The organism is Legionella santicrucis, assembly GCF_001468135.1.
Taxonomy (GTDB): Bacteria; Pseudomonadota; Gammaproteobacteria; order Legionellales; family Legionellaceae; genus Legionella; species Legionella santicrucis.
Genome location: NZ_LNYU01000002.1, coordinates 1 through 41145, shown reverse-complemented (window position 1 = coordinate 41145; position 41145 = coordinate 1). Strand labels below are relative to the sequence as shown.

Below are 41145 nucleotides of genomic sequence, written 5' to 3'. Positions count from 1 at the left end.
AGGCGGGTCGTGAGTTTGGTAAAACTCAAGCCACTCTTTTTTCAGGGCATCAAGTCACGTGCAAAATTTGGATATTTGATTTGGTTGATTGCTGCTCCAAAGATGGATGGCTTGATAAGCTACACATTGATTTGTGCCGCGAAGAAGACAAAAAATTGGGGAGGGCGAAGAAGGATTACTTAGCCCATTATGTGGGTGAATATTGTTCTGAAAAAATATTAGGCGTGTGTACGGAATATAAGAATACCTACTGTGTTTTTGATAGCAAAATGGCGCGTATTGTGCAAGAAGAAGGGCGCTTAAAACAGCTTAATCCCAATGCGTTAGGCGATGCGGAACACACCACCTGTCCTGGATTAAGTGTGGGTGAGTTACAGCGCTTAGATATGGGGCGTATCAATTTTTTGGCTCCGGTATATCCCTATCCTCATGGAAGCTCAATGAAAGAGGCCGGCATTGTGGGGGACGTTAGTTTAAATAGTCCTAATCCTGACAAAACCATGGAAGAGATAAAGCGGCGTGTACAACAAAGGGCTGCATCATGATGAAACGACTTGTCTTCTTTTTAATGCTCCTTGCAACCCAAGTCCAGGCCGATTTTGTAAAAGTTCCTGCACATGGATTTCATTGGTATAGCCTAGATGCCAAAGAGCCTAAGATTAAGCCTCAAGAGTTGCCAAAAAAATCGGCGCCTCACCCTACCCCTTATGAACAACTCATGGAGGTTCGACGTGCCACCTTGAATAAGTTGGCTCAAGCGTTAATGAATCCTTCATTTGAGGGAACTTTGGACTACATGAAAGCACAACAAGCGTACGCCAAAAACAATCAGAAATTTGTGCAATATTGGCAAGAAGTCTTAATGACGCATCCTGAATTGGATCATACCTTGAATTTTCCTACGGATAATTCAGCAATTGCTATTCGCAATGACTCCATGAACCTCTTGATGGAACGAGTGATTAAAGAAGGGGCGAAGCGCTATGGTTTGATTCTTTTTTATAGGGGGAATAGTTCTATTTCCCAAAAAATGATTAGCCATCTCGTACCTTTTGTGATGCATACTCATTTTGCCATGATTTCTGTGACTACAGATGGACAGCCCATTGATGGGTTACCTAATCCGAAAAACATTCCTTTGGAAGTGGTGCAACAGACGATGAATTTTCAATCACGTTATATGCCAGCACTGTTTCTTGTCGATTTAAAAACGCAAAAAATGTCGCCTTTGTCTTACGGTTATGTCTCTGTGGCTGAGTTAAAAGAGCGATTATTGGATGTGGCGACCCATTACAAACGATTCAGTTATGAGGGAGTTGGCGCATGATCTCTCGAATACTTTTGATTTTATTGTGGTGCATCGCCCAGATTTCATATGCTAATAAGGCGGTTGACGAACTCAATGCATTGCTCGTTAAAAAACAAGTCCCCAAAACGAGTAGTGTGCCACCAAGCCCTGAAATTCAAGATTTGTCCGAACATTATTATTTTGTGTTTATTTATCGCAGTACATGCCCTCATTGCCATAAATTTGCACCTATTTTAAAGGATTTTTCCAGTACGTTTCATATCAAAGTTCAAGGATACAGTCTAGATAGTGAGTCGTTGGATGGGTTTGATGCCAAACCATTAACCCCAGAATTATTTCAAACTTTTTATGTGGACGGTGGGTTTAAAGCCACAGTGCCCGCCCTGTTTTTAGTCAATCGCCATACGCTCCAAGCCTATGCTGTATTGTTTGGGCAAGCATCTCCTTATCAATTGGCACGCCGTGTCCACGAATTAAAGCAACACATTGAGGAGCGATTTCATGAATAAAGTTTTTGGGTTCATTATCGGATTGGTTTTTTGCACGAGCGCATGCGCAGGTCACAATATATTTGACGAGCTCCCGCAACTAAATAGGTTCGATTTAGTGTCTGAGGGTGATTGCCCAGCATTTAACACTCAAAAAAGATGCAGTGATCTGGATAGCGTTTTTTATGGCTGTAAAGAAATACCAGACAGTCTAGAGGAAGCGCATCAAAGGATGGCTTTGGATGATGCACAAAATGCAGGAGGGCAATGATGATGCAATTCATAGTCGTTATATCCATGTTTTTTTTGAGTTGCCTAACCTATGCCAGTGCAAGTGATGATCTGAATCATTTTTTTAACCATTTAGGTTATGGAGCGAACGTAACGGGCATGCATTCTTATGAGTCGCAAGCAGCAGGTTTTGCTTCATTAGGTTCTGTCTATGCAAGAAATCAGGTGCGAACAATTCAGATTGCCCATGTGGATGTTCCTGGGTTTCGTTCGGGTTGTGGCGGGATTGATGTATTTGCTGGAGGGTTTTCTTACATTAAGGCATCTCAAATTGTTGATTTCATGCAATCCATTTTAAGCAGTGGTGCGGGTTATGCCTTAAACCTTGCCCTTGAAACAGAGTTGCCCGAAATTGCGCATTCCATGCAGTACATGCAAAAACTGGCTAACGACATTAATGGCACTAATTTTAATTCGTGTGAAATGGGTGAAAATTTAGCTGCCGCAGCCTGGCCAAGAAATCGGGCAGCCCATCAAAAATTATGTGAAGACATAGGAAGCCACACCGGTAAATTTAGTGATTGGGCACAAGCGCGACAAAAATGTTCTACAGGTGGCGAGATGGAACACCACCTAGAGGCTGCGAAAAACAACCCCGAGTACAAAGACCGGGTTTTAGTCAATACCAATGTGGTTTGGGATGCATTACAACTGAATGAATTTATCAAGAAGGATTCAAAAATCGCTGAAGCTTATATGTCGATTTCAGGAACTTTAGTATTTGATGCGAAAGGTGGTATCCAGACTTATCCTTCTTTGGCAACGAATCAAGACTTTATTAAAGCACTACTTTATGGTGGAAAACTTCCCAGTTATCAATGCACCGATACGGGTACTCCAATTAAATGTGTGTCGATTAATGCCCAAGGGAATCAAACCATTCAAAGTAAAGATTCATTGGTTTTTCAGGTACAAACACTGCTTCAAGGAATATACGAGCATATTAAATCAGGAACAGCGTTAACTGAGGAGCAAAAGGGTTTAATTGAGATGACCCAACCTTCAGTGTTTCAGATGATTTCAGCGAGCGCCCAACAAAATATAGGCATTCAAAGTAGTTATGAGTTAGCGCAGAGTGTGGCTACCGATTTGCTTGCCCAATATCTGGCTAATTCGCTTGAGGTGATTCGTGCATCACTTGCAGGCAAAGATTTAGGAAACATCAATGAAGAAAAGCTATTTAAAAGCATCCAAGTGGCACAGGAATTTGTGGCACGCTTCAATAGCGACACTCGCGAACGATTTAATGCGGCACTCACCACGAATCAATTAGTGCAGAACAACGTAAAACAAGCGCTCCATACATTAACGCCGATGTTACGGAAAACTTATATAGGAGGGGCAGCATGAGTCCATTATTAATTTATACCCCGCAAAATGGAGAGTATTTAAAAACGGTACTTGATGCAGTGGTGACTTTATTGGGTGAAGAAACTTTTAAGACAGGTATCGACATCATCATGATTTTGGCAGTATCCGTGGTGGGTTATCAGTATGTGATGGGTAAAAAACTGGGATCCTTAGTCCAATTTGTTGTGCTTTCATTTTTTGTGTCTTATTGCTTGTTGGGTATTCGCGTTCCTGCGGCCATTATTGACATGCAATATGAAGCAAATGGTGCGGGTCCTGCATTAACTGTGGATCATGTTCCTTTAGGAATTGCTTTACCTGCTGCATTAATTAGTGGGATGGGGTATGGAGTAACACGTGCGTTTAGTGATGTATTTCATATGACTAATGATTTAGACTACATCAAGTCGGGGATGATTTTTGGATCAAGAACCTGGCTTGCCGCAACCAATACGCGTCTGTCAATGTCGCCCGATTTGGCCTCTGACATGTCGGCCTACATCAGGCAATGCATCTTTTCAGCAAAACTCTTAGCCAGTCATCAAATCACACCACAAGAATTAATCAACAGTGATAATTTAAGTAAAACCTATTTTGAAAATCCTTCGCCGGTTTATCGTGTGGTTTTACAGGATGGTAGAAATTTAAGTTGTGGGGAGGCAGCAAAAGATCTCAAAGAACGTCTACCCAACGCTGCAAAACTTGAATTAGAGCGTTTGGCACATTTACTGACTCTAGATAATACACAGAAAGATAACCCAGACACATCAAGCCAGACTGCATCAGATAAATTCACTCGCATCTATGAAGCTGCACATCAATATTATATGAATATTTCTACCAATGCAGCCTCCGTGCTCACCCAAAACATCTTAATCAATGCAACACGCGATGCAGCAGCTGATGCCTTTGCCTTTTCGGGAGCGGATGCAGAGCTCATGAATTACACCAATACAGACAGCATGCAAAAAATGCATGTCGCGGAAGCCAACAGTTTTTGGCTTGCCAGTTATCGTCTTCCCTATTATATGACGGTGATGTGGATAGTGACTTTATGTATTTTTCCATTAGTGGTTCTCATTGCGTTAATTCCAAGCATGCAGAATGTCTACAGTATTTATTTAAAATCACAAATCTATCTTTGGTCGTGGCCACCGATGTTTATCATCATTCATTTTCTGGTATCGCTTGCCTCCAGCAGCATCATTACCGTGTTTGGTCAAAAAACCGGAGGAGTTACTTTTTCCAACATTGATTCTTTAGCAAGCTTCCACAGTAACTTTGCTTATACTGCTGGAGCATTGGCAGCCAGTGTGCCTTTTATTGCCCTTTACATCACAAAGGGATTAGGTCAGATTTTAAGTACCTCATCACAGCATTTTGGCGGAATGATGCAAAGCCTGTCCTCCAGCGAAGCACAATCTGCGGCAACAGGGAATGTATCGATGGCAAATTATAGTGGCTGGAATATGAATTATGAAAACACAAGCCACCATAATTTATCGGCGAATAAGCATGATTCCAATTGGACTCACCTCCATGGCATGCATACCATGCAAATGGAAAGTGGTGTGTTAAAAACCATGACAGGCAGTGGTGATGCGGTATTTGATGTCAGTCCCGCCATGACGCGAAGCCCTGTACATATTTCTGATACCAAAGCGTTAAGTGGTTCATTGAATCAGGCATTTGAAGAATCAAGACAGGCAGCAGCCAATGAAAGTCAGCATTATCAGACAGCACTCTCGAACTTTTCTCATCGAGCAGTGCAATTATCGAAGTTACAAGGTCATGACATGCGACTTGGTGATAGTGTATCTGAAAATGAATCAGGTCAATACAGCCAAGCGCTCTCGACAATGGCTCATATTGCCGCAGATGTTGCCAAACGAGAAGGGATCTCACAAGAGGATGCTCTGGCACGGATGACTTCTGCGGGGTTAAATGCGCATGCAGGAGTATCAAGTGAAAAGAGCATGTTGGGAAGTATTGGCAGGTTTGCATTTGGAGTAACTGGTGGTGTAGATGGCCATGCCAAATTGGAGCGCTCTTCAACCAGCACAGATAGGTATCATGAAGGGACTGACTCTGTTGTTTCTGCCAAAGAAGCAAATGATTTTAATCAGGCACTCAATTACGTAAATCATTTTGCGCAATCGCATCATTTGGACAACAGCTATTCACAAGGCGCAAGTCTGTCCAATCAAATAGGGGCTGATTTGCGCGATGCACAGACCGCAAGTCATAACTTTGATGCATCAATGTCACATGCAGCACGAATAAGCACGGCTCGAAGTTATGTGGAATCCAATTCTAAGCAGATTACAGCGGATCTAAATCAAGCATTTGTAGGCTTTGTTGCGAGCCGAACTACGCAAGATGAGCGAGATGAGCTGTATTCCCGCCCAGGAGATATGGCCTCGTTACAAAAACTACAGGCTCTTGGCAATGAATTTTTGAGCAAACAACGTGATGGTTTAATTGCTCGCTTTGGTAATGCGGACAAAACAGCACACCTTGACTCCTTATATCAGCATGGATCTGCCCCGTTAAAAGCCAAAGAAGGGGAACTGGGAGTACACTATAAACATAATGACAGCGCCTTGCAAAACGCTGCCAAAACTAAAGAGCTGGGTGTTGATTTAGCAAGCGCTGAAGGGTTTAAAAACAGGATTGACAAACAAATCGATGCAAGTGTTAAGACGACCAATCAAGGAGGAGGACAACTTCAGGCTCAATATCAACAAGCGGTGCATACGACCAATAAAGACATGACAGAGGGAAAAAAACTAGGCCAGGCCAATTTGAATCCGATTGTGCCTGAGGCACTAACCAAGTGGGCTGATCATCACGACAAATCAGCCCCTAAAAAGGAGCTTATCCATGAATAATAAGGACAGGAGTACTCAAGAATTAAAAGAGGCAATAGCTCAGGATATCGAAACACTAAAAACATTGGAAGTCGACATCATGCCCGCTCATGAGTATTACCAGGCAAGCCTTCATCTGTTTCGGCAGGTTTTTTTAAAACTCTATGGAACGATTCTGTTAGGGTTTATTCTCCCTATTCCCTTTCAATGGTTGTTTCAGACTCGTTTTTGGCAAGACATTAAAAATGAGTCTATTTGGGCTTTGGTTAAAGGATATTCGTGCATGGCGCTTCTTGCTTTGGGTTTGTGTGCTTTTGCATTTTTATTTTTGTACAGTTCGCTAACTCACTACGTTTTAATTGACCATCAATTAAAAGACAAGCTTAGAACAGGGCAGTTTCTGGTTGAAAAAATAAGGATGGCAGGAACGCTTGCCTACCGTATTTTTGCCTTGATTGTGCTTGCCCCCGCACTCTTTTTGCCACCGGGTTTTTCTTTGTTTCTTGCCATCGGCGCATTGTTTGCCAGTGGCTTAATTACGGGGATTGTTGTTGAAATGGAGCTCAATCGGATTGGCATTAGCACACTCTTTACGCTTGTAAAATCCTATTTTGACCCGAATAAGAAGCCTAATCATGATTTGATTAAAAACAATTAAAACAAACCAATAAGATTATTTATTAACCACAAAATCAAGCAGTGGAAGCCGCTGCTTTGCCTAAAAAGAACAGGAGGCAACAAATGAGCAATGAATCCAATTACAAACATTATACCCGTGGTGGCCAAATATCGTTTCATAATCTGCGCATGTGGTTCCAAGTCAATAGAGCGCTTTTTAATGTATACCTGGTTATTTGGATAGGGATGACAGGGTTAGTTACATGGGTGAGAGCACCTCATGGAATGCTGACTCAGACTTTGTATTATCACTGTGCCAAATTTTATCATCTTGTTGGAAAGAGCCATGTATTTTCGGTTCCTGTTCAAGGAGGACATGCCGCTCAATCGGTGGAGCAACTTCTTCATAATGCTTATTTTTCAAGAACTTCTGCTCGCTGTATGGATCTTTTTGTTGGATCCATTGGATGGGGATTTTTGTTGTCCCTAACCCTTGCTTTCGTGGTAACGCGTTATTTTATTTATCGGGGAAAATCTCAAACTCAAAATCAATTTATCCGTGGTACAAGCCTTTCATCACCCAAAGAACTCAAAAAACAAATGATTCAACATAATAAAGCCTCAGATTTAAATCTTGATGGGTTTCCTTTAGTGCTGAATTCTGAAGTGCAGCATTTCCTGGTACATGGGACAGTGGGTATGGGAAAAAGCCAGTTTATTATGAAATTGATGGATTGCTTACGCGCTCGGGGTGATAGGGTCATTGTTTATGACAAAGGATGTACGTTCATAGAGGCTTACTTTCAAGAAGGGCATGATGCGCTACTCAATCCGTTTGATGAACGTTGTGCCAATTGGGATTTATGGAAAGAGGCACCCAAAGAGGAACTATTGGAAAATATGGCGGAAAGTTTAATCCCCATGCACGGAGAAAACGATCCCTTTTGGGTGAATGCCGCACGTACCGTATTTGCTTGTGTTGCAAGTCGAATGCGAGATGATAAAGAGCGCTCTTTATCTAAATTGCTGCAACTCTTAGTCACTGGTGAGTTTAGTGAGTTGGAACCTTATCTTACTGGAACTGCTGCGGCAACCCTTGTGAGTAATAAAATAGAAAAAACAGCCATTTCTATTCGCTCTGTAATCACTACTTATCTTAAATCATTGCAATCCTTAAATGGGCTGGAACAATCTGGGAAGCCAACATTTTCCATTCGAGATTATTTACTCAATCAAGAAGAGTCAGGGTGGCTTTTTATCTCATCTAATGGGGAGCAACATGAGTCGTTAAAACCATTAATCTCCATGTGGATCGCTATGGCTTCATTGACTCTTTTAAGCCTCACCGAAGATCCAAATCGACGTATTTGGTTTATTTGTGATGAACTACCAAGCCTCCATAAATTGCCTTTATTGGGAGAAACCATTGCAGAGGTTAGAAAATTTGGTGGATGCTTCTTGTTGGGAATGCAAAGTTTTAGCCAATTGGAAAAAGTATATGGTCGTAGTGGCGCTTCTGAGATTTTTGATTTATTAAACACGCGTGCCTTTTTTGCAAGCCCAAGCTATCAGATGGCGCAACTTGTCAGTAAAGAGTTAGGCGATGAAGAAATCGATGATACACGTGAAAATTATTCTTATGGTGCGAATTCAATTCGAGATGGTATTTCTTTGGGCAAAAACAGAACTACTCGTCCTGTAGTAGCTTACCCTGAAATCATGGATCTTGCTCCTCTTACCTGTTATTTGCGTCTTCCAGGTCAATTTCCCATGACCAAACTGGAACTTATTTATCAAAAAAGAACAGCCAAGGCAAAAGGATTTATTTCGCGAGCTATGCCTGTTTCTGCACCAATGACAACCCACAAGAGTAGTCACAGCTCAGAAGACGTCAATGAAGAACAAGACATACGTAAGTCTTCTTCACGACCCAAAAAGAAAGCGCGTGAAATGGGTATGGAATCTATTTTTTAAGCCTTGAGGATGCATGATGCTAAGTTTACAAATAAAACCTATTAGAAACCCAAGTTATTATTTTGATAAAGAAAACTATTATTTTAGAAGCCAATTAACTACAGAATGGGTTGGGAAAAGTGCTGCAAAACAAAACCTATTGGGTGAGGTGGATGAACATACACTAAAAGCCGTTGTTGGCGGAATTTTACCCAGTGGTGATGTCATTGGACTTAAATCCAAAAGCGGTGAAATCAACCATCGTGGAGGATATGACTTAACTTTTTCAGCGCCAAAGTCAGTCTCTTATCTTGCATTGGTTTCAGGACATAATGAGTTTATCGAGTTACATTTAAATGCAGTAAAAACAGTATTAAAGTTTATTGAAAAGGAAGCAGCCTCTGCCCGAAAGTCAGGAAAAGAGGGTGTGGCATATGAAAAAACAGGGAATTTGTGCTTTGCAACAATTCTTCATGATACCTCACGAGAATGCGATCCCCAGCTTCATGTGCATGCCTTGTTAATGAATGTCACCGAGCGTCTTGATGGTAATTGGCGCGCTTTGGCTTCTGATATCAGCCGTAATCACGGTACTATGGAATGGATTATGGACAACCAGATTTTATTAGGCCTGGTCTATCGTTCAGAACTTGCATTAGGTCTAAACCAAATGGGATTGGAAATTGAGCACACAGGTGATGCCCATGGTTTATTTGAAATAAAACATTTTGATCAACAATTATTGCAAAGAATGTCGAAACGCCGCTCACAAATTGAAGAGCATGTTCAGGAAATGCATTCTGACTCGTTAAAAGCCTATGACAGAGCAACACTTCACTCTCGAAAAGCAAAAGAGCATGTAGATCCTGAGATTTTACGGCAGCGTTGGACAGAAGAAAGCAAGACATTAGGCATTAACCCGTCCACTTATCTTGAACGTTTAAAAGGACAAACTAAGGAGTTTAACGCAAGCGAAGAGAACCAGACGAATAACCAAGAAATGAGTAGGGCAGTCAAAGAAGCCATAGCTCATCTTGAAGATAAAAAACTAAAGTTTACTTATCAAGATTTATTACAAAGCAGTCTTTATTTTTCATTAGGAGAACAGCGTCTTGAAACATTGATGGCACAAATTGATCATGAGATTAAAACAAAAAACCTTATTGCTCTTGATGCAGAAGACAGAAGTTTTACTACGCAAACGCTCATCAATAAGGAGCGTGAACTTGTTAATAAAATATCAAGCTTTAAACCACAAACAAAATCGATACCGCGAAATCAGGATAAAATCAATGAATTAACGGGAAATCAATCAATTCAAACTGTTGTGACTCAAGCCTTATCCTCTAAAGAGGGCATTATTCGGATTAAACAACAAAGTGCTGTATCTCGTGAGTTTTTAAGCACTCTGATTGATTATGCAGAAGATTCGAAAAAAATTCGTATATTGAGTCCAATCCAATTAAGTACATTGCGTACGAATCAAGAAATGACTAAATCTCCATCAACTTTGTGGCAGTGGGTTTTATCTATTGGGAAAGAGGATTTATGTGAAACTGTTTCAGGATTTAATTATCGCCATGAATCAGAACATAAACTTCCATTTTTCAAGAGTAAAAAAGGGCGGGAATTATTTATAGTCGATGATGTCCAACGCCTGTCTGCTGATGAGATGAACACGTTACTAACCATTGCTGACAGGCGTCAGGCTAAAGTGGTGCTTCTGGAGAAATCACACGCTTTATTGGGTTTTAAATCGGATATTCCCGATCTGCTCAATAAGGCTCGGGTAACAACATTGGAGGTTGAGGATAAACCGTCTTTAAACGCTCATATTAATCTCATTGAAGCAAAAACCAATGAGGCACGGCTTTTAAAAACAGCGCAAATGGTTTGCGATTTACCTTTGAATCAAAGACGCAGTACACGTGTGCTAACGGTTTCAAAGCTCGAATCTAAAGAGATCAATGAGATGATTCGCGCCCAACTTAAAGAGAGGGGCGAACTTTCATCTCATGAAAAAGTGATTCATACCTTAACTCGTCTAACACTCACGGATAGTGAAAAGAAATTGGCCAAAAGCTATGAACAAGGATGGGTGTTAATTCAAAATTCGCGTGCAGGTTTTAAAAAATGGACGGTGCTTGGCATTCATGAACAAGAAAATCAATTAGTTGTTCGTGATCATCACGGCATTAAGTCGACCTTGTCTCCTCAATCGATTTCAAAATCGGCACACGTCTATGAGCAAACCCCACTATCTGTTGGGATAGGGGATAAGTTAATTGCGACAGGAACTCTTAGTTTTGAAGGAATAAAACTCGGTACTCAGTATGAAGTATCCGCGTTTACTCGGCATGGGATAAAAATAAAAAATGGAAAAAATACGATTCATTTAATAACGGATTCTGAGAAGAATTTTCCTTTGAGTTACGACTATGCCAAAACAATCTATGCCGAGGATTTTAAACCTGTAGAGCAAACAATCATTACGCTTCCGGCTTATGCGTTTAAGAAAAACACCATGTCCTTGTTATCGGAGTCAAGCAAAAAAGAATTAAATATTATTACTGATGATGTTGATAAAGCCAATCGCTATGCCTTAAAAACAACCTCCAAAACTTCAGCACTCTCCCTAACGTTAGATGCTGCAAAAACCAATCATGGGATATCTCTTATTAATCATGCAACCACTTCAGAATTATTAAAAACGCTAGAAGAAGCGTTAATGCATTTGTCTTTTGATAAACCCATAAAAACTGAAAGCGAAAAAGCATTAAGCTTTGCTATTGCACATCTTTCTGAGCGGGAAGCAGCATTTTCACGCGCTGATTTGCTTAAAGTAGCGATTAATAAAGCTCTTGGTAAATCTGGGTTTGGTGAATTGAACGATACGGTAGATAGCCTAATCGCAAGCGGTTCTTTAATTTCAGGGAAAAAGAGTTTGTTAACAACAAAGGAAGCAGTTTTATTCGAAGAATCAATTATTAACACAGTGAAATCAGGAATTAATGCGGTTAAGCCTTTGATGAGCCGTGAAGAGGTTCAAAAGCAATTAATGACCACTCCACTTACTAAAGAACAAAAGGAGGCTTGCGAATTAATTACAACCACACCCGATCAATTTATTATCATTCAAGGTTATGCTGGAACTGGAAAAACAACCATGACTCGCACAGCCATTGATTGCATGAATCAAGCACAATCTATGGCCTCTGAAGGCATTGAGCTCATCGCAGTAGCTCCTACCCATCAAGCTGTGAAGGAAATGAGGGCATTAGGAATCCAAGGGCAAACCTTAAAAAGCTTTCTGATGGAACAAGAGCAAGAAGCAACCTTAACACATAAGTCTTTAGTATTGCTTGATGAGTCCTCCATGGTATCCAATCGTGATTTTGCGAGTCTCGTGCAAAAAGTTAAAGATTCAGGGGCGCGTTGTGTGCTCATGGGGGATATAAGCCAACATCAAAGTATTGAAAGTGGAAAACCAAGCAAAATATTAATGCAGGAGGGAAGTATTCAAGTTGCGTGGATGGACGCTTTGGTGAGACAGCAAGTCGAAGAATATAAAAGTGCAATTGAAACGTTGATTGGTGGGGAAGAAGATAAGGCATTGGTTCAATTGAGCTCATTGTCTTTGAATCTGATTGAGAGGAACCATGCCGATAGTCCTTATCATGAACTAAAATCTTCGGTTATTGAATCAGGGAATAAAGAGCCATTCCAATCGCTGCAGAAAGAGTCCTTAAAAGCCAGTTTTAGTGAACAATTAAGCCAAAAAAGCCCAATTGCTCTGGCTGTAGGTGATTATTTATCACGCACACCCGAATGTCGCGATAAGACCATTGTCATTATTCATGAGAATAAAAATCGAGAAATTGCCAATAACCTCATTCGAGATGCTTTAATTGAAGAATCTACTCTAGGATCTGAAAATAGGGTAGTTCCTCGCTTATTAAGTACCAACTACACCACTGCAGAACTTTATCACTGTGAAACCTATCGTGATTGCCTAGGAAAAGGGGAGCATTTTTTGAAAAAGGCAGAGCAGTATTTCAAGGTGGTTTCAATCGATGAACAAGCCAAAGTCGTGATTTTGAATGATCAAAAAGGAAATAAAGTGCTCTTTATTCCTGAAAAGGAAAATAAAGACTGGAACATTGAGTTGTTTCAATCCTTGCCAGGCAAAATTTCTGTTGGAGAGAAAATTCATTTTAAGAAATCTGATAAAGCGTTAGGCCGTTTTGCCAATGAACGGGTACAAGTAACGAGCGTACGGCAAGAATCATTTACGGTGAAAGATAACCAGGGTATTGAACATGTATTGCAAAAAAATGAGATGAAAGATACTCATTGGGATTATAGTTATACTGCTACAAGTTATTCCATCCAAGGTGCATCATCCCCTTTTGTTATTGGTGTAGCAGAAACAGGCAATGCCAAGGTCAATCATCTGCGTTCATTTTACATTATGGTTACGCGTGGTTCATTACATGCCATGATTTATACCGATGACATTCAAAAATTAAAAAAACAATTGCGCATTAATCCTGAAAAAAGCTCAAGCCTGGAAGCATTAAATCGATTGGGTTCTAAAATCAAAAGAAGCCAAAATACCACGTTGTCCGAATCCCAAAAACGCGTACGTAATCAATCCCCCATAAAGGAGCCAATCATTCAATATGATACCCATACCCTATCACAAAATTTATCCCATCATGCAGAGCTTGTTATTGAATCGCTTCTTGGCCAGCCTAATCGTACTTTATCTTCAAATAAGGAGTATCGATACGGTACTAACGGCAGTTTAACCTTTTGTTTGAGCGGTGAAAAAAGAGGGACGTGGTTTAATTTTGAAACCTTGGAAAAAGGAAATTTGCTGCATTTAATTCAAAAAACATTAAATCTAAATTTTAAAGAAAGCCTCGCTTACGCGGCAAAATTAACTGGTGATGATTTAAGGAAAACAATTACATCCATACCACAAAATTCTAAGCCAAATAAAGAAAAGCAACCAGAAGGTTTAAGTAAAACCCAAAACTATGGAAAGCAATTAGCGCAAGAATCAAAACCTGTATCAGGAACAATCGCAGAAATTTATCTAAAAGAAATTAGGAAAATTCATAATATTTCAGGTGAAAATATTCGTTATCATCCGAAAGTCTATACCAAGAGCACCGAGGCAGTAAAATACAGACCAGCATTATTAAATATTGCACGAGATAAAGACAACAATGTAGTTGCAGTTGAAGCTGTCTACCTGGATCCAAAAACGGGAAATAAAGCGGCTATTAACATAAAATCCAAGAAAACCTATGGGGCAAAAATAGGTGCTGGAGTCATTTTAAATGAAGGAAAAGAGAAAGAGTGTGTTACTTATCTTGCAGAAGGGGTTGAAACAGGTTTGAGTATTCGTGATGCAGCCCAAACGGAACGTGTTATCGCCACTCTTGGAAAGAGCAATTTTCTAAATATTGATATGGCTCTTCTTACAAATAGAGTCGTTCTTTGTCTTGATAATGATCTCAAACCCATTAAAGAAGATAAAGTAATTATTCAAGCTATTGAACGATTAAAACAGCATGGAAAAGTGGTTGAAATTGCCATGCCTATTCGTGGCAAAGACTTCAATGATGTGAATAAAAAAAGTGGCGTACAAGGTGTTGTTGAATCATTAAATAAAGCGATGAACATCGATAAAATTATGGGAACCACTAACAAAATTGATGTGAATAAAGAGCAAATTAAAAAATGTCTTGAATCAATTTCACAACAAATGAGGGTAGATATTTCTGAGAATAAAAATAAATCTATTGAAAAAATTAAAGCACTTCAGCGAGAAGAAATGGAGATATATTAATTTTCCGTGAATTACGTAAAAAATATATACTCTCCTCTCCAGCCTAATTAATTATTGATATATCCCTCAATGAAATTATCTACTTTCTTTTTAATTGTTGCTATATGCTCCTCTGCATTTTCCGATCCTTCAGGAAGTTTATTTTTATCACAGACACAACGAAATATATCAGCGCTTATTGCCAGTAATCTTAAAAGATGAGTAGTGTGTTGACGATTTAATTCCTCTTCTTTTTCTAAACGTCTTTTTTCTTCCTCATTAAGCCCTGGATTTTCTTTATTATGGAGATAAACTTTAATACCTAATTCAATCATTTCCTTCATGGTTTGAGACGCTGAATCGTGCTCTTCATCCCTTTTAATTATTTCAAGCTGGTCAATTGTTTTTTGATTCAGGTAGCAATAAGCCTTAGGCATAAAATCCTCTTTGTAAATTTTTTATGTGCACTTTAGTACGTGGGTTTAGATTATTTTAGAAGCTATTATACCATCGCTTTTTAGGTGTTTAATAGGTGTGTTTTGTTAATTTTACAGTGTTATTAGAGAAATATATAGGTGTGCATTGGGTGTTGATTTATTATAACTTATTGATTAATATTAAAGAGTGGATGCACACCTATAGAAAATTGAGACTAATGTAAAATTTAAAAACCAAGATTGCATCTAAGCCATTGAATATTATGTAAAATTATTTATGCCATGCTAATGGCGAGGGGTGTGTTTGTTTCGTGTTATTCTAGATTCTTGTGATGTGTATTCAATGGGTGTTTTTATATTTTTAGATTTAAATTATTTGGTAATAAGAGCGCACAATAAATTGCGAGTATGTGATTTTATTTTTTATAATTAAATTACGCGGGATATAATCCAAAATAAGGATATTTTTAACATGAACTTGATTAAACTGATTTTAAAAACAATTGCCAAGATCATTCATTTTCGCCCATATTCTGAGTGGACTGAAGAAGAAAAAATAGAATATGCTAAAAGGCAACGTACTTTTAATTCTTCTAATCAATTAAATGAAACAAGAATAAATCCGGCTACTGGGCTTCCAATGATTGGTTGTCTTGACGTTAACGGAAATTCTTTTGGAACTAATCACAGCAATGACCATTTCAGAAGAAACAATGACGACTATTATCGTTTCTTTTCTTCTACAAGTTACAGCAGTAGTTACGATCCATTTACTAATCGCTATTAATAGCGCATCAATAATGCGAATCAAAAATAAATTGATGGGAAATTATGGCTTTAAATTAGCGCAAAAAAGTTAATGAAAAAGAAAGAATTAAATTAGATATAGAGCGTTCGCCTTATAGTTTATTTATTATATAGATTTGCCAAATTCCAGGCGCGTAGCCATGCTCTCAATATAGCCGTTGTGCAGGTCTCACCGTTTGGAGTTTCAGCACAAAAACGGCCTTTAATTATGGCCATCAATTTGGCATCGCGACATGGTGTAGGAGGAATTCCTTTTTTAAAAGCATGTGCACCCAATACAGAAGCTGTAACGATTTGTTGTTCGAGTTTGTTCATTTTAAACATCCTGTTAACTTGTCAGTAGAGCAACTTTTGAATAATCACTAAATTGCACCACCTCATGCAGGTGGCGCAATACCATGCCTATTTAATCGTTACTGCCCACCTTTTAATTCCATCATTTTTTCAGCAAGTGTCCATAGAGCTTTATTTAATTTGATGCTCTGATCAATTCCTGTTACCTGACGAGTACGAAAGCGCTTGGGATAACCATGCGAATCCTTTGAGTACCCACTTACTCCACCTTTGATAACATTTTCTTGAACAATATTAAACACTGTAAATAAATCATTTGCGTTTGCTTCTTCTCTTCTACGTGGAGCAAGCAATTTTGATGACGCAATATCACCTCCTATCTCACTGTCCTCAAATCGCAATGTATGTGCAGCGTTTGCAAATAATTGCTTTTCTTGTTGATCCAGCGTTACTGAAGCCATTTTATGTGATGATTCAATCATTAACTGTGAGTCTTCGATAATTTTATAAGTACCCTCAATAATATTTCCAACAATATCACCCTGGTGGCGCACTCTCAGTTCATCATAAGAATGGCCAGCTACGAGACCATTGCTGCAAACAAGACGAAATACACCTGCATTTAAACGATAGGAAGACAGGCCATTGTGAGAATTAACAAGAACAAGCTCAGGAAATAATTGAGTAAAAGATGGCTTTGTATCACGGTGACGAAAACGGATCATGTGCTTCGTAAATGCTTTTTTAGTTTCCATTCGACAATTACTTTGATGAGCCCATGTTGGATAAAATCCTTCTTGCATTAACCCTTCAATGACATTGATGGTTGAAATATGTTGATATTTATCGCTGGTGTGCTCTGCACTTTCTTGAGTAAAGATTGATGGTGCTTTACGTCTTAACATATCAATAGTTAAGTAATTGGTATGTAACATTTTTGTTATCCTTATTTGTGGTTTAACCATGTGTCCCGATTGGACATTTTTATAATAGCAAAATCAGAAGCCGATGTCAACAAATAAACGCGACAAAAAATTGTTGATTTCTTATGGAATCCTACATTATAATAAAATGTCCACTTGATTTGGGACTCAAGGTTAAACCACAAATAAGGATAAAAATAAAACAATGACTATTAAGCTCAGTATTAGCCACTATGACAATCAGAACCGTTGGCTATACGGTGAAACGGATAATGGCAACAAGTATGTGTTTATTGATGAATGGCATGAAGAGAAAAGGACTTATTATCCAGTTCTTTATACTTGCACTCGTAACGGCTTACCCTATATACCGCTTTATGATGAGAACTATGAAATTAAGTGTGGATTTAACCATACATGGGATAAATCTATTGTCGAACGTTTTTCAAGTGCATATGCAGTATATACTGCAATTCTTGAATAGTTACAAAATAAGTCTGGCAAATAACTGGATATATAAATAAATCAGAATGAGCTAATAAATCCTGTTAAGTATTTTATCTACCGTTTTAATGAATGAGGCATTCATGAAAGAACAATTGCAAATTGTCTTAAGAAAAAATCGCCGATCTGGTGATTTGATCCAGATTGCACGAAAGGCAGACAAGAAAAAAATCATCCATAGCTATCAAGAAGGAGTCGACCCTTTATCCGATACCCCGTTTTTAAATAAAGCTGAGCTATTTGAATTGAAGTGGTTTGATCAAATGCTTAAATTTTTCCTTGAACAGACAGAGAGTCACGCCACTGATCTAGAGCGTTATCGTTTATTTATGCCTGAATCACTCTATCAAGCGATGTATCATCTTTGGGTAAGATGTGAGGAAAATAATATTGATTATCGCCCCATGGATTCCATAATTAAATCCATTATTAACAAAATTAAAGCAACTGAAACTAAGCTTTACGAGAAAACAGGGGAACGAGTTAATGTATTAAAAGATATTAATTTTCGTGAACTCGTCACGGATACTGATAAAGACGCACAAGATGCAAAAACTATATTTAGCACATTAATTGAAACCCCGAAGTTTTTTGAGTTTTTTAATCAGATGGCACAATCAAAATATCGGAAATTATCAAACATTAAAGAAAATCACTTTAAAGGGTACGCGAAAGCACATCATTTGCCGCCAAAATGGGTTTATGCTTGCGCTATTGATGTAATTGCCAAACGCATCAACCCACTATCTATTATTACAGAAGATTGTTTATTCGTGCTTTGGGTTAAGCCAAGTCTTCGTATCGGGATAAGTAAAGACACACTGCTTGGTCAGTTAAATGAATGGGGTGTTAGTCACCATATTATTGAGAAAACCAGGCAATTAGAGCTTTTTTAGTGTTTAGTTAAGCATGTATTGCAAAAGATCGTGGAGTATTTGTCATTAAATCCTGGAAACCATTTCAGTACAAAGGTACATCCTACCAATTAAATCATCTTGATGAATTTAATTGGGAATTTATTCAACCCGCAATTAAAGATAAGCCGGAAAAGCGCTATGATTTTGTTATTGCGTTTGGCCTGCATTGTTTTACTCGTGGATTAAATAGCCACACCCAGGAGACTTGGCAAGACATTGAAATGGATCTTATTTATTCAGACTCCAGAGAAAAGCGTATTTTTTGCTTTTCTCGCTATGAATTATCATATCTCTTGCCTGAAATTGCTAAACAGGTTGATCACCGTTCCTGCTTCCATACCGGAAAAGGGAATTTTTTTACCATCGAACTATCAAATCAACAGGAGTATGAGGTATATTTTAAGGTCTCGAAATCAGGTAAGGGATTGCTTCGTTTGTTTATAGAAAGCGCTTATGTGCGCGACAAACAGCATGCCTCTTCACGCCCACAAAAGAAAAAAATATCTTTTTTTGTTATAGCCCATCACATACAGTCAAATAAGCCAATAAAAATACCACCCAAATAAAAAACCCTGTAAAACAGGGCTCTTTATAAAATAAACTAGGCTCGCTTTATAATCGCTCTTGGGCAGATACCGACCTTAGATCGGCGGAGGAGTGCATGGCTTTCACCATCCTGTTCATACACTCTGTAGCATAATTATGGCAGGTTATTGCTCAAGTATCAAATTGTTTTTGGATTTCACACTCTATTTTTTACTGATTTTAGGATATTTAGGATGTTCCCCTCATTTGCAGGTCGCAGATATTATCCCCAAGAAACTCATGCTTTGTCATTAAACTCTCGCAACAATCTGGCTAATCTTCATAATGATTCGTCCATGCATCAATACAACGCTGGATTATTCAAAGTCAGATTCATCATGACGATTCACAGCACTAAAAAATCCTTCCTCAGCTAACTGCTTGCACACTTCTTTGATGGTTTCATGAGCAAACCCACGACCACTTAAAAATCGATAAATCCGTGTTTTTGATTTCTCAGGATGTTCGTCCTTTAATCCCCTGCTCTTGCGGCGCGCTTCATCCAAAGCCCGTGGGTATTCATCACCTAGATTAGCCAGCACCTCATCAATTACTTCATCACTGACGCCTCTTTGGCGCAAAGACTGAATCGTAAACCGATTGCCTTTGTGCGCGTAATGCTGGGCAGTGCTCTCGGCAAGACGGTGGTCACTAATTAAATGCAGTTCATTCAGGCGCGTGATGGTCGACTGAATTAAGGCATCAATATCTGGCTTATCAGCAAAGGATTTTTCCAATTGTTTGCTAAGCTCGCGCTCTGTATAGGGTCGTTCTGATAAAAGCTTCATCGCTGCATCAAGTAAGGCACTCATACTTACTCCTTTTTGTATCGTTTACTGCAGTACTTTTCTTCAAAATATTTTTTTAAAAGTCCACGCAATGTTCCGCGACTTAACCCTAAAAGCTGGGCAGCTCTGCTTTGATTGTACTGGCAACGCACCATCACAGTTTCAATGAGCGCAGGCTCAATTTGCTCCAAAACCATACGATGTAAATCAATAACCCCATTGCCGTAATCCCTAAGATAACGCTGAATCAACTCGCTTGTTGCTTCAGACAAAGGCGGACATTCAACCTGCTTCTCATTCATGCTGTCATTGTTCCTTCTACAAAATAACCTATAAAATCCAATCAGTACTAAGAGTACTTAATTGGTGCGCAAGAATAATTTTTTTTGTATGAAGTCACAAGAAAAACTTAACTTCATTCCCTTGAATTTTTACCGAAGCAACCCTATTTTTAGATTATCCAAAAACAATAATCAAGGAGAAGTCATGAACGATTTGAGAAAAACATTGCCAATTTATCGCGAGATGGGTAGTTTGCTGGATAATTTTTTTAATCTACAACAACGTGATGATGCCTCATTTATTGAAACAAGCACCTGGTCACCCCTGGTCGATATTAAAGAAGAAAAGGATTGCTTTCTAGTACTGGCAGATATCCCTGGAGTAAAAAAGGAAGATGTCTCTATTTCTTTAGAGCAGCACATACTGACGCTAAAAGGCGAGCGCCATTTTGAAAAAACAGAACATCAAAATGGTTATACCCGAAGAGAACGTGCTCAAGGACAGTTTTACCGCCGTTTCAGCCTGCCTCAAACCGCAGATGATGCAAAAATTACGGCACATTATGCCCATGGAGTTCTTGAAATCAGAATTCCAAAACGAGAGGCGGCTACTGAGAAAAAAATAGAAATCACTGTGGAAAACTGATGCTTTATAAGGTCTCTTCGGAGACCTTTCACCAAAACAGCACCACACCTAAATTATTTAAGGATAAACCACTTGATAGAAATCGATTCCTCCTTATTAAGCAAGGCTCATCTGGACAGTCTTATAAGTCAAATAATTGCTCAAAAAGCAGCCTATGATGGGGCAGATAAGCGAGGTATTGATGAAAAAAAACAGCAGCTACTGCAACAAATTCAACAGGGACTCTCCGTAATTGTGTATGATGCTAAAGACCATTTTTATGATGTGATTTCTGCCGAAGAGTTTCAAAAAAGCTGCCCTTGAAACAAACGATACGCATTTCCTGCTTCCCTATAAAAGCAAAAAATAAAATTAAGTCACAAAAACTAATGAGCTACTGGCATGTTGCAGCAATGATATGGCTAGATTGTATCAAAATTGTTATCATATCGCTTTCAACTTAATTCAAACAAAAGGCTGTTAGTGACTTCGAATATAAAAAAAGAAGCCATTTGGGCTGAAGTTAAAAAACGTTACCGCTTATCGAATGAAATCATCCAGATGGCGAAAAAGCTTGGGCTAAACCCTAAAAAATTGGGTAGCATGGCCAATCACCATCAACAACCTTGGAAACAACCTCTACCTGAGTTTATTAAGTCCCTTTACCAACAGCGCTTTGGCGAACACGCTGAAATTGACCAATGAAACCTACTTTTTTGTAAATTAAAGGACATTCAACTGTGCATTACCAAGCCCCCATGTTACCTGATGTAGATTATATGAAGATTCTGGACGATGGAGAGTTTGATCCCTTCTTTTCACTCGTCGACATTGAATACGATACATTCAAAAGCTGTTGTAATTTTTTAGAAGAAGTTAAATCTGTTCTGTTGGAAGAACAATTAATCCAAGTTCCTGAATTGCTTGTTGCACATCTTTGTGCTTATCTTGGCACTGTAATTACATTACATACAGTCCATGATGCCGAAGAGGTAGAACCATTAGTCATTAATCTAATCACTCATCAAGCCCATGCGTCCTACCAGCATTTTAATGTGTACCCCATTAACAGTTCTGCCAAAAGTCATGAGCAAAAAATACAAAATCTTGGACATCTGCGCCAAAGCACCCCAGGAAGTATTCTCAATCAAACCATGCGCCTTGGACGGTTTATGATGGATGTCTTAGAGGAACTAAAAAACAACCAACCCATAGACCGCTTTCTTAAACCAAAACAAACTGAATTGTTCTGTAATCAAGAATCACTCATTAAAATCGCCCTGTATCTGGGAAGCAAGCAATGTGCTGCATGGAGAGAAACACTAGATGGATTATCCGATAACTACGTCATGAACCAGCTTGCTATTCAAATAGGCTGGTTAATTGGTTATTTTTCTCATCTTGATAATAAAGAACCTGATAAAACCCAGTACCTTGATTATGGCCTCCCCTTGATTCGCTTATATCGAGAGCATGTCTATAAAATGATGCATGCTTATGTCGATGCACAAAACAGAGAAAGCCAAAGAAAGCACGAGGAAGCAGAAGCGCTTCTTTCTGAAATACGCGATACCTCAGAAAAAGTACGTACCCAAGCATTCCCTGCAATCACCGAGTTCCAAAAACAAATGGCTATTGCAAAGGCAGGAATTGAAAAAGCGTTAATCGAACTGATGAATCAGGGCTGTGCGATTAAAATCCTACTGATGAGTCTCTTTTATTTCTGGTTTACACTGGAAGCACCCCTTCATGCTCAAAATCTAGAGGATATCAATGAAGAGGATCCCTTTTTACACATGGGAAATATCATTGATCTGGTGAAAAAAATAGTGAGCACATTACCTGAGCCCGAATTAAATCCTGAAATTCGAATTTTAAATCAAAAAATGCAACAGTTAAAAAAATATATGCCCAATCCAGAATCACTGGACAGAGTTCCCCAAGAGAAGGTTGAAAACGAAGCGGCGAATGTCAATACAACCATCCATACCGTCACTAGCGAATACCTCAAACAAGATTTCCATCCTGAAGCAGTTGCTAATGCTTTATTTAGCCATTGGCTTCGCTTGTCCGTTTTCTTTGGTGTACCTGAAAGTCATTGGCAAAAAATGGATTATTATTTTAAAGAAATCATGGGAGAAACAAGACGCTACTTGTCCAGAACATTTTCAGAGCATTGAGAACAGTATGACTTATAGATATTGGAGTAAAACGATATGAATTTTGATGAAATAAGTCCTCAACAACAAGAAAAAAGCAGCCAATGGGATCATCCAAGACCTCTTTTACCTGCCTTGGAACTAGAAACGCCATACCCAACTGATGCGCTACCGCCTATGTTGAGAAATGCAGTAACCTCCTATCAACACTATGGCCAACAACCTATGGCTCTGGTTGCTTGCAGCGCTTTAGCCAACCTGTCATTAGCCTGCCAAGCGCTTGCAAATGTTGCCAGAGATCGTTACCTGGTAAGCCCTGTTTCACTCTATTTTTTAGTTGTTGCTCAATCGGGTGAGCGAAAAAGCGCTGCCGATAGCGTTTTTTCAAAGCCAACACGGTCTTGGGAGGCAAAGATCAGGAAAATCCGTGAACCTGATGTACAAGCAGCTTTAACACTCCATCAAACATGGCAAATGGAACGCGATGGGCTTTTGAATCAAATCAAACGCGGCATGATGTCCGGTGAAGACACCACTTTTTATAAAGATCTCTTAGCTCGGTTAATTCGTGCCGAACCGGATATCCCTTTATTACCTACATTATATTTTGAAGATGCTACCCAAGAAGCACTGGCCATCCATCTAGCACGTGGCTGGCCAAGTGGGTCTTTATGGTCTGATGAAGCAGGAATTGTATTGGGCAGTCATAGCATGCAATCAAATCCAGCTCGTTTTGTTGCTTTACTTAATCGCCTGTGGGATGGAAAGAGTTTCTCAGCGCATCGAAAAACCACGGACAGCTTTATCCTGAAAAACAGACGACTCACCTTAAACCTGATGATGCAGCCACTATTGCTACAGACCATGACGAATCAGTATCAGAATATTGCTCGCCAAAGCGGTTTTTTACCACGCTGCCTTCTTGCTTACCCAAAAAGTGCCATGGGTATCCGATTTTATCAGGAACCTCCTGAGTCAAAGGCGTACCTGAATGAGTATGAAGCACGGATTGTTGATTGCCTGAATCAATCACAACACTTAAGCAGAAAAGGATGTCACAAGCTCCCTACCCTTTTTATGAACAGTGAAGCAAAGCGCGCTTGGGTACAGTTTTTTAATGCAGTTGAATCAGGATTAAACTACCAGGGGCAGTGGGCAGGACTTCAGGATTTTGCCAGCAAAGCTGCTGAGAACGCAGCGCGTCTTGCTGCCCTTTTTCATTTGTTCGAAGGGAAAATGGGCGACATTGGTTTAGAATCAATGGAGCAAGCAATCGCTGTGATTCATTGGCACATGAAAGAAACGAGACGCCTGTTTGATGCAGGCAATGAAACCAATGAGCTTTCAGATGCGCAAACACTCTTTGAATGGCTTAAGGATAAAGGGGTTCGTAAAACAACAGCCCGCGACATTCAGCGCCTAAGTCCATTACGAGATATAGAGCGGCGTGATAATGCCATCGCCATCTTAATTGAGCATCAAATCGCACAATTAACTAGAGAAGGAAATAAAATGACCTTGGAATTAAATCCCCTTTGCTTTCATGATTGAAATCCGATTACAATTAAATTTGCGACACCGCGACACTTGCGACACATGTATTAGGGTTGATTAAATTTTAATTGGAGTTACTTAGATATGACAGAGGATTTATTTGTTGCTGCATGGAAAAAAGGCATTCAAAAAGTAGGTGCTGAATTTTTTAATATAAAGGCATCCTCCCTTGATGCAGCACAGAAAAAATGGCAACTAGAACCTAACTATGCCTTTATTCAAAGCGCTATGGGCGGATATAGCCACGGCAAACAAGTGTTATTGGCCATGATGTACTCTTTTTTTAATCCAGAAGCGGGTCAAAAACTACTTGAGAAAACCCAGACTCCCAATTTTGTACAAGCCCTGTCTATCCTTAATAAAGAAGGACGAAATATTATTGCCCAACTATGGCTGCATCATGCAGGATGGTAAAAATCCATCTGAAATTTGGCCTGACATAACTTATCTTAATAAATTGCGACACATGCGACAGATTGGGGAAGAAAAATCAAATTACGCATATTTTTTGTACTATTCCTCTCAAATTAAAAAGCGCTACCCATTGACAAGGACTTCTGGCACCAGAAGCCCTTGTCAATGGAATATATTTTCCTTCATTTCAAATGCTAAACAACGATTTCATAGTACACTATTTAAACAATTCGGAATGTGATCCAGTTCTCATCAATCGTAGCAAATTAATCTCCTCCTCTACTTTATAAATGAGTAACCAATCTGGGTTGATATGACACTCCTTGTAACCTTTCCAATCTCCAACCAAAGAATGATCGTTGTTTTTTTCAGGTAATGATTTGCCAGCACACAATAAATTAACTATTTCCTCCAATAAACTTAAATTTTTTCCCTGTTTAATAATTTTTTTAAGATCTTTCTTAAACTGTGTAGAACGACGTATATCAAGCATCCTCATTATCCAAATCATCAATCATTGCCTGAAAGGATGAAAATCTTTTCCCTCCACCACTTTCTAATTCATCCATCGCCATTTGTGTTTCACGATTTGGAATTTTTAATTCAAAAGGCATCCCTTTGCACATCACTATTTGAGCATACAGTGCATTTATTGCTTGCGAAGCGGTAATCCCTATTTTTTTAAGAATTATATCTCCTTGTGCTTTAAGATCGGGTTCAATTCTCGCCTGAACCGTTGTTGCTTTAGTCATAATACACCTCATAATAAACTCATATATTATATTGTAGTTGTATTGTAATACAAAAGCAAAGCCATTAAGATATCATTAGAGCTTATCGGTGTAATAATTTCCAACGGCCATTTTCATAAGCCATATTCACTATTAGTTTATTATCAGAAGTCAACTTCACCAATATCAAGAAATAAAAATTCATTGAATTGATACAGCTCCATAATTCATTTGCACATCGGTTTAAAAGACGTTAATTTAGTAGTCAGTTCAGCGTCTTTTTTTGTTTATGCAGACAAGTAGTACGAGTTAATGATTGTGAGCCGCTACAGTTATTTGTCAAAAGGTATTGAAGGTTCCCATTATGTATCGTACGATACACTCCCATGAACATACATCCAACTACACCAACAGAAGAGCTGTATTCTGCATTACAAGTCGCTTACAATCATTTTAATAACAGCTTATTTGATGCAAAACTGCCACCCATATTGTTTACCTTTCAAAGGCAACAGGGCATGATGGGTTATTTTGCGCCAAACCGATGGGCATCTTCCCAAGGAAAAAATTGTCATGAGATTGCGATTAATCCTTTGTATGTCGGCAGAGCAAAGCTGATTGAACTCATGCAAACACTCGTTCATGAAATGACACATTGCTGGCAACACTGTTATGGGACACCAGGAAGAATGTCGTACCATAACAAAGAATGGTCAGAAAAAATGATTTCTGTAGGCTTAATGCCAACATCAACCGGAAAGCCTGGTGGAAAAATAGTCGGGCAGCGTATGGGGGATTACCCTATCTCGAATGGATCGTTTGTTTTAGAATGTGTGACTTTGCTCAATACGAAAAATTTTAATTTGCCTTGGGTTGACCGGTTTTCAATACGCGATTGGAACACTGGAAACGAAGGCATAAGCGAATCCTGTGAAAACACAGTTCTTACTGATGCATTAACCGGCATAGACAGCAACATCGCCGATCAGTTAATCAGCAATTTAAGCCATCTGTTTGACAATGACTTGTTTGAATCCCCTTCTCATCAAAGCAGCAAGAAGACAAAATTAAAATATACCTGTTTTGAGTGCGGCATCAATGTATGGGGTAAAGCAGGTTTGTCTCTGCGATGCGACGATTGCAATAACCCCATGCAAGGAGGTTAAAATGTATCGTACGATACAGTAAACTAAGGTATATTCCGTGATGATTTTAGCACTAAACTTGAATCTAAATTGTCTCAAAACGAAGCAGTTCAGGACAATCAATTAATTTCTCTTTCATTGTTCTTGGTAATTTTTTTATATAACGCTCCACCTTCATTGCTCTACCCTTCCCCTCTTTTATTTCCCATGATTGAGCGATTTTTATTGGCTTAAAACTTCGTGTGTATTTACAACCACTGGTACCCTCTACATGAGATGCATAACGTTTTTCAAGATTATTGGTATAACCGGTATAATAAGTATTGTTCTCACAAAGTAACATATAAACCCAATAAGTTTTGCTACTTGCCATTAAACCCCCTTATGCAAAGAGCTCTTCTATAGTTTCTTGCATCTCTTCTTGACTGGGTTTGGCATAACGAAATATTTCTTTAATCGAAACGTTACCACTTAACTCTTGAGCAAAATGCACGCCATGTTTGTCCGTCACTTTCTTCAAGAAAGTATGCCTGAGCTTATGCGGAGTAAATTCAAATCGTTCATTCGGAGGTAACAGCGCTGACACTTGCTTTAAAACACGCTGACAAATGCGAAAGATGTTTCGGGTATTGATACGATTCCCTACCTTATTGATAAACAAAGGCTCATCCGGCTCTGGAGTGCGACTGCTCAAGTAGTTATCCAAATGCTCTCTGGCCTCAAGAGGCAAAGGAATTTTATTCGTCACTCGCTTGCTTTTATGGCGAACAACTGAATGCAAACCCTTTGAATGATACTGATGTACATTTAAAGAAACCAATTCCGATTCACGTAACCCAGTTCCTAGAAGTACATAGAATACCGCCGTTTCCAAGAGCGCATTTTGATTTTTACGAGTACATATTTTAGTACGCTGCTCGCATGCGGCTTTTAAGCGCATGAGTTGTTTCGAATTTAAGCCATTCCATTCCGGTGCATCGGTTTGTAAATCTTTAACTCCAGATAAAGGATCTCCAGCCATCAGTGGCCTTTGTTGGTTAAGCCATCGGCCAGCATGTCGAACAGTGGCCATGGTTCTGTTAATAGTAGTTGCTTTGTATACTTTGCCTGTTTTTTCGGAAATAGTATTACCTAAGGATCGTTGAAAATGCTTGCTGACTGCAGGAGTCCAATTGTCTACCAAATCGTGCCCCACCTCCCTTTGAAAGAAATTTAAAAACTTCGTTAAATCTTTTTGTTTCGCAGATTCCGTTTTTTCAGGCGCTCCCTTGACATGAACCTGAAAATAAAAGGACAACCAAGCGGATAAAGAATTGGTGTCAAAATGAACATCCAAGGGATGAAAAATCTTATCTACCCCAAACTTTCGATTTTTATCATTTTGCGCATCCAATAAATTCAAGGCATTCTCCATGAGTGTTTTTCTCATTTTACTCTATTTAGGGTAGATAAGGTACGTTATCTATCTCAAACCATATCAAATTATTTTCTTCATTAAATTCTTATAACGTGGCCTTTTTGTGCTACAATTAAACCATCATGATTTTTCGAGATAAAAATGAAAACAGCAACTGTAAGAGCGCGAGTAGAGCCAGAATTAAAGCTGGAAGTAGAATCCGTATTAAATGAATTGGGTTTATCAGTATCAGAAGCTATTGAAATTTACTTACGTCAAATTAAATTAGTACATGGGATCCCTTTTGATATCCGCATCCCAAATAAAACAACCCAAGAAACATTTGAGCATACTGATCGCGGTGAGAATCTTAATTATTATAAGAATGCCAAAGATATGTTTGATAAGTTGGAAGGCTAATGCTTAAACCCATAACTACAAATCAGTTTGAACGGGATATTAAACTTATAAAAAAACGCGGCAAAGAACTTAATAAGGTTTTTAAGATCATGCAATTACTTTTAAACCAAGAAAAATTACCACCAAAAAATCGAGATCATGCATTAACAGGTAATTATGCTAATCGCCGTGAATGCCATGTAGAACCTGATTGGCTTTTAATTTACAAACTAGAATCTGATGCGATTATTTTTGAAAGGACAGGAACGCACTCTGATCTGTTTAAATAAAATTAATTGTCCTTTCTGATGAGCCCCTAAAACTTACTCGGTTTTAAAAAACCACTCCAACAACCAACTTAAGGTGATCTAGCCATTCTACTCAACCATGCCCCATATACCCAAAACATCAGGAATTAGGTCTTATCAAAAGCAAATTTTAATGAATGCTGTAAAAATACTGATTTATTCTGAATTGCTTCAGAAAATCTTATTGATAGCAGCATACAGTAGAGACCTGAACGAAATTTACCATCTTTATTAAGTATTCTTTTTTCACGTTCAGTCAAAAAATTAACAGGCGCATCTTTTTTTATATAGCCGTCATTTTTCTTGAAATAATTAACTGCTTGAATTAAATCACTGTCCGAATGTTCTTCATCTAGCTCTAATATTTTTAATACTTCAAACAAAGAATCCTCTTTTGCCTGCTTATATTGTTTTTCAAGTCCCTCACAATAAATAGCATATTCAATATCATCATACTGTTGATTATTACCGCTATGTAAATTATTTTGTTCAGTTGTCATGGAACCTCTTTCGAATAAAAATAGGCTGCTAATTGTAGCAGCCTATGCCTTCCCCTACCGGGCGAACTTCAAAACGAGGATAGTAGCATAAAAGCCCGAGACAGAGAGATATAAAAAGATGGGTTCCGTCGAAAATAGAAAATCCAGGTTATACTATAGTCCAATAAATTAACCTAAAATGAACTTTAAACAGCCCAATTCATCACTTGAATTCAATCATAGCCTCTACAACCCCCATAGCCATATAAAAAATAGACTATTATTTTAATAAATATACAAATATAAGATTTTAAAATGGCAACTAATAATATAAGAAATCAATTAACGGATCTGATTGTAGATAGATTAAATGAAACTAAGGAGCATTTGAAACAACAGTTTTTTCTTGATCATCCTATAAAAGTTGCCCGTTACTTTACCCTAGACGACCTTCTTCCAACTGAAATTGCTGAAAAAATATATACCGATTTTCCTAACCCAAGCCAAATGCATCTATTAAGTATTCCTGGAAAATTAAAGTTAAAATACAGCCACTTAAAAGATGTATCCAGTTTATTGCAAGATATTAATTTTGCAATTCAAGATCCCCGAGTTGTCGCTTTGATTGAAGAAATAACCGAGATTAAAAATCAAATTCCTGATCCATCAGAATATGCTGGTGGCATTAGTACATTACTCAAGGGATATCGCCTTAATCCTCATTTGGATAACTCGCATGATGTAGATAGAAAACATTATCGAACGGTAAATGTACTTTATTATGTGTCCCCCAATTGGCAGCTCGAAAATGGTGGAAATTATGAACTATGGGATAAAGAAATTAAAAATCGCATTATTGTCCCCAGTCTTTTTAACCGATTGCTCGTGATGGAAACAAATCGAACCTCTTGGCATGCTGTGAATCCAGTTTTATGTAACGCACCTCGATGTTGTGTGTTTAATTACTTTTTTTCTAAGCAATCTCCTGAAGGTGAAGAATATTTTTTCAATGGGAATTCATTTAGCGCTCGACCTGAACAAAAAATTCGTCGTGCAATTGAACGTGTTAAAAAAACACTCATAAGAAGATGATGATTTATCAATGCAACTGGGTACGCATTAGGAATGCATTGAACGAAGTTGAGAAAAGGATCAGATAAATGTTATTTGCTTTAGTTGTTCTCTTCGGTGTTGTTATGGTTCTTTTTTCAGAGGAGTTTAGCAAATCCTTCAAAAATCTATGGGCAATAAAAGGAGCTAGATTACTTCTACCACTGTTTGCTGCTTCTTGGTTTATCTATACTTTTGATTTTTTGTTTGTGGGGGTACTTTTTTATTCGCATCAATTTTTGCACGATATACTGGCCTTTTTGATAGGGATTATGCCTTTCCAACAAGGTGCAGAATCCGCAGCATTAGTCATCTTATTAACGTTCTTTTCTGTTGTTCCTGTACTGATTATTGATTTTTTTACGCGAAAGAAAAACTATAAGGGTTATCAATACCCTTATATAACAAGTACACTAATTTGGATATTTTGCGTTGCTCTATTAATAATCATCTAATTGTCTCCACTCTGCTATTTTTAAAAAGGAAGTGAATATAAGAGCTCGCTAGCTGATTTTAATCCATTGTAATTGAGTCATCGCCACTTCTTTGATCTAAACCATTTAATACATAGTCCCAAATTTTACTTGGCACATTAATTCGCTCCCCATCAGAAGGATCAAGATGCAAGTCGATATAGGGAAAGCTATTGTTTTCAATAATTCCAAATTGTTGTTTATGCCATGGAAGAGAAACATCCTGACAAATAAAATCAAGACCTGTAAGGGGTATATTGAGAATTTTATGTACTTTTTCCAATAGCAATTTGTTCTCTGGATGGATTAAATCGATAACATTACTAATTTTTGCACCACTACCCATAGTCACTTTTTTTGAAATAAAGATTTGTTGTCCTTTGTTTAGTACTGTGTTTTGTGTAACTCCCTGAGCCTCTAGGATTTTCTTCAAGTAACTATTGAGAATAATTTTGTGTGCATTACTACCAACAGCAGCAGCTTTATTCTTTTTATCGATTAATTCTGCAAAAGTACTGATACCATCACCAATAACGCTCCCAGGTTGTCGCATCACACAAGCAATTAATGAATCATTAATAATTAATGAGCGATAAACATTCCCAGGAATGTGTTGTTCAACCAATACGCGAAAATCAACTTGCTTTACTATTTTAATGGCCTCTTTCAATTCTTTCGGCGTTTGAATAGTACAAAATGCATGGATACTTAGGGATTCGGATATTGGCTTCACAGCAAGAGGAAACCCTAATTCAATGCCATATTGATACGCGCTTTTACTGGAAATAAAAACCCTTCCTACAGGACAGGGAATTTTTTGGTTCAATAATTTCTTTTTGAGGATCCATTTATTATCGTATTTGGTATCATCATCAAAGCAGGTATTTTTTTGATAAAGAAGAGAAATAGGGGTTTGTGTAAAATAATATTTTTTGTTATTAAATACCAACATAAAATACAACGTATGTAATTGAGACTCCTTAAAATTATACAGTTCTAATCCCCTTCGTTGCGCTTCATCCCATAGTGCAAGCACGCTATTATTAAATTGGTTCCTATCAATGATATTGGTTTTGGTAAATAGTTTTAGTTTTTGAAAAATATGAATCGACACCCTATTTAATAGGTTATCGAATCGTAAAAAATCCTGCTCTGACAGGAGAAACGTTTTAGATAAAAAATAGATCAATGGATTGAATATAAAATAATCGAATAAACTAAAAAATTTCCTTCTAACATGACAGCGTTTTTCAGGATAGCAATGCTCACAGATTTTATCATCCATCACCGTATACTCCCTTATAGGTATGGTGTTATCTCAAAATGTAATAACGCTTTTATTTAAATCCGTCTGCTCGACCTTTTACTCTTAATAATATGTTCTTCGTACCCCCAAAGCTACCCCAATATGCTAAGCAATTAGTTTAAAAAGACTTACCTATGAGAAACCCTGATTTAAATCCACAATAATTATCCTGTTGATTTTTTTCCTTTCTCTTTTCTGGTGTCAAAAATCCTAAAGTTAATGTTTTTGCTTTGGGTAAAGAGGAAGTGAGCCGTTCTGATTCTTCACTCATAGCAGTTCTTTTTTCTAATTCTTTGGGTGTATCTGGTTTTTCTTCAATCTTAGGCGAAGTTTTCTTTAAACAATTGGAGTTTACCCCATGAAAATTAGTTATTCCTTGTAGCTCATCAAAATTCCGTGCAAATCCATAGGTTTGAAAAAAGTAATTAAATACGTTATCTATCTCTACTTTTGGAGAGATGATTGAATCTGCTAGAATATGACCATTATGCGAGTTGGCAAAATAAACTACAGCCGACTTGTCTTCTAAATTCATAGCCACCCACGCTCTGTATTCATTCATATCACCGGAATGATAGGCTCTCTTTGCACTATGGATACGTCCTGTTACAGAGGTAATCAATTTTAATTCACTCCCTTGGGCTAATTTATAGGACTCGGTGCATTTTTCTTTTAGCCTATTAAAATCATCCTGATTACTCTGTGTCAATTCGATTTTCTGAACCGTTCGACTGGTTTGATCTGCATAAAAAAGCGTATCATTAAATAGAATGACCGCATTTCTCTCCTCCAATAAGCCTTCGATGCAATCAAAGGGGGATTGGCTTGGATCGGTTGTCACTTTAAGAAGACCGCACCCACATTGCTTATCGATTTGTAATCCAAAACCTAAACCCCATGCCACATGGTTTTTATCCTGTTCTAATCCATTGACATCCATTGGCCAGTTGCCAGGTAAATAATCATTGTTCATGGAAACCATGGGTTGAAATGCATACTGTAGCTCTTCATCATTCATCCAAGCTACTATAAATTTGGCATAATCACTTGGCGTTGTATAGAGGCTATTTGCCGCTTGCGGAGGCCTGCTTTTATCGGTGTGAAAACTACTGTGCTTCATGTTTAACGCTTTTTCCCCAAAGATGTGTTCTTGGGCAAGTGTTTCAAGATTAGAGTCAGTTAATGCTTCGATGACTTCTTGCAAGTAAGCAATTCCTGGACCCGAATAGGCATATTTTGTGCCAGGGGCAAACTGAAATTCAATGAGTCCTTTGCTCTCATCATGCGTAATAGGTAGCCCTGTCGTGTGGGATAATACCATCTCTGCGGTCAAAAGCTTGGCCTTATCCTCATCTTCTTTACGGAATTTTTTTAGTATCTCTGGAAAAACTTGATAAAGAGGGGTTTTTAAATCAAATTGGGCGTTAAATTGTCCTAGTCCAGGTTGGGCTTTATTCGCATTATTTGCTGCGATTAATTTTAGTACCAAATAGGCAAATACAGGTTTACTAAGCGATGCGGCTCCAAAAACTGTTTCAGGAGTTACTTCCATGGAAGGGCTTGAGTGAAGATGGTCTGTAATCGAGGTAATCTCACTTAATTGATCATCAGACAAGATATCTATTTGTTCGTCTTTGGCAAAACTTTGACGTACTTCTTCGAGCTGATATTCATCCAGTTCAAGCTTATGAAGTTTATCCTTCGATTTGTTATAATAAAGCAAGCCTTCTTCGGTAAGGATGTAATACGATTTATAGAATTTGCTTTGCTCTTCTTTAATTTTAGCCACGGGCATCTTCAATAACCCGCATTGGGTTGAGCTGACAGTGCCTTTAACAAATGGCGTAGAAATAATTCCTTCATGATTTACCGTGGCAACTGATATTCCTGGAATACCGGCTTTTTTCATCACCTCTTCCAATTTCATTTTTGATGTAGGAATAGTTGCTTTTTGTTTCTTCTCTATAATGGGCTGAAATGCAAGATCGAGAAAATGATAGGCAACGTGCCCTCGTTCTGGGTCAAATTCAAGGCGAAAATTGAGATTGTTTTCTGGTGAAAACAGATTCTTACCCACAGGAATAAGCTTATAACTTTGTCCAAATGATTGAAGTTTGAGTGACTCTCCTTCAAGGGTTAGTTCATGAGGCCCATACTTGCCCGTATATTCCTGTAATTTTTCTTTTCCTACCGCAATTGGGTGATCCAAATCGTTTAACCACGCGAGGTGTTTTTCAATTTGCTTCTCAGATTCTAAATCTTGCACCAGTGCTTGATTGAATTTGATTATGGCGGTTTTATAATCACCTTTTAATTCTGCTTTTACTCCCTCCTGTTGCTCTTTCCAACCTGGCTTATCATAACACTCGATGTGTTGGGTCAGTTCAACAGTATATTTAGGTTCCAATTCAATGGCCTTGAGCAATTGGATTTTTGCAGTGACATAATCGCCTCGTGACTCAGCCAGTAAGCCTTCATGTCGTTCTTTATAACCCGGTTTATCATAGTGCGTGTAATCATATTTGCCACAAAGGTAATCGAGGCCTTTTGTTAAACCAACATGAGGAGTGACTAGTTCTTTGACAAGAGATAACCCATTTTGGCTATTCGCAAAATAACAAATCGCTGAACCATTTTCAGGGTTGATTGCAACAAATGCCTTCGCCCCTGATGTGTCTCCCCAATGGAATGCAAAGGTTCCTTCCTCTGTTTTTTCTAAACCCCATCCTAATCCCCAAAATACGGATTGTAACACTTCTTGGGAGATCTCTTTCTTTCTTGCTGTTTCATCTTTTTCTGTTGAGACGAGCTCTTTCATTGCTGTCTTTCTCAGCGTTTGCTCTTTGAGTAGTGCCATTACAAATTGTGCATAATCATATGCTGTAGTTTGTAACGACCCAGCGGCAGTTACTTCATCTCTATACGGTTGAGGCTGCATGAGTTCATTATGACGGGAGGCAAATTGTGTTCCTGGCTCAAAACGAGCATGTTCAAAGTGACTGTTTTTCATTCCAAGCGGTGTGAATACATATTCTTGCGCAAGCGTTTCAAGGCTTTTACCCATTTTTGCTTCAATGACTTTCTGTAAATAGTGATACCCTTCGCCAGAATAATGATATTGGTCACCGGGTTTGAATTGAAACTCAAGTTGATTATTACCAGGCTCCCAATTAGGCAATCCAGTTTGATGCGACAAAATCATTTGAGGCGTTAAAGACACTACTTTTTCTTTGTCCTCACGCTTAAATCGTCCATATTCTATTTCAGGCAAGGATTGAGTCAGGAAGTCTGGCGGCAGTTGGTCTTTTTCTATCAGTTTTAATACCAAATAAGCAAACAAGGGTTTACTCAAGGAACACGCCTCAAATACAGTAGACTCATCAACACAATCTCCTGAGTCCATATCAGAAATACCAAATGCACCGTTCCAAGAAAGTGTTCCATCAGAAATAGTGGCAATGGATACTCCAGGAATGTAGGCATTTTTCATCAAGTCATGCAACATCACTTTTTTTCCTGAATCAACGGTTGTTAAAGAGGGTTGCTCCTTTGTTCCACCTGTTTTTTCATGAGCAGTTTCTAATTGGGGGTTTGGTAAAGATTGTTTAAACAATAAGGTTTGCTCACCATGGATAGAACGAATTTCTACGAGATCTCTTTTGAAACTTATTTTAAACGACGGATCCTCTTCAGGCAGAAATTCAGTTTCTGATATTCGCACAAGTTTCGTTTCACTATTAGAACGCCTACAGATTAAACTTCCTTCTCTTAGATAGATCTCTACTTCATTGTTATAATTTCCTACAAAAGGCTCCATTGGAGAGGTAAATACTGTTTTTTCTGAAGAGGAATTTTGATGAACTGCATTCGACCATTCCAAACGTCTTAACTCAATGGCCTTTTCAAAATAACCTCTCGCCTCTTTAAGTCTTCCCTCATCTTCACAAATCTTACCTGCAATGGTTTCTTGCCATCCGGCCTCATCACTTTGACTAAAACTCATATAGTTAAAGAGCTCTTGCATGTCGCCAATAGGATGTAAATCAGGAGAATTCAAAATTTGAGTGGCAATACTCATCCCATTTTCTGAATTTGTAAAAAATACCGCACCCTTTTTTTCTGTAACATTGAGTGCAATAAACGATCGTGTATTAGGGTTTGCACCCCATTGATAAGCGATGACTGCATCTTTATTTTTATAAATATGCCAACCTAACCCACATGTATTCGCAATACTGTATGTACTGCTTGGCTCAAAAGCTTGTTTTATTATTGGATCATCCATACTGTCCAACCAAGCACTCATCAATTTTGAAAAATCATTGGCCGTTGTAAGAAGTGATGCAGCAGAATGAAGTGGTGGCTCTATGTCTAATATGGGAGTCGGTTTTTCTAGTTGAGTATGAACCACTACAATATTTTTGTCGTCTTCTGGTTGTGGCTTGAACGTAGAGCGATTCATTTTTAAGGGGTCAAACACATACTTCTTAGCCAGCTCCTCTAAATTTTTACCCGTTTTTGTCTCGATGACTGTTTGTAAAAAAAGAAACGCTTCACCTGAATACGAATATCCACTACCTAGATCTGATTTAGGATCAAACGTTAGTGGTGAAGATAAATTTGGAGTCCAATTGGGCAAACCCGTAGTGTGTGACAATACATGTCGAGCGGTTAAATTTTTAGCCTTTTCAGGATATTCACCATTGACCTTGAATCGCTCATATTCCTGACCTTGTTGCTGCAGAATAGAAAGTAATGGCTCATCCAAATCAATTTGCTTCTCTTTGACCAGCTGTAACACCAAATAAGTAAATACAATTTTACTCAGTGAAGAGGCTGGAAATCTCGTATTACCCTCTACGGTATTTTCAGTACCTGTGGATTGAACATTTTTTTTGCCAAGAGCAAGAGAAGTTTTTACCAATCCGTGTTGGTGTTGTTCATTGGATTCAACATATGCATAACTTACAGCGGGAGTATGCGCAGAATCGATTATTTTTTGGAGTTGCCCTTTATTAAGGGCAACAGTTGTGAGTTCTTGGTGAAGCATTATTTTTTTATCATGCATGTTTTTTCGGTCTATAATGGCCTTTTTTGAGTCTTTTACTCGTTTTGCATCCTCTTCATTTTCAGGCAAGATAACGGGCAATTGACTCACCGTATCCAGATAATTTTTAAGTGCTGTTGGTGGCTGGCCATGTTTAATGTACTCATCAGCGATGAGAGAGTATGTCCAAAAATCTCTGAGATTAAAACTAAGCTCACCCCGATGTTCTTGGAGAATTTTATCTATTTTTTCAAAATCACCATGCCTTGCATAGGCAAGCATTCGCTCTCCTACTGATAATTCTTGAGCGATTCTAACTAAATCGGTTGAATCGATTGTGACATCATGAATAACAGGCTCTAAACCAAGCTTCATGGCACATACATTGACCGCCCTAATGTTTGCCGGTGAAAAATAAGCATGAGTAAAATTAACAAAACCAGTCAAATTGACTTCTTTTCCAGAATGTAATGCATCAAATAACTCCTGCGTGTATTTTCCAGTATCATGCTTTATCGCACTGCCTATTTTAAACTGCCAATCACCCTGTTCGTCTTTAAAAAACAGTATGTTTTCAAATCCCATAGCATCCAGGATAATATTAGTCCTTTGATAAAAATCACGATAATGATTTAAAAATTCAATCATGACTTCACAGAGCTTGGGATCGCTATCCAAATGGTGCAAAATAGCGCCGATTCGCTCATCAATGAGCGCATAATCATTAAGCTCAAAATCTATTCCAGAGCCTTCTTTATGAATAAGTGCTTTATGTGCCTTATCAAACAACTCCTGGTTGTGCTCCATTAAATAAATATCAAGTTCTGCAGGTTCTATTTTAAAATCAAATTTAACTCTAGATTTGAAACATTTTTCGTATGGAACGATTGATAAAGCTGCTTCTTGAAGCTCCTTTCCTGGAAGTTGCACCTGATGAGTGATATGTTGTTCCCGAATGCATCGTTTTTTCCCTTCTTTGTCAAAGCACTCATATAAAACCGCATATTTTTTCTCTAACTCTTCAAGTTCCATAGGGTTAGGATTTTGTTTCATTAATTTAATAACAAAAGGCGCATCTGGAAATCGATAAAGTATGTGAGTCCCACCTTCAGCGATACGCTCCGCTTTAGTTAAATCAATTGCACCCGATTCAGTCTTTGGTACTGAGTAAACGAGATCTTGCTGTGCCGATTCACCAGACGTTTTGTTCACGGATAAAATTTGAGCGATTTCTGTATTGGATGTAGACATAATAAAAAAAACAAAAATAGGAGTATTGCGCACATTTTAAACTAAAAAAATTGCGCTCACTTTGGGTGATCATTTTTTTACGGTTTTTTTACAGCTTAAATGCTTTTTTATGATGGATTACTATGACGCCCAGGCTCATCAACTAAGATGGGCATTAAACTGACGCCTTACCCAGCAACGAGTCATTTGTCTTGTGCCAGAAAACAAATTAACTCCTTATTATTTACATCAATAATGCGAGATAAAGCCACAAAAATTAAATTTGACCCACACAAAAGGATGGATTTCTGTACATACTCTACGCGTCACGATCCATATAGTGTATTATTAATCATCTCAATGGTACCTATAATATTGACCGCTAGAATCCCACCAAATACATGAATTAAACCCTTTCCAGTAGCTCCGGGTTGGCTACCCGAACCTGCGGCGCGCGCAATCAATACCCACCCTCTTACAAAAGCAATGAGGCCGATGACTTGAATAATAATAGTCAATGGCCTTCCAACGACACTTCCACTACCAAATAATGTATCAAGAGTCGAATTACCGCTGTTTACCGGTGCATATTGAAGAACATTTTGATAACCAAATGAAGATTGCATGAACATCGAAAAGGTCGTTGGAAAATAAATCAGCATTGTACCCACTAACAAATAAGTTATTGGTTCTTTAGCATTAGTATTACTCGACATCATTGTTCGTTGTTCGCCATATTGCTTTAAACAATAGACTCCCTTAAATAAAAAGGCGCAACCAATAAGATACGCTGCTCCTGTAATCAAGCGCTCTACAGGAAGCAAGTTATTTGCAATATTATTTAATATATTGACCTGACTTGATATCCAGCATGCTACTGTCCCGCCCGTACATGTATCAGCCATATAAAACCTCGACTATGTTCTTAGCTAATCACTCGTACTGGGCACGTTAATACCCATCACCCCTTCACCGAATGAATTAATTTCACCCCATACCTTGCAATTTTTGTTTTTTCTCTTACAGTTAAGTTTAGGACATTTGTGCCAATTTGTTTTGCGCAACCGAAAATCATTACTTAACGCTAATTTTGCATTAAATTAATTCACTATATGTAAAAAATAACACTTTTTTACATATTTTTTGCAGATAATTTAATATTTGTGTATAATTGTCATAATGTTTATAAATTTAAATTTGGTATCCTTCATGAAAAAAGACAATGAAAAAGAGAAAGAAAAACATCAGCCCGTCCCTGAACCAACCACAGCAGGTGGAGCAAAAGAACAAACCTCTTCAGCCGCACTTACATTAGAACTATTAAAAAAAGAAAAAGAAAAACTTAAAGAGGTAGAAAAAAAAGAAGCTGCTGCTGAAGGAGCAAAAGTACGCTGTCGAACTTGTTTTAAAGAAATAGCCCCTACCCGTCGTTGTTTCGGACATGGTGGAGGAGGCGGTGGAGGTGATGGCGGCTCTGGTAAAACCTCCGAGGAAAAGGCAAGTTCCGGTGAAGATAAATCGCTAACCAAATCAGGAAAGGTAGTTGAGTCTACAGATGAATTAATGGGCGAGTTTGCTTCAATGGGTGAGGGTGAAGGACTTGATTTAGAATCTAGTTTTGACCCGGAAATAATTGAACAATTAATCGCTGACGGGAAATTGCTGGTTGATAGTGATCGCGAATCATTGACCCTTACGATTAAACTGCTTTGTGAGCCTAATGAATTAACTGAAGAACAAAGAGAAGAATTAAAAAAATTCATGGAAGCGATTATAAAAGAATTCAATGAATTTAAAAAAGAGAACAATCTTTCCGATGATTGTTTACAACTCATTCAAGATGAGGAAGGAAACATACGTTCTCTTCGTATTACCATGCCCACCTTAGCCTTATACGATGCATTTATCCAACGGCTCGCAAATAATTTAGTGCCCATACCCACTCCGAAAGCACAAGAAAAGGATGAGGTCACAAAAGAGCAAAATTTTACTCCAAATCCACTTTCGATGGAACCCAAACCTTCTTATAAAGATAAACCTTCTAAACAAGAAGAAATTGAGTCAAATAAGAATATAGAACCTAAAAAGACAGAGGAAGAGGAGGAGGAACAAGTAATCTTTAACCCATCTCCTTTCAATACGAAACCTTGGTAAAAAAATGGATGCGAATGCAAAGTAAGACAATTCTTATTCGCATCCATTGACAATTTTAATTATTGTTTTAAATAACCCAAAAATAACCTAACTAATGCTTCATATCTAATCTGATGAGAGCATTTCCAATGTATTGTGTCATGATCTAAATCCACAGAAATTATTTCTGTAAAACTGTATTTAAGCATGCAAGTGATCTATTCAAAATATATTCGTAGTTTTAGTTCAGAATAAATTCAAATACTCATCAATAAATTATCGATGTAACAATTTCAGGACTTACGAAAAACGCCTGAATTAGGTGAATAGATCAAGCAAATACAAGAAATTTCTCAAATAGAAGAAGGAGAAAAGATCATTT

38 protein-coding genes are annotated in these 41145 nt (G+C 38.2%); 25 read left to right on the top strand and 13 right to left on the bottom strand.

What is annotated here, in order from left to right; translation table 11 throughout:
• The 9 genes from traN to traI all read left to right on the top strand — a co-directional run.
• On the top strand, window positions 1–545 hold a 545-nt coding region (gene traN / locus Lsan_RS00265), incomplete at its 5' end, for a conjugal transfer protein TraN (RefSeq protein ID WP_162265577.1).
• On the top strand, window positions 542–1327 hold the full coding sequence (traF, locus tag Lsan_RS00260; protein ID WP_237761994.1) for a type-F conjugative transfer system pilin assembly protein TraF: 786 nt from the start codon (window positions 542–544) through the stop codon (window positions 1325–1327). The genes traN and traF, both read left to right, overlap by 4 nt.
• On the top strand, window positions 1324–1818 hold the full coding sequence (trbB, locus tag Lsan_RS00255; RefSeq protein ID WP_058512541.1) for a type-F conjugative transfer system pilin assembly thiol-disulfide isomerase TrbB: 495 nt from the start codon (window positions 1324–1326) through the stop codon (window positions 1816–1818). Before traF ends, trbB begins: the two co-directional genes overlap by 4 nt.
• A complete protein-coding gene (locus tag Lsan_RS00250) occupies window positions 1811–2068 on the top strand; it encodes a hypothetical protein (protein WP_058512540.1) in 258 nt (85 codons plus the stop codon). Before trbB ends, Lsan_RS00250 begins: the two co-directional genes overlap by 8 nt.
• Complete coding sequence (locus Lsan_RS00245; protein WP_058512539.1) at window positions 2068–3438, top strand: conjugal transfer protein TraH; 1371 nt, start codon at window positions 2068–2070, stop codon at window positions 3436–3438. Before Lsan_RS00250 ends, Lsan_RS00245 begins: the two co-directional genes overlap by 1 nt.
• Window positions 3435–6329 (top strand): conjugal transfer protein TraG N-terminal domain-containing protein, encoded by a 2895-nt coding sequence (locus Lsan_RS00240; protein ID WP_058512538.1) that lies wholly within the window; start codon window positions 3435–3437, stop codon window positions 6327–6329. The genes Lsan_RS00245 and Lsan_RS00240 overlap by 4 nt, the downstream gene beginning before the upstream one ends.
• Complete coding sequence (locus Lsan_RS00235; RefSeq protein WP_058512537.1) at window positions 6322–6966, top strand: hypothetical protein; 645 nt, start codon at window positions 6322–6324, stop codon at window positions 6964–6966. Before Lsan_RS00240 ends, Lsan_RS00235 begins: the two co-directional genes overlap by 8 nt.
• An 83-nt stretch (window positions 6967–7049) precedes the next feature.
• Window positions 7050–8900, top strand: a complete 1851-nt coding sequence (gene traD, locus Lsan_RS00230) for a type IV conjugative transfer system coupling protein TraD (RefSeq protein ID WP_058512536.1) — start codon at window positions 7050–7052, stop codon at window positions 8898–8900.
• Between the two features lie 13 nt (window positions 8901–8913).
• Window positions 8914–14739: a conjugative transfer relaxase/helicase TraI gene (traI, locus tag Lsan_RS00225; protein WP_237761993.1), complete on the top strand. Its 5826-nt coding sequence runs from the start codon at window positions 8914–8916 to the stop codon at window positions 14737–14739.
• Window positions 14740–14786: 47 nt separating this feature from the next.
• Here traI and Lsan_RS00220 read toward each other — a convergent pair whose 3' ends face one another.
• Entirely contained in the window at window positions 14787–15155 is a 369-nt protein-coding gene (locus tag Lsan_RS00220) for a hypothetical protein (protein ID WP_058512534.1), read from the bottom strand.
• A gap of 472 nt (window positions 15156–15627) precedes the next feature.
• Here Lsan_RS00220 and Lsan_RS00215 point away from each other — a divergent pair, with 472 nt between their 5' ends.
• Window positions 15628–15942, top strand: coding sequence for a hypothetical protein (locus Lsan_RS00215; protein ID WP_058512533.1), 315 nt, complete (start codon window positions 15628–15630; stop codon window positions 15940–15942).
• 119 nt (window positions 15943–16061) lie between these two features.
• Here Lsan_RS00215 and Lsan_RS00210 read toward each other — a convergent pair whose 3' ends face one another.
• Window positions 16062–16277: a hypothetical protein gene (locus Lsan_RS00210; protein ID WP_058512532.1), complete on the bottom strand. Its 216-nt coding sequence runs from the start codon at window positions 16275–16277 to the stop codon at window positions 16062–16064.
• A gap of 98 nt (window positions 16278–16375) precedes the next feature.
• Window positions 16376–17191 carry a DUF932 domain-containing protein gene (locus tag Lsan_RS00205; protein ID WP_058512531.1) on the bottom strand — a complete coding sequence of 272 codons (816 nt, stop codon included), beginning with the start codon at window positions 17189–17191 and terminating at the stop codon, window positions 16376–16378.
• A 193-nt stretch (window positions 17192–17384) separates the two neighbouring features.
• On the opposite strand from Lsan_RS00205, the gene Lsan_RS00200 reads away from it, so the two are divergent.
• The 3 genes from Lsan_RS00200 to Lsan_RS21330 all read left to right on the top strand — a co-directional run bounded on the left by Lsan_RS00200 (window position 17385) and on the right by Lsan_RS21330 (window position 19166).
• On the top strand, window positions 17385–17663 hold the full coding sequence (locus Lsan_RS00200; protein ID WP_058512530.1) for a hypothetical protein: 279 nt from the start codon (window positions 17385–17387) through the stop codon (window positions 17661–17663).
• Between the two features lie 103 nt (window positions 17664–17766).
• The gene (locus tag Lsan_RS00195; protein WP_058512529.1) at window positions 17767–18579 is read left to right on the top strand and encodes a hypothetical protein; all 813 of its coding nucleotides are present in this window, start codon (window positions 17767–17769) and stop codon (window positions 18577–18579) included.
• A gap of 242 nt (window positions 18580–18821) precedes the next feature.
• Window positions 18822–19166, top strand: coding sequence for a hypothetical protein (locus Lsan_RS21330; RefSeq protein WP_058512528.1), 345 nt, complete (start codon window positions 18822–18824; stop codon window positions 19164–19166).
• A 336-nt stretch (window positions 19167–19502) separates the two neighbouring features.
• Here Lsan_RS21330 and Lsan_RS00185 read toward each other — a convergent pair whose 3' ends face one another.
• Both Lsan_RS00185 and Lsan_RS00180 read right to left on the bottom strand, forming a co-directional pair.
• On the bottom strand, window positions 19503–19997 hold the full coding sequence (locus tag Lsan_RS00185) for a regulatory protein RecX (RefSeq protein WP_058512527.1): 495 nt from the start codon (window positions 19995–19997) through the stop codon (window positions 19503–19505).
• Between the two features lie 2 nt (window positions 19998–19999).
• Complete coding sequence (locus Lsan_RS00180; protein ID WP_058512526.1) at window positions 20000–20275, bottom strand: helix-turn-helix domain-containing protein; 276 nt, start codon at window positions 20273–20275, stop codon at window positions 20000–20002.
• Window positions 20276–20459: 184 nt separating this feature from the next.
• Between Lsan_RS00180 and Lsan_RS00175 the strand changes: the two genes are divergently transcribed.
• The 6 genes from Lsan_RS00175 (at window position 20460) to Lsan_RS00150 (ending at window position 25006) form a co-directional block, all read left to right on the top strand.
• Window positions 20460–20900, top strand: coding sequence for an Hsp20/alpha crystallin family protein (locus tag Lsan_RS00175; protein WP_058512525.1), 441 nt, complete (start codon window positions 20460–20462; stop codon window positions 20898–20900).
• Between the two features lie 72 nt (window positions 20901–20972).
• Window positions 20973–21203, top strand: a complete 231-nt coding sequence (locus tag Lsan_RS00170) for a YheU family protein (protein WP_058512524.1) — start codon at window positions 20973–20975, stop codon at window positions 21201–21203.
• Between the two features lie 159 nt (window positions 21204–21362).
• On the top strand, window positions 21363–21584 hold the full coding sequence (locus Lsan_RS00165; RefSeq protein WP_202814617.1) for a hypothetical protein: 222 nt from the start codon (window positions 21363–21365) through the stop codon (window positions 21582–21584).
• Window positions 21585–21619: 35 nt separating this feature from the next.
• Window positions 21620–23059 (top strand): hypothetical protein, encoded by a 1440-nt coding sequence (locus Lsan_RS00160; protein ID WP_058512523.1) that lies wholly within the window; start codon window positions 21620–21622, stop codon window positions 23057–23059.
• Window positions 23060–23095: 36 nt separating this feature from the next.
• On the top strand, window positions 23096–24589 hold the full coding sequence (locus tag Lsan_RS00155; RefSeq protein ID WP_058512522.1) for a YfjI family protein: 1494 nt from the start codon (window positions 23096–23098) through the stop codon (window positions 24587–24589).
• Between the two features lie 87 nt (window positions 24590–24676).
• Window positions 24677–25006 carry a hypothetical protein gene (locus tag Lsan_RS00150; protein ID WP_058512521.1) on the top strand — a complete coding sequence of 110 codons (330 nt, stop codon included), beginning with the start codon at window positions 24677–24679 and terminating at the stop codon, window positions 25004–25006.
• A gap of 217 nt (window positions 25007–25223) precedes the next feature.
• Here the strand turns inward: Lsan_RS00150 and Lsan_RS00140 are convergent, their stop codons facing one another.
• A complete protein-coding gene (locus tag Lsan_RS00140; protein ID WP_133134315.1) occupies window positions 25224–25499 on the bottom strand; it encodes a type II toxin-antitoxin system YafQ family toxin in 276 nt (91 codons plus the stop codon).
• On the bottom strand, window positions 25492–25758 hold the full coding sequence (locus Lsan_RS00135; protein ID WP_058512518.1) for a type II toxin-antitoxin system RelB/DinJ family antitoxin: 267 nt from the start codon (window positions 25756–25758) through the stop codon (window positions 25492–25494). The genes Lsan_RS00140 and Lsan_RS00135 overlap by 8 nt, the downstream gene beginning before the upstream one ends.
• A 365-nt stretch (window positions 25759–26123) precedes the next feature.
• Between Lsan_RS00135 and Lsan_RS00130 the strand changes: the two genes are divergently transcribed.
• On the top strand, window positions 26124–26903 hold the full coding sequence (locus tag Lsan_RS00130) for a SprT-like domain-containing protein (RefSeq protein WP_058512517.1): 780 nt from the start codon (window positions 26124–26126) through the stop codon (window positions 26901–26903).
• Between the two features lie 64 nt (window positions 26904–26967).
• Here the strand turns inward: Lsan_RS00130 and Lsan_RS00125 are convergent, their stop codons facing one another.
• Window positions 26968–27255 (bottom strand): GIY-YIG nuclease family protein, encoded by a 288-nt coding sequence (locus Lsan_RS00125; protein WP_058512516.1) that lies wholly within the window; start codon window positions 27253–27255, stop codon window positions 26968–26970.
• Window positions 27256–27264: 9 nt separating this feature from the next.
• Window positions 27265–28311, bottom strand: coding sequence for a tyrosine-type recombinase/integrase (locus Lsan_RS00120; protein ID WP_065236259.1), 1047 nt, complete (start codon window positions 28309–28311; stop codon window positions 27265–27267).
• A 129-nt stretch (window positions 28312–28440) separates the two neighbouring features.
• On the opposite strand from Lsan_RS00120, the gene Lsan_RS00115 reads away from it, so the two are divergent.
• A complete protein-coding gene (locus Lsan_RS00115; protein WP_058512515.1) occupies window positions 28441–28698 on the top strand; it encodes a type II toxin-antitoxin system RelB/DinJ family antitoxin in 258 nt (85 codons plus the stop codon).
• Window positions 28698–28967 (top strand): type II toxin-antitoxin system RelE/ParE family toxin, encoded by a 270-nt coding sequence (locus tag Lsan_RS00110; RefSeq protein WP_058512514.1) that lies wholly within the window; start codon window positions 28698–28700, stop codon window positions 28965–28967. Before Lsan_RS00115 ends, Lsan_RS00110 begins: the two co-directional genes overlap by 1 nt.
• A 125-nt stretch (window positions 28968–29092) precedes the next feature.
• Here Lsan_RS00110 and Lsan_RS00105 read toward each other — a convergent pair whose 3' ends face one another.
• Entirely contained in the window at window positions 29093–29485 is a 393-nt protein-coding gene (locus tag Lsan_RS00105) for a hypothetical protein (RefSeq protein ID WP_058512513.1), read from the bottom strand.
• A 294-nt stretch (window positions 29486–29779) separates the two neighbouring features.
• On the opposite strand from Lsan_RS00105, the gene Lsan_RS00100 reads away from it, so the two are divergent.
• Together Lsan_RS00100 and Lsan_RS00095 are read left to right on the top strand one after the other, a co-directional pair.
• Entirely contained in the window at window positions 29780–30556 is a 777-nt protein-coding gene (locus Lsan_RS00100) for a 2OG-Fe(II) oxygenase (protein ID WP_058512512.1), read from the top strand.
• Between the two features lie 68 nt (window positions 30557–30624).
• On the top strand, window positions 30625–31029 hold the full coding sequence (locus Lsan_RS00095; protein WP_058512511.1) for a hypothetical protein: 405 nt from the start codon (window positions 30625–30627) through the stop codon (window positions 31027–31029).
• Window positions 31030–31087: 58 nt separating this feature from the next.
• On the opposite strand, the gene Lsan_RS00090 is transcribed toward Lsan_RS00095, so the two are convergent.
• The 3 genes from Lsan_RS00090 to Lsan_RS00080 form a co-directional block, all read right to left on the bottom strand.
• Window positions 31088–32332 (bottom strand): hypothetical protein, encoded by a 1245-nt coding sequence (locus Lsan_RS00090; protein ID WP_058512510.1) that lies wholly within the window; start codon window positions 32330–32332, stop codon window positions 31088–31090.
• A gap of 139 nt (window positions 32333–32471) precedes the next feature.
• Window positions 32472–38651 carry a serine hydrolase domain-containing protein gene (locus Lsan_RS00085; protein WP_058512542.1) on the bottom strand — a complete coding sequence of 2060 codons (6180 nt, stop codon included), beginning with the start codon at window positions 38649–38651 and terminating at the stop codon, window positions 32472–32474.
• Window positions 38652–38956: 305 nt separating this feature from the next.
• A complete protein-coding gene (locus Lsan_RS00080; protein ID WP_058512509.1) occupies window positions 38957–39535 on the bottom strand; it encodes a hypothetical protein in 579 nt (192 codons plus the stop codon).
• A 304-nt stretch (window positions 39536–39839) separates the two neighbouring features.
• On the opposite strand from Lsan_RS00080, the gene Lsan_RS00075 reads away from it, so the two are divergent.
• Window positions 39840–40784, top strand: a complete 945-nt coding sequence (locus tag Lsan_RS00075) for a hypothetical protein (protein WP_058512508.1) — start codon at window positions 39840–39842, stop codon at window positions 40782–40784.
• Window positions 40785–41145 lie beyond the last annotated feature (361 nt).

Coding starts and splice junctions, on each gene's coding strand:
- Lsan_RS00180 (WP_058512526.1), bottom strand. CDS start 20,275: ATGAATGAGAAGCAGGTTGAATGTCCGCCTTTGTCTGAAGCAACAAGC.
- Lsan_RS00245 (WP_058512539.1), top strand. CDS start 2,068: ATGATGCAATTCATAGTCGTTATATCCATGTTTTTTTTGAGTTGCCTA.
- Lsan_RS00215 (WP_058512533.1), top strand. CDS start 15,628: ATGAACTTGATTAAACTGATTTTAAAAACAATTGCCAAGATCATTCAT.
- Lsan_RS00210 (WP_058512532.1), bottom strand. CDS start 16,277: ATGAACAAACTCGAACAACAAATCGTTACAGCTTCTGTATTGGGTGCA.
- Lsan_RS00140 (WP_133134315.1), bottom strand. CDS start 25,499: ATGCTTGATATACGTCGTTCTACACAGTTTAAGAAAGATCTTAAAAAA.
- traI (WP_237761993.1), top strand. CDS start 8,914: ATGATGCTAAGTTTACAAATAAAACCTATTAGAAACCCAAGTTATTAT.
- Lsan_RS00130 (WP_058512517.1), top strand. CDS start 26,124: ATGAACATACATCCAACTACACCAACAGAAGAGCTGTATTCTGCATTA.
- Lsan_RS00135 (WP_058512518.1), bottom strand. CDS start 25,758: ATGACTAAAGCAACAACGGTTCAGGCGAGAATTGAACCCGATCTTAAA.
- Lsan_RS00150 (WP_058512521.1), top strand. CDS start 24,677: ATGACAGAGGATTTATTTGTTGCTGCATGGAAAAAAGGCATTCAAAAA.
- Lsan_RS00095 (WP_058512511.1), top strand. CDS start 30,625: ATGTTATTTGCTTTAGTTGTTCTCTTCGGTGTTGTTATGGTTCTTTTT.
- Lsan_RS00110 (WP_058512514.1), top strand. CDS start 28,698: ATGCTTAAACCCATAACTACAAATCAGTTTGAACGGGATATTAAACTT.
- Lsan_RS00090 (WP_058512510.1), bottom strand. CDS start 32,332: ATGGATGATAAAATCTGTGAGCATTGCTATCCTGAAAAACGCTGTCAT.
- Lsan_RS00105 (WP_058512513.1), bottom strand. CDS start 29,485: ATGACAACTGAACAAAATAATTTACATAGCGGTAATAATCAACAGTAT.
- Lsan_RS00175 (WP_058512525.1), top strand. CDS start 20,460: ATGAACGATTTGAGAAAAACATTGCCAATTTATCGCGAGATGGGTAGT.
- Lsan_RS21330 (WP_058512528.1), top strand. CDS start 18,822: ATGGATCTTATTTATTCAGACTCCAGAGAAAAGCGTATTTTTTGCTTT.
- Lsan_RS00195 (WP_058512529.1), top strand. CDS start 17,767: ATGAAAGAACAATTGCAAATTGTCTTAAGAAAAAATCGCCGATCTGGT.
- Lsan_RS00235 (WP_058512537.1), top strand. CDS start 6,322: ATGAATAATAAGGACAGGAGTACTCAAGAATTAAAAGAGGCAATAGCT.
- Lsan_RS00100 (WP_058512512.1), top strand. CDS start 29,780: ATGGCAACTAATAATATAAGAAATCAATTAACGGATCTGATTGTAGAT.
- Lsan_RS00115 (WP_058512515.1), top strand. CDS start 28,441: ATGAAAACAGCAACTGTAAGAGCGCGAGTAGAGCCAGAATTAAAGCTG.
- Lsan_RS00200 (WP_058512530.1), top strand. CDS start 17,385: ATGACTATTAAGCTCAGTATTAGCCACTATGACAATCAGAACCGTTGG.
- Lsan_RS00075 (WP_058512508.1), top strand. CDS start 39,840: ATGAAAAAAGACAATGAAAAAGAGAAAGAAAAACATCAGCCCGTCCCT.
- trbB (WP_058512541.1), top strand. CDS start 1,324: ATGATCTCTCGAATACTTTTGATTTTATTGTGGTGCATCGCCCAGATT.
- Lsan_RS00085 (WP_058512542.1), bottom strand. CDS start 38,651: ATGTCTACATCCAATACAGAAATCGCTCAAATTTTATCCGTGAACAAA.
- traD (WP_058512536.1), top strand. CDS start 7,050: ATGAGCAATGAATCCAATTACAAACATTATACCCGTGGTGGCCAAATA.
- Lsan_RS00155 (WP_058512522.1), top strand. CDS start 23,096: ATGAATTTTGATGAAATAAGTCCTCAACAACAAGAAAAAAGCAGCCAA.
- Lsan_RS00125 (WP_058512516.1), bottom strand. CDS start 27,255: ATGGCAAGTAGCAAAACTTATTGGGTTTATATGTTACTTTGTGAGAAC.
- Lsan_RS00120 (WP_065236259.1), bottom strand. CDS start 28,311: ATGAGAAAAACACTCATGGAGAATGCCTTGAATTTATTGGATGCGCAA.
- traF (WP_237761994.1), top strand. CDS start 542: ATGATGAAACGACTTGTCTTCTTTTTAATGCTCCTTGCAACCCAAGTC.
- Lsan_RS00185 (WP_058512527.1), bottom strand. CDS start 19,997: ATGAGTGCCTTACTTGATGCAGCGATGAAGCTTTTATCAGAACGACCC.
- Lsan_RS00205 (WP_058512531.1), bottom strand. CDS start 17,191: ATGTTACATACCAATTACTTAACTATTGATATGTTAAGACGTAAAGCA.
- Lsan_RS00250 (WP_058512540.1), top strand. CDS start 1,811: ATGAATAAAGTTTTTGGGTTCATTATCGGATTGGTTTTTTGCACGAGC.
- Lsan_RS00220 (WP_058512534.1), bottom strand. CDS start 15,155: ATGCCTAAGGCTTATTGCTACCTGAATCAAAAAACAATTGACCAGCTT.
- Lsan_RS00240 (WP_058512538.1), top strand. CDS start 3,435: ATGAGTCCATTATTAATTTATACCCCGCAAAATGGAGAGTATTTAAAA.
- Lsan_RS00080 (WP_058512509.1), bottom strand. CDS start 39,535: ATGGCTGATACATGTACGGGCGGGACAGTAGCATGCTGGATATCAAGT.